At 70.3% G+C, this 57,671-nt stretch carries 47 protein-coding genes (2 of these 47 running past the window's edge); 29 read left to right on the forward strand and 18 right to left on the reverse strand.

Going from position 1 to position 57,671, the window contains the following annotated elements:
* The 7 genes from aroA to ACWD04_RS22925 all read left to right on the forward strand — a co-directional run.
* Positions 1–806, forward strand: partial view of a 3-phosphoshikimate 1-carboxyvinyltransferase gene (gene aroA, locus ACWD04_RS22895; protein WP_451134690.1) — the 3' portion only. 436 nt of this gene lie to the left of the window's left edge; the window shows 806 of its 1,242 coding nt (coding positions 437–1,242); its start codon lies beyond the left edge, outside the window; its stop codon occupies positions 804–806.
* A gap of 219 nt (positions 807–1,025) precedes the next feature.
* Positions 1,026–2,288: a 1-deoxy-D-xylulose-5-phosphate reductoisomerase gene (dxr, locus tag ACWD04_RS22900; RefSeq protein WP_451134789.1), complete on the forward strand. Its 1,263-nt coding sequence runs from the start codon at positions 1,026–1,028 to the stop codon at positions 2,286–2,288.
* Positions 2,285–3,595 carry a M50 family metallopeptidase gene (locus ACWD04_RS22905; protein WP_451134692.1) on the forward strand — a complete coding sequence of 437 codons (1,311 nt, stop codon included), beginning with the start codon at positions 2,285–2,287 and terminating at the stop codon, positions 3,593–3,595. Before dxr ends, ACWD04_RS22905 begins: the two co-directional genes overlap by 4 nt.
* A gap of 190 nt (positions 3,596–3,785) precedes the next feature.
* Positions 3,786–4,943, forward strand: a complete 1,158-nt coding sequence (ispG, locus tag ACWD04_RS22910) for a flavodoxin-dependent (E)-4-hydroxy-3-methylbut-2-enyl-diphosphate synthase (protein ID WP_451134694.1) — start codon at positions 3,786–3,788, stop codon at positions 4,941–4,943.
* A 142-nt stretch (positions 4,944–5,085) separates the two neighbouring features.
* A complete protein-coding gene (locus tag ACWD04_RS22915; RefSeq protein ID WP_451134696.1) occupies positions 5,086–5,931 on the forward strand; it encodes a GNAT family N-acetyltransferase in 846 nt (281 codons plus the stop codon).
* Between the two features lie 29 nt (positions 5,932–5,960).
* A complete protein-coding gene (locus tag ACWD04_RS22920; protein ID WP_451134698.1) occupies positions 5,961–6,551 on the forward strand; it encodes a GNAT family N-acetyltransferase in 591 nt (196 codons plus the stop codon).
* Positions 6,552–6,623: 72 nt separating this feature from the next.
* Positions 6,624–8,324 carry a proline--tRNA ligase gene (locus ACWD04_RS22925; RefSeq protein ID WP_451134700.1) on the forward strand — a complete coding sequence of 567 codons (1,701 nt, stop codon included), beginning with the start codon at positions 6,624–6,626 and terminating at the stop codon, positions 8,322–8,324.
* 58 nt (positions 8,325–8,382) lie between these two features.
* Here the strand turns inward: ACWD04_RS22925 and ACWD04_RS22930 are convergent, their stop codons facing one another.
* Genes ACWD04_RS22930 through ACWD04_RS22940 form a run of 3 tightly spaced genes read right to left on the reverse strand, consistent with a single transcriptional unit; the run spans position 8,383 to position 10,352 of the window.
* Positions 8,383–9,297, reverse strand: a complete 915-nt coding sequence (locus ACWD04_RS22930; RefSeq protein ID WP_451134702.1) for an aminoglycoside phosphotransferase family protein — start codon at positions 9,295–9,297, stop codon at positions 8,383–8,385.
* Between the two features lie 36 nt (positions 9,298–9,333).
* Positions 9,334–9,837, reverse strand: a complete 504-nt coding sequence (locus tag ACWD04_RS22935) for a ferritin-like domain-containing protein (protein ID WP_451134704.1) — start codon at positions 9,835–9,837, stop codon at positions 9,334–9,336.
* Positions 9,834–10,352: a hypothetical protein gene (locus ACWD04_RS22940; protein ID WP_451134706.1), complete on the reverse strand. Its 519-nt coding sequence runs from the start codon at positions 10,350–10,352 to the stop codon at positions 9,834–9,836. Before ACWD04_RS22940 ends, ACWD04_RS22935 begins: the two co-directional genes overlap by 4 nt.
* Positions 10,353–10,523: 171 nt before the next feature.
* Between ACWD04_RS22940 and rimP the strand changes: the two genes are divergently transcribed.
* The 10 genes from rimP (at position 10,524) to ACWD04_RS22990 (ending at position 23,603) form a co-directional block, all read left to right on the forward strand.
* On the forward strand, positions 10,524–11,021 hold the full coding sequence (gene rimP, locus ACWD04_RS22945; RefSeq protein WP_451134708.1) for a ribosome maturation factor RimP: 498 nt from the start codon (positions 10,524–10,526) through the stop codon (positions 11,019–11,021).
* Between the two features lie 2 nt (positions 11,022–11,023).
* Positions 11,024–12,064 (forward strand): transcription termination factor NusA, encoded by a 1,041-nt coding sequence (nusA, locus tag ACWD04_RS22950; RefSeq protein ID WP_451134710.1) that lies wholly within the window; start codon positions 11,024–11,026, stop codon positions 12,062–12,064.
* Positions 12,065–12,211: 147 nt separating this feature from the next.
* Complete coding sequence (locus tag ACWD04_RS22955; protein ID WP_451134712.1) at positions 12,212–12,490, forward strand: YlxR family protein; 279 nt, start codon at positions 12,212–12,214, stop codon at positions 12,488–12,490.
* Between the two features lie 148 nt (positions 12,491–12,638).
* Positions 12,639–15,773 (forward strand): translation initiation factor IF-2, encoded by a 3,135-nt coding sequence (gene infB / locus ACWD04_RS22960; RefSeq protein WP_451134714.1) that lies wholly within the window; start codon positions 12,639–12,641, stop codon positions 15,771–15,773.
* Between the two features lie 168 nt (positions 15,774–15,941).
* Entirely contained in the window at positions 15,942–16,238 is a 297-nt protein-coding gene (locus ACWD04_RS22965; RefSeq protein WP_451134716.1) for a DUF503 domain-containing protein, read from the forward strand.
* Positions 16,239–16,261: 23 nt separating this feature from the next.
* The gene (rbfA, locus tag ACWD04_RS22970) at positions 16,262–16,720 is read left to right on the forward strand and encodes a 30S ribosome-binding factor RbfA (RefSeq protein WP_384500998.1); all 459 of its coding nucleotides are present in this window, start codon (positions 16,262–16,264) and stop codon (positions 16,718–16,720) included.
* Positions 16,717–17,613 (forward strand): tRNA pseudouridine(55) synthase TruB, encoded by an 897-nt coding sequence (truB, locus tag ACWD04_RS22975; RefSeq protein WP_451134719.1) that lies wholly within the window; start codon positions 16,717–16,719, stop codon positions 17,611–17,613. The genes rbfA and truB overlap by 4 nt, the downstream gene beginning before the upstream one ends.
* A 218-nt stretch (positions 17,614–17,831) precedes the next feature.
* Positions 17,832–21,419, forward strand: coding sequence for a trypsin-like peptidase domain-containing protein (locus ACWD04_RS22980; RefSeq protein WP_451134721.1), 3,588 nt, complete (start codon positions 17,832–17,834; stop codon positions 21,417–21,419).
* Between the two features lie 41 nt (positions 21,420–21,460).
* A complete protein-coding gene (locus ACWD04_RS22985) occupies positions 21,461–22,414 on the forward strand; it encodes a bifunctional riboflavin kinase/FAD synthetase (RefSeq protein ID WP_451134723.1) in 954 nt (317 codons plus the stop codon).
* 79 nt (positions 22,415–22,493) lie between these two features.
* Positions 22,494–23,603, forward strand: coding sequence for an XdhC family protein (locus ACWD04_RS22990; RefSeq protein WP_451134725.1), 1,110 nt, complete (start codon positions 22,494–22,496; stop codon positions 23,601–23,603).
* Here the strand turns inward: ACWD04_RS22990 and ACWD04_RS22995 are convergent.
* The 10 genes from ACWD04_RS22995 to eccE form a co-directional block, all read right to left on the reverse strand.
* The gene (locus tag ACWD04_RS22995) at positions 23,600–24,106 is read right to left on the reverse strand and encodes a hypothetical protein (RefSeq protein ID WP_451134727.1); all 507 of its coding nucleotides are present in this window, start codon (positions 24,104–24,106) and stop codon (positions 23,600–23,602) included. The genes ACWD04_RS22990 and ACWD04_RS22995 overlap by 4 nt on opposite strands.
* A 5-nt stretch (positions 24,107–24,111) precedes the next feature.
* Complete coding sequence (locus tag ACWD04_RS23000; protein WP_451134729.1) at positions 24,112–25,110, reverse strand: oligopeptide/dipeptide ABC transporter ATP-binding protein; 999 nt, start codon at positions 25,108–25,110, stop codon at positions 24,112–24,114.
* Complete coding sequence (locus ACWD04_RS23005; protein ID WP_451134731.1) at positions 25,107–26,165, reverse strand: ABC transporter ATP-binding protein; 1,059 nt, start codon at positions 26,163–26,165, stop codon at positions 25,107–25,109. The genes ACWD04_RS23000 and ACWD04_RS23005 overlap by 4 nt, the downstream gene beginning before the upstream one ends.
* Entirely contained in the window at positions 26,162–27,082 is a 921-nt protein-coding gene (locus tag ACWD04_RS23010) for an ABC transporter permease (protein ID WP_451134733.1), read from the reverse strand. The genes ACWD04_RS23005 and ACWD04_RS23010 overlap by 4 nt, the downstream gene beginning before the upstream one ends.
* A complete protein-coding gene (locus tag ACWD04_RS23015; RefSeq protein ID WP_451134735.1) occupies positions 27,079–28,170 on the reverse strand; it encodes an ABC transporter permease in 1,092 nt (363 codons plus the stop codon). Before ACWD04_RS23015 ends, ACWD04_RS23010 begins: the two co-directional genes overlap by 4 nt.
* A 3-nt stretch (positions 28,171–28,173) precedes the next feature.
* Positions 28,174–30,048 (reverse strand): ABC transporter substrate-binding protein, encoded by a 1,875-nt coding sequence (locus tag ACWD04_RS23020; RefSeq protein WP_451134737.1) that lies wholly within the window; start codon positions 30,046–30,048, stop codon positions 28,174–28,176.
* 196 nt (positions 30,049–30,244) lie between these two features.
* The gene (locus ACWD04_RS23025; protein WP_451134739.1) at positions 30,245–33,118 is read right to left on the reverse strand and encodes an SCO5717 family growth-regulating ATPase; all 2,874 of its coding nucleotides are present in this window, start codon (positions 33,116–33,118) and stop codon (positions 30,245–30,247) included.
* A gap of 332 nt (positions 33,119–33,450) precedes the next feature.
* Positions 33,451–33,684, reverse strand: a complete 234-nt coding sequence (locus tag ACWD04_RS23030) for a DUF397 domain-containing protein (protein ID WP_451134741.1) — start codon at positions 33,682–33,684, stop codon at positions 33,451–33,453.
* Positions 33,685–33,769: 85 nt separating this feature from the next.
* Positions 33,770–34,480 (reverse strand): hypothetical protein, encoded by a 711-nt coding sequence (locus ACWD04_RS23035; RefSeq protein ID WP_451134743.1) that lies wholly within the window; start codon positions 34,478–34,480, stop codon positions 33,770–33,772.
* Positions 34,477–35,817 carry a type VII secretion protein EccE gene (eccE, locus tag ACWD04_RS23040; protein ID WP_451134745.1) on the reverse strand — a complete coding sequence of 447 codons (1,341 nt, stop codon included), beginning with the start codon at positions 35,815–35,817 and terminating at the stop codon, positions 34,477–34,479. The genes ACWD04_RS23035 and eccE overlap by 4 nt, the downstream gene beginning before the upstream one ends.
* 183 nt (positions 35,818–36,000) lie before the next feature.
* Between eccE and eccB the strand changes: the two genes are divergently transcribed.
* The 6 genes from eccB (at position 36,001) to ACWD04_RS23070 (ending at position 43,240) form a co-directional block, all read left to right on the forward strand.
* Positions 36,001–37,533: a type VII secretion protein EccB gene (gene eccB / locus ACWD04_RS23045; RefSeq protein ID WP_451134747.1), complete on the forward strand. Its 1,533-nt coding sequence runs from the start codon at positions 36,001–36,003 to the stop codon at positions 37,531–37,533.
* Between the two features lie 11 nt (positions 37,534–37,544).
* Entirely contained in the window at positions 37,545–38,792 is a 1,248-nt protein-coding gene (gene mycP / locus ACWD04_RS23050) for a type VII secretion-associated serine protease mycosin (RefSeq protein WP_451134749.1), read from the forward strand.
* Positions 38,793–38,958: 166 nt separating this feature from the next.
* Positions 38,959–39,411 (forward strand): hypothetical protein, encoded by a 453-nt coding sequence (locus tag ACWD04_RS23055; RefSeq protein ID WP_451134751.1) that lies wholly within the window; start codon positions 38,959–38,961, stop codon positions 39,409–39,411.
* Between the two features lie 1,758 nt (positions 39,412–41,169).
* Positions 41,170–42,426 carry a S8 family serine peptidase gene (locus ACWD04_RS23060; protein ID WP_451134753.1) on the forward strand — a complete coding sequence of 419 codons (1,257 nt, stop codon included), beginning with the start codon at positions 41,170–41,172 and terminating at the stop codon, positions 42,424–42,426.
* A gap of 76 nt (positions 42,427–42,502) precedes the next feature.
* Positions 42,503–42,877: a WXG100 family type VII secretion target gene (locus ACWD04_RS23065; protein ID WP_351276341.1), complete on the forward strand. Its 375-nt coding sequence runs from the start codon at positions 42,503–42,505 to the stop codon at positions 42,875–42,877.
* 63 nt (positions 42,878–42,940) lie between these two features.
* A complete protein-coding gene (locus tag ACWD04_RS23070) occupies positions 42,941–43,240 on the forward strand; it encodes a WXG100 family type VII secretion target (protein ID WP_351276343.1) in 300 nt (99 codons plus the stop codon).
* Positions 43,241–43,371: 131 nt separating this feature from the next.
* Here the strand turns inward: ACWD04_RS23070 and ACWD04_RS23075 are convergent, their stop codons facing one another.
* The 3 genes from ACWD04_RS23075 to eccCa all read right to left on the reverse strand — a co-directional run bounded on the left by ACWD04_RS23075 (position 43,372) and on the right by eccCa (position 49,502).
* Positions 43,372–44,442, reverse strand: coding sequence for a (+)-(1(10)E,4E,6S,7R)-germacradien-6-ol synthase (locus ACWD04_RS23075; RefSeq protein WP_451134756.1), 1,071 nt, complete (start codon positions 44,440–44,442; stop codon positions 43,372–43,374).
* A gap of 379 nt (positions 44,443–44,821) precedes the next feature.
* Positions 44,822–45,424, reverse strand: a complete 603-nt coding sequence (locus tag ACWD04_RS23080; protein WP_451134758.1) for a hypothetical protein — start codon at positions 45,422–45,424, stop codon at positions 44,822–44,824.
* A gap of 115 nt (positions 45,425–45,539) precedes the next feature.
* Positions 45,540–49,502, reverse strand: a complete 3,963-nt coding sequence (gene eccCa, locus ACWD04_RS23085; RefSeq protein ID WP_451134760.1) for a type VII secretion protein EccCa — start codon at positions 49,500–49,502, stop codon at positions 45,540–45,542.
* Positions 49,503–49,748: 246 nt separating this feature from the next.
* On the opposite strand from eccCa, the gene eccD reads away from it, so the two are divergent.
* The 6 genes from eccD to ACWD04_RS23115 all read left to right on the forward strand — a co-directional run bounded on the left by eccD (position 49,749) and on the right by ACWD04_RS23115 (position 56,820).
* Complete coding sequence (eccD, locus tag ACWD04_RS23090) at positions 49,749–51,251, forward strand: type VII secretion integral membrane protein EccD (protein WP_451134791.1); 1,503 nt, start codon at positions 49,749–49,751, stop codon at positions 51,249–51,251.
* A gap of 176 nt (positions 51,252–51,427) precedes the next feature.
* A complete protein-coding gene (gene rpsO, locus ACWD04_RS23095; protein WP_003965855.1) occupies positions 51,428–51,718 on the forward strand; it encodes a 30S ribosomal protein S15 in 291 nt (96 codons plus the stop codon).
* Positions 51,719–51,988: 270 nt separating this feature from the next.
* The gene (locus tag ACWD04_RS23100) at positions 51,989–54,202 is read left to right on the forward strand and encodes a polyribonucleotide nucleotidyltransferase (RefSeq protein ID WP_451134793.1); all 2,214 of its coding nucleotides are present in this window, start codon (positions 51,989–51,991) and stop codon (positions 54,200–54,202) included.
* Entirely contained in the window at positions 54,199–55,578 is a 1,380-nt protein-coding gene (locus ACWD04_RS23105) for a M16 family metallopeptidase (protein WP_451134763.1), read from the forward strand. The genes ACWD04_RS23100 and ACWD04_RS23105 overlap by 4 nt, the downstream gene beginning before the upstream one ends.
* Positions 55,579–55,600: 22 nt before the next feature.
* Positions 55,601–56,353, forward strand: coding sequence for a 4-hydroxy-tetrahydrodipicolinate reductase (gene dapB, locus ACWD04_RS23110; protein ID WP_451134765.1), 753 nt, complete (start codon positions 55,601–55,603; stop codon positions 56,351–56,353).
* A gap of 14 nt (positions 56,354–56,367) precedes the next feature.
* Positions 56,368–56,820, forward strand: coding sequence for a hypothetical protein (locus ACWD04_RS23115; protein ID WP_451134767.1), 453 nt, complete (start codon positions 56,368–56,370; stop codon positions 56,818–56,820).
* A 67-nt stretch (positions 56,821–56,887) separates the two neighbouring features.
* On the opposite strand, the gene ACWD04_RS23120 is transcribed toward ACWD04_RS23115, so the two are convergent.
* Together ACWD04_RS23120 and ACWD04_RS23125 are read right to left on the reverse strand one after the other, a co-directional pair.
* Positions 56,888–57,439 (reverse strand): hypothetical protein, encoded by a 552-nt coding sequence (locus ACWD04_RS23120; protein ID WP_451134769.1) that lies wholly within the window; start codon positions 57,437–57,439, stop codon positions 56,888–56,890.
* Positions 57,440–57,532: 93 nt separating this feature from the next.
* Positions 57,533–57,671 carry the 3' portion of a hypothetical protein gene (locus ACWD04_RS23125; RefSeq protein WP_451134771.1) on the reverse strand. The gene runs 101 nt beyond the window's last position, so only the last 139 of its 240 coding nucleotides appear in the window; the start codon falls outside the window, past its right edge — the gene reads right to left on this strand; its stop codon occupies positions 57,533–57,535.

Genomic DNA, 57,671 nt, shown 5'->3' on the forward strand with positions numbered 1-57,671 from the left:
GCGGCGAACTCGCCCTCGACGCCGGGGAGTCCTCCCAGTACCTCACCGCCCTGCTCATGCTCGGCCCGCTCACCGCCGAAGGCCTCCGGATCGACGTCACGGAGCTCGTCTCGGCGCCGTACATCGAGATCACCCTCGCGATGATGCGCAGCTTCGGCGTCGAGGTCGCCCGGGAGGGGAACACCTTCACCGTCCCTCCCGGCGGCTACCGCGCCACCACGTACGCCGTGGAGCCCGACGCCTCCACCGCCAGCTACTTCTTCGCCGCGGCGGCCCTCACCGGCCGTGAGGTCACCGTCCCCGGCCTCGGCGCGGACGCGCTCCAGGGCGATCTACGCTTCACCGACGTGCTGCGCCGGATGGGCGCCGACGTCCGTACGACGGCGGACTCCACGACCGTACGGTCCTCCGGCCGGCTCTCCGGTCTGACGGTCAACATGCGCGACATCTCCGACACGATGCCCACGCTCGCCGCGATCGCGCCGTTCGCCGGCTCACCGGTACGGATCGAGGACGTCGCCAACACCCGGGTGAAGGAGTGTGACCGGCTGGAGGCCTGCGCGGAGAACTTGCGGAACATGGGCATCACCGTGCACACCGGACCCGACTGGATCGAGATCCACCCCGGCACCCCGCGCCCCACCGAGATCGTCACCCATGGCGACCACCGCGTCGTGATGTCGTTCGCCGTCACCGGACTGCGCACGCCCGGCATGAGCTACGACGACCCCGGCTGCGTACGGAAGACCTTTCCCCGGTTCCACGAGGCGTTCGCGGAGTTCGTGGCGAGGACCGCGCGGACGTGATGTCCGTTGCGCCCCGGCACGAAGCGGCTGCGTTCGCCAGCAGGATGCCGCGCGATCGGGCCTCGGCCGCGCCTTCCGGGGCGAGATCCTGGGCACCGAGGACATCGGCGGGTCCCGGAGGCCGCCATGGCGGCCGGTGCAGGAGATTCCGTGCAGGGCAGGCCTGAGGCACCCGCTGACGGGGACGCCCTGTCAGCGCGCACAGCGGATGCGGCAACAATGGGGGCCATGAGCGACAGCCCCGCACCCCTCGCCGATCCGCATCTCGTCTTCGACGCAGCGCAAGGCCGCCGGGATCTGGTGATCCTCGGCTCCACCGGGTCCATCGGCACCCAGGCCATCGACCTGGTCCTGCGCAACCCCGGCCGTTTCCGCGTCACCGCGCTCTCCGCCGCGGGCGGCAGGGTCCAGCTCCTCGCCGAGCAGGCGCGGCAGCTGCGGGTGCGCACGGTCGCGGTGGCCGACGCGGACAAGGTGCCGGCGCTCCGGGAGGCCCTGCGTGACGCCTACGGTGCGGGAGAGCCGCTCCCGGAGATCCTGGCCGGTCCGGACGCCGCCGCGGAACTCGCCGCGAGCGACTGCCACACCGTGCTGAACGGGATCACCGGCTCGATCGGCCTCGCCCCCACACTCGCCGCGCTGAAGGCGGGCCGCACCCTCGCCCTGGCCAACAAGGAGTCGCTGATCGTCGGCGGCCCGCTGGTGAAGGCCCTCGCGGCCCCCGGCCAGATCATCCCGGTCGACTCCGAGCACGCCGCGCTCTTCCAGGCCCTCGCGGCGGGGAAGCGCGCCGACGTCCGCAAACTCGTCGTGACCGCGTCCGGCGGCCCGTTCCGCGGGCGTACGCGCGGTGAGCTCGCCGACGTGACCCGGGAGCAGGCCCTGGCACACCCGACGTGGGCCATGGGCCCGGTCATCACGGTTAACTCCGCGACCCTGGTCAACAAGGGCCTCGAGGTCATCGAGGCGCATCTCCTCTACGACATTCCGTTCGACCGGATCGAGGTCGTTGTCCACCCCCAGTCGTACGTTCACTCGATGGTGGAGTTCACCGACGGCTCCACCCTCGCCCAGGCGACCCCGCCCGACATGCGGGGCCCCATCGCGATCGGTCTCGGCTGGCCCGAGCGGGTCCCGGACGCGGCTCCCGCCTTCGACTGGACGACGGCCTCCAGCTGGGAGTTCTTCCCGCTCGACACCGAGGCGTTCCCGTCCGTCGGGCTCGCCCGGCACGTGGGCACCCTGGGCGGTACCGCGCCCGCCGTGTTCAACGCGGCCAACGAGGAGTGCGTGGGCGCCTTCCTGGCGGGACGGCTGCCGTTCAACGGAATCATGGATACGGTCACAGCGGTGGTCGCCGAACACGGCACCCCCGCCACGGGAACTTCGCTGACGGTCGCGGACGTCCTCGAAGCGGAGACCTGGGCCCGGTCCAGGGCCCGCGAACTCTCGGCGGAAGCGACAGCGGAGGCGCACGTATGAGCATGACGACGATCCTGATGACGATCCTTGGGATCGCCATCTTCGCCGTGGGTCTGCTGTTCTCGATCGCCTGGCACGAACTGGGCCACCTCTCGACGGCCAAGCTCTTCGGCATCAGAGTGCCGCAGTACATGGTCGGATTCGGTCCGACGATCTGGTCGCGCAAGAAGGGCGACACCGAGTACGGCATCAAGGCCATTCCGGCGGGCGGCTACATCCGCATGATCGGCATGTTCCCCCCCGGGCCCGACGGCCGGATCGAAGCACGCTCCACCTCACCGTGGCGCGGCATGATCGAGGACGCCCGATCCGCCGCCTTCGAAGAGCTGGAGCCGGGCGACGAAACGCGTCTCTTCTACACGCGCAAGCCGTGGAAGCGCGTGATCGTGATGTTCGCCGGCCCCTTCATGAACCTGGTCCTGGCCGTCGCGATCTTCATGGGCGTGGCCATGAGTTTCGGCTTCCAGACGCAGACCACCGAGGTCGCGGGCGTCCAGCAGTGCGTGATCGCGCAGAGTGAGAACCGCGACACCTGCAAGGCGTCGGACCCGGTCTCGCCGGCCAAGGCGGCGGGCCTGAAGGAGGGCGACACGATCGTCGCCTTCAACGGTCAGAAGATCGACGACTGGGCCACCCTCTCGGACAAGATCCGGCATACCATCGGCCCGGCCACCGTCACCGTGCGGCGCGACGGTCAGGAACACACCCTGAGCGCCGTGCTGAAGAAGAATGCCGTCGCCAAGAAGGACGCCGACGGCGAGGTCGTCCCCGACCAGTACGTCAGCGCCGGATACCTCGGCTTCGCCGCCAGGACGGAGATCCTGCCGCTCTCCTTCGGCGACTCGGTCGTCCGCATGGGCGACATGATCGAGAACGGCGTCGATTCGATCATCGCCCTGCCCTCCAAGATTCCCGATCTGTGGAACGCGGCGTTCAGCGACGGCGAGCGCGCCGACGACTCACCGGTCGGCGTGGTCGGCGCGGCCCGGATCGGTGGCGAGGTGATGAATCTCGACATCCCGGCCCAGAACCAGATCGCGATGATGCTGTTCCTGCTGGCCGGCTTCAACCTCTCGCTGTTCCTGTTCAACATGCTGCCTCTGCTCCCGCTGGACGGCGGGCACATCGCGGGTGCGCTCTGGGAAGCCCTGCGCCGCAATGTGGCCAAGGTCTTCAAGCGCCCCGACCCCGGCCCGTTCGACGTGGCGAAGCTCATGCCGGTCGCCTATGTCGTCGCCGGGATCTTCATCTGCTTCACGCTGCTGGTGCTGGTCGCCGACATCGTGAACCCGGTGAAGATCACCTGACGTCTCACACGCCCCACACGTCTCATGGGTGGCGGCCGGCCCCACACGTGGTGTCCGGCCTCCACCCATCCGGCGGTTTGAGAGCAGGGGTGCGCCCCGTTCCCTTCCGGTGCCGTAACCTCGAAGCCCGGAGCCCGCCGTTCTCGGGACCTCGATCCACACTGATCCACACCTTGGGGATGCTCAGCGCATGACTGCGATTTCTCTCGGAATGCCGGCCGTTCCGACCAAGCTCGCCGACCGACGGGTCAGCCGCCAGATCCAGGTCGGGTCGGTGGCGGTCGGTGGGGACGCGCCGGTGTCGGTGCAGTCGATGACGACGACGCGTACGTCGGACATCGGCGCGACACTGCAGCAGATCGCGGAGCTGACCGCGTCGGGCTGCCAGATCGTGCGGGTGGCCTGTCCGACGCAGGACGACGCCGACGCGTTGGCCACGATCGCGAGGAAGTCGCAGATCCCCGTGATCGCGGACATCCACTTCCAGCCGAAGTACGTCTTCGCGGCGATCGACGCCGGCTGCGCGGCGGTCCGGGTGAACCCGGGCAACATCAAGCAGTTCGACGACAAGGTCAAGGAGATCGCGAAGGCGGCGGGCGACGCGGGCACACCGATCCGTATCGGTGTGAACGCGGGTTCGCTGGACGCGCGGCTGCTGAAGAAGTACGGCAAGGCGACGCCCGAGGCCCTGGTGGAGTCGGCGCTGTGGGAGGCGTCGCTGTTCGAGGAGCACGGCTTCCGGGACATCAAGATCTCGGTCAAGCACAACGACCCGGTCATCATGGTGAACGCCTACCGTCAGCTGGCGGCGCAGAGCGACTACCCGCTGCACCTGGGGGTGACGGAGGCGGGCCCGGCGTTCCAGGGGACGATCAAGTCCGCCGTGGCGTTCGGTGCGCTGCTCTCGGAGGGGATCGGGGACACGATCCGGGTGTCGCTGTCGGCTCCTCCGGCGGAAGAGGTCAAGGTCGGGCTGCAGATCCTCGAGGCGCTGAATCTGAAGCAGCGGCGGCTGGAGATCGTTTCGTGCCCGTCGTGCGGCCGCGCGCAGGTGGATGTGTACAAGCTGGCCGACCAGGTGAGCGCGGGCCTGGAGGGCATGGAGGTCCCGCTGCGGGTCGCGGTGATGGGCTGTGTCGTGAACGGACCCGGCGAGGCCCGTGAGGCCGACCTGGGTGTGGCGTCCGGCAACGGCAAGGGGCAGATCTTCGTGAAGGGCGAGGTCATCAAGACCGTCCCTGAGTCGAAGATCGTGGAGACCCTCATCGAGGAAGCCATGAAGATCGCTGAGCAGATGGAGAAGGAGGGCATCGCCTCGGGCGAGCCCCAGGTCTCCATCGCCGGCTGACCCCGCCTCTCTGTGCCCCGCAGGCCGCGGCCTGCGGGGCACAGCCGTGTCTCCCCGCCCACCGGCCTTTCCGTCCGGGGCGGCGCCCCACAGCCTTGTTGGGTACAGTGCGGACATCAGCAGACCGTTCGGTGAGGCCCCAGTGTTGACGCAGACCACTACCCGGGTCCTCGACCCCGGCGAGCTCCCCGCCGCGCTCGCCATCCTCGAGAGCGAACCCGTGGACAACGCGTTCGTCACGTCCCGTGTCCAGATCGCCGGACTCGATCCCTGGCGCCTCGGCGGAGAGATGTGGGGCTGGTACGCCGACGGCCGACTGCGCTCGCTCTGCTACTCCGGGGCCAACCTCGTGCCCATCTGCGCCACCCCCGAGGCCATCAGGGCCTTCGCCGACCGTGCCCGGCGGGCCGGCCGCCGCTGCTCCTCGATCGTCGGCCCGGCCGACGCCACGGCCCAACTGTGGCGCCTCCTCGAACCGAGCTGGGGCCCCGCTCGCGAGGTCAGGCCCAACCAGCCCCTCATGGTGACCGAGCGCCCCTCGGCCGAGGTGGCGCCCGACCCGCTCGTGCGCAGGGTCCGCAAGGAGGAGATGGACGTCCTCATGCCGGCCTGCGTGGCCATGTTCACCGAGGAGGTCGGCATCTCCCCGCTGGCCGGTGACGGCGGGCTCCTCTACCAGGCGCGGGTATCCGAACTGATCACCGCCCGCCGGTCCTTCGCGCGGATAGAGGACGGCAAGGTCCTCTTCAAGGCCGAGATCGGCGCGGCCACCCCCCACGCCTGCCAGATCCAGGGCGTCTGGGTCGCACCCGAAGCCCGGGGCCAGGGGCTCTCCGAAACGGGCATGGCGGCCGTCCTGCGCTACGCGCTCAGCGATGTGGCACCGGTCGCCAGCCTGTACGTGAACGACTACAACACCGCCGCGCGCAGGGCCTACCGCCGCGTCGGCTTCCGCGAGACGGGCGCGTTCATGAGCGTGCTGTTCTGACCGGACGGTACGGCCAGTAGGGTTCCCGCATGGCAGCAGCAACTCCCACGTCCCCCTGGGGCTCCGGGACCCCCGGCATCGTGGTCGGACCGCTCGACCTCGCCGCCCGCGTCGACGAGGCACTCGCCGTGCAGGCCGTCGCCTTCGGCCTCTCCCAGGACGAGATCGACGTACGTCGCCATATCGTGCTGCGGCACCTCGACCACCCGCAGGCCCGCGCCCTCGGCGCCACCGCCGCCGACGGACGGCTCGTCGGATTCGTCTACGGGCTGCCGAACGACCGTGCTCACTGGTGGTCGAGCGTCGTCGAACCGTACCTGCGCGACACCGGATCCGACGGCTGGCTCGACGACTCGTTCGTGATCACGGAACTCCACGTCCAACCGGCGTTCCAGCAGCGCGGCATCGGCCGCAGCCTGATCACCACCATCACGGACGCCGTCGCCCTGCCCCGTTCCATCCTCTCCGCGATCGACACCGAGAGCCCCGCCCGCGGCCTCTACCGCGCCCTGGGCTACCAGGACCTGGCCCGGCAGGTGCTCTTCCCGAGCGCGCCCAAGCCGTACGTGGTGATGGGTGCGCCCCTTCCGTTGCGCCGCCCCATGCGCCGGTCGGTCTGAGGAATCGATTTCCGCCCGCGCGGGCCCCCCGGCTAACCTCGGGCTCACCACCCTTCCGAGCAGGAGTTCATCATGGCCCAGGTCCAGCGCATGTCCCGATTGATGATCAAGACACTGCGCGACGACCCGGCGGACGCCGAGACGCTCAACCACAAGCTCCTCGTCCGCGCCGGTTACGTACGCCGCACCGCGGCCGGTATCTGGTCCTGGCTCCCGCTCGGCAAGAAGGTCCTGGAGAACATCACCCGCGTCGTCCGCGAGGAGATGGACGCCATCGGCGGCCAGGAGGTCCTGCTCCCGGCGCTGCTGCCCAAGGAGGCGTACGAGGCGAGCGGCCGGTACGACGAGTACGGTGACCTGCTGTTCCGGCTCAAGGACCGCAAGGGTGCCGACTACCTCCTCGGCCCCACCCACGAGGAGATCTTCACCCAGGTCGTCAAGGACATGTGCTCGTCCTACAAGGACCTGCCCGTGATCCTGTACCAGATCCAGACCAAGTACCGCGACGAGGCCCGTCCCCGCGCCGGTGTGCTGCGCGGCCGTGAGTTCCAGATGAAGGACTCGTACTCCTTCGACACCACCGACGAGGGTCTCGCCGAGGCGTACCAGCTCCACCGCGCCGCCTACATCCGGATCTTCGAGCGCCTCGGCCTCGACCACCGCATCGTCTCGGCCGTCTCCGGCGCCATGGGCGGCTCGGCGTCCGAGGAGTTCCTGGCGCCCGCCCCGGCCGGCGAGGACACCTTCGTCGACTGCCCGAACTGCGACTACGCCGCCAACACGGAGGCCGTGACCTTCAAGGCCACGGCCGTCGACGGTTCCGCGGTCGCCCCCGTCGAGGAGCTGGACACCCCCGACACCCCGACCATCGAGACCCTCGCCGCCCACCTCGGCGTCCCGGCCTCCGCCACCCTGAAGAACCTCCTGGTCAAGGTCGACGGCGAGATCGTGGCCGTGGGCGTGCCCGGCGACCGCGAGGTCGACCTCGGCAAGCTCGGCGAGCACCTCGCCCCGGCCGTCGTCGAGCTCGTCACCGCCGAGGACTTCGTGGGCCGCCCCGACCTGGTGCGCGGCTACGTCGGCCCGCAGGGCCTGGAGAAGGTCCGCTACATCGCCGACCCGCGCATCACCTCCGGCACCGCCTGGATCACGGGCGCCAACAAGGAGGGCACGCACGCGAAGAACGTCGTCGCGGGCCGCGACTTCGAGGTCGACGACTACCTCGACGTCGTCGTCGTCGAGGCGGGCGACCCCTGCCCCGAGTGCGGCACCGGCCTCCAGGTGGACCGCGCCATCGAGATCGGCCACATCTTCCAGCTCGGCCGCAAGTACGCCGACATCTTCAACCTCGACGTCCTCGGCCGGCAGGGCAAGCCCGTCCGGGTCACGATGGGCTCGTACGGCATCGGTGTCTCCCGCGCGGTGGCCGCACTCGCCGAGCAGACCGCCGATGACAAGGGCCTGTGCTGGCCCCGTGAGATCGCCCCGGCCGACGTGCACGTCGTCGCCGCCGGCAAGGCGCTCCAGACCGAGCTGGCCCTCGATGTCTCCGAGAAGCTCAATGCCGCGGGCCTGCGCGTCCTGGTCGACGACCGCGCCGGCGTCTCGCCGGGTGTGAAGTTCACCGACTCAGAGCTCATCGGCGTCCCGAAGATCCTTGTCGCCGGCCGCCGTTCGGCCGAAGGCGTCCTGGAACTGAAGGACCGCCGCACAGGCGAGCGCGAAGAGCTCACCGTCGACGAGGCGATCGCCCGCCTGACCGACCAGGGCTGACACCGACCGGACAGCGAGGAGGGCCCCGCGCACCGCGGGGCCCTCCTCGTGCGTGCGGCTACAGCCAGCCCGCGAACTCCAGCGACAGCTCGCCGTCCTGCCTGCGTCCAGCCGTCAGCGCCCGCGTGCCGGACTCGACGGCCCGGAACAGAGTCCAGCCGCGCAGCCGCGCCGGGTCGACCTCCAGCGAGTCGGCGAGTTTCTTGACCCGGCGACGGGCCGTCACAGCACCGCCGGGCGACGCGATCAGGTCCTCGACACGGTCACGCACCAGCCGTGCCAGGTCGTACGCACGCTCGCCGGTCAGCGGCTCCGGACCGACCGCGAGCCACGGGGCACGCTCGCCGGAGAGGACCTTGCTCTGCCGGAAGTTGCCGTGCAGCAGGAAGAGTTCGTCGGAGTCCTGGACCAGCTCCTCGCGGGCGGCCAGGGCCGCCGAGACGAGCGGTTCGAGGGCCGGGTCCAGTGCGGCGGCGGCCCGCATCGGTTCCACCTGCCCGGCGGTGCGCTCGGCGACGGTCTCGAAGGCGTGGCCGGCCGGCGGCTCGACCCACAGGCGCCGCACCGTGCCGGCGGCCTCCAGCAGCGCCTTCGCCTCGGGGAGGGAACGCAGGGACATCTCGTGGTGCAGCCGCTCCAGCAGGAGGCTCTCATCCGGCGCCGCGGCGCCCGGTGCGACCAGGTGCTCGACAGCACCCCAGCCGTTCCAGTGCTCGAGGGCCGCCCGCTCGAGCGCGGGAGCGGCCCCGGGAGGCGCGATCTTCAGCACGGCCGGTGTGCCGTCCGCCCGGCGCACCAGCAGGACGAGGCTGCTGCGCCCGCCGGGGGCGCACACCCGGTCGAGGGAGACCGAGTGCGCGGACAGCGCGTCGCCGGTGAGAGCGGGGAGCCGCCCGAGCCACTCGGCGGCGGCCGCGTCCCCGTACGTCTCGCCGAGCGCTCGCACCAGACGCTGCGGCGGTTCGAAACCCATACGTGCCTTGTTCCCTTTCAGAGCGTGCCCGGTGGCTCAGCGCGTGACGTCCGTGGAGCCTGCCTCCGCCCTTTCGGCGAGCGGGGCGGCCTTCTCGGTGAGCCCGGGAAAGGCTACGCCGGTGCCACGCCAGCGCACCGCGCGCACCGCGGCCTCCCGGAGCGCGCCCGCGGCATCCTGCCGCAGCGGCCCCCGGGCGGCCCGTACGAGATCGGAGTACACGCCCGCGACCCGGTCCTCCAACACGGCGGCGAGCCGCATCGCGCTCGACGGATCGCGCACGGCGAAGGGCAGAGCGTATGCCGCGTGCGCCGCCACCGGCGTACCGCCCAGGTCGCGCACCGTCCGTACGAGCGCGTCGCGCCGGGCGCGGTGGGCGTCGCCGGCGGCCGTCGCGTCGCCACGGCGGTCGCCCTCCAGCCGGCCGCCCAGCGCCCCGTACCCGTACACCGCGGCGTGCTCGGCGGCGAGTGCGGCCTGCGTGGCCCGCAGCGTCCCCTCGGTGTCGTCCGTGCCGTCCGTCCGGGCCGCCTGTGTCATGCCGGGATCTCCTTGGCCAGTTCGGTCAGCAGATATGCGTGGGCCGCGCCGGCCGCGGCGATCGAGGCCAGGAGCCTGGCCAGTTCAGGGTCGGCGGGCAGCAGGGCCGTGGCGCGGCCGTCGGCCACCCGGCGCTCCTCGGCGGCCAGTTCCTTCAAGGCAGCACGCGCGTCGGTGGCGGCGGCCGGCGGGGCGGGAGAGCCGCCCGCGGCCTTCGCCGGTCCGCCCAGGGCCGTCAGGTGCTCCCGCACGGCGGCGCCCATCGGTGCCAGGCCGGCCCGCGTCACCGGGTGGGCGGCCGCGACCTGTTCGTAGCGGGAGAGCAGCGAGGCACTGTCACGGGCGGCTGCCGCGCGCAGCGCCGTCCCCGCCCGGAGCGAGGCAGCCCGGGCGTCCGTGCTCCCGGGGGCCGTTCGTGCCCCCTGCCCGCCCCCGCAGCCTGTCAGCGCCGCACCCATGGCGAATGCTCCCGTAGCGGTGAGCGCACCCCTGCGCGTCATCCCCGTGCGGCGCACATGTCTCCTTCAGCCTGGTTTTTGACAGTTTCTGACCTCAAGTGATCACCGGTGGTGAGCGTACCTGCGGCCGGGCGGGAGGCGGACGGCAACACCCCTGCGGACCGGATACCCTTTGACCTGACACGCGACGATCCCCACAACAGCACACGCGGCCGAGGAGTCACCCGGATGAGCACCACCCAGAGCGACAGGCTGCGCGAACTGCTGGAGCCGCTCGTCAGCGCCAAGGATCTGGACCTCGAGGAGATCGAGGTCTCCCGCGCGGGCCGCCGCCGGGTGCTGAGGGTCATCGTGGACTCCGAGGACGGCGTGGAGCTCGACACCTGCGCGGAACTCAGCCGCGGCATCTCCGAGACGCTGGACGAGACCGACGCCATGGGTGAGGGCGAGTACGTCCTCGAGGTGAGCTCTCCGGGCGCCGACCGCCCGTTGACCGAGCACCGCCACTACGTACGCGCCATCGGCCGGCTGGCCAGGCTCACCCTGAGCGAGGGCGGCGAGCTGGTGGCCCGCATCCTCGCGGTGGACGACGAGGGACTCGATCTCGAAGTGCCGGGCGTCAAGGGCCGCAAGCCCACGTCGCGCCGTGTCGCCTTCGCCGAGATCGCCAAGGCGCGCGTGGAGATCGAATTCAACCGCAAGGACAAGAAGGAAGAGGAGGCGTAGCCGTGGACATCGATGTAAAGCTTCTGAAGGGCTTGGCGCAGGACAAGGAGATCCCCTTCGACGTGCTCGTCGGGGCGATCGAGTCGGCCCTCCTCATCGCGTACCACCGCACCGAGGGAAGCCACCGCCGTGCGCGCGTCGAGCTGGACGCCGGCGGCCATGTCACGGTGTGGGCGAAGGACGACCCGGCCGAGCTCGAGGAGGGCCAGGAGCCCAAGGAGTTCGACGACACGCCGTCCGGCTTCGGCCGTATCGCCGCGACCACCGCCAAGCAGGTCATCCTGCAGCGGCTGCGCGACGCCGAGGACGACAGGACGTTCGGCGAGTACGCGGGCCACGAGGGTGACGTCGTCACGGGCCTCGTCCAGCAGGGCAAGGACCCGAAGAACGTCCTGGTCGACATCGGCAAGCTGGAAGCGATCCTGCCCGTGCAGGAGCAGGTGCCGGGCGAGGAGTACACCCACGGCCTGCGGCTGCGTACGTACGTCGTACGGGTGGCCAAGGGTGTGCGCGGTCCCTCCGTGACGCTCTCGCGCACCCACCCGAACCTGGTGAAGAAGCTCTTCGCCCTCGAGGTTCCGGAGATCGCGGACGGGTCGGTGGTCATCGAGGCCATCGCCCGCGAGGCGGGCCACCGCACCAAGATCGCCGTACGTTCCACCCGGGCCGGTCTCAACCCGAAGGGCGCCTGCATCGGCCCGATGGGCAGTCGTGTGCGCAATGTCATGGCCGAGCTGCACGGCGAGAAGATCGACATCGTGGACTGGTCGGACGACCCGGCTGAGATGGTCGCCAACGCGCTGTCGCCCGCACGGGTGAGCGAGGTCGAGGTCGTGGACCTCGGGACGCGCTCCGCCCGGGTGACCGTGCCCGACTACCAGCTGTCGCTGGCGATCGGCAAGGAGGGGCAGAACGCCCGCCTGGCCGCTCGGCTCACCGGCTGGCGCATCGACATCCGCCCGGACACCGAGACCGAGGCCGAGCGTGACGTCGCCGACCGTGAGCGCGCCGAGCGCGCCCGGGAGCGTTCCCAGCGCGGCTGACCGCGGACCCGCTCCGGGCCGCCCGAGGGTGGCCGGAGCGGCTCCGAAGGAATAGATCAAAGCGCCGCGGCGCTGAGATCACGACAACATCCGTTCGATTTTCGCCCTGAAGAAGGGGTGAGGTCGGTGCGGGGAGGTAGACTTAGCGTGTCTGGCCGGACGCACGCCCGCGCTTGCCCCGAGCGAACCTGTGTGGGATGCCGGGAGCGAGCGGCCAAGAGCGAGTTGCTGCGCATCGTGGTGGACGAGGGAGAAACTGTCCCTGATCCACGCGGTACGCTGCCCGGCCGGGGTGCGTATGTACACCCCGTCTCTGTCTGTCTCGACCTGGCGGTCCGCCGCCGGGCATTCCCCCGGGCCTTCAAGGCCAAGGGGCCGTTCGAGTCCGCGGCACTGCAGCGGTTCGTCGAGCGGGTGACACCGTAGGAAAGTGAACGGCACGGGTCCCCGTGCGGTCAGGTACCTCGCGAGTTGGAAGTAGGTCGAGATTGCGATGAGCACTCGATGAGTACGCGATGAGTACGCCCATGAAGTAGCGACGGTCCGGCGGTAACCCGGACCTAAAAGGAGCGAAGTGGCTAAGGTCCGGGTATACGAACTCGCCAAGGAGTTCGGAGTTGAGAGCAAGGTCGTCATGGCCAAGCTCCAAGAACTCGGTGAATTCGTCCGTTCGGCGTCCTCGACCATCGAGGCGCCGGTCGTACGCAAGTTGACCGACGCACTGCAGGGTCCCGGCGGCAACGCCGGCAGGTCCGCTGCAAAGCCTGGCGCGCCCCGCAAGGCCGCCCCCTCCAAGCCCGCAGCGCCCTCCCCGGCCGCTGCGGCACGTCCTGCTGCTCCGAAGCCCGGCGCCCCGGCCCCCAAGCCGGCCGCTGCCGAGGCTCCCGCGAGCAGCACCCCCGCGGCGCCCTCCGTGCCGTCCGCGGGCCCCCGTCCGGGCCCGAAGCCCGCGCCGAAGCCCGCCCCGGTCACTCCGGTGCCCGCCGCGGAGTTCTCGGCTCCGGCTCCGGCCCAGCAGCCGGCCGCACCCCAGCAGGCCCCGCGTCCCGCGGGTGCCACCCCTGGGCCGCGTCCTGCCCGTCCGGCTCCGGCCGGCGGTCAGCGTGACGGCGGCCGCGACGGTGGCCAGCGTGACGGCGGCCGTGGCGGCGAGCGCGGCGGCGAGCGCGGCGGAGACCGTCCCGCACGTCCCGCGGGCCAGGGCGCAGCGCGCCCCGGCGGCGCGCGTCCGGCCGGTCCCCGTCCGGGTAACAACCCCTTCACCTCCGGCGGTTCCACCGGTATGGCGCGCCCCCAGGCGCCCCGTCCCGGCGGTGCCCCGCGCCCCGGCGGCGGTCAGGAGCGCCCCGGCGCCCCGCGCCCGCAGGGCGGTCCCGGTGGCGCCCCGCGCCCCCAGGGTCAGGGTGGTGCACGTCCCTCTCCGGGCGGCATGCCCCGTCCGCAGGCTCCCCGTCCGGGCGGCGCCCCCTCGGGTAACCGTCCGAACCCCGGCATGATGCCGCAGCGTCCCGCTGCGGGCCCGCGTCCCGGCGGTGGCCCCGGCGGTGGCCGTGGTCCCGGTGCCGGCGGTGGCGGTCGTCCCGGTGGTGGCGGTGGCGGTCGTCCCGGTGGCGGCGGCTTCGCAGGCCGTCCGGCCGGTCCCGGTGGTGGCGGTGGCGGCTTCGCCGGCCGTCCCGGTGGTCCCGGTGGCGGTGGCGGCGCAGGCCGTCCCGGTGGTGGCGGCGGCTTCGGCGGTCGTCCCGGCTTCGGCGGACGTCCCGGCGGCCCGGGTGCCCGTGGTGGCACACAGGGTGCGTTCGGCCGTCCCGGCGGTCCCGCGCGTCGTGGCCGCAAGTCGAAGCGTCAGAGGCGCCAGGAGTACGAGGCCATGCAGGCCCCGTCGGTGGGCGGCGTCATGCTGCCCCGTGGCAACGGGCAGGCTGTCCGGCTGTCGCGCGGTGCGTCCCTGACCGACTTCGCGGAGAAGATCAACGCGAACCCGGCGTCGCTCGTCGGCGTGATGATGAACCTCGGCGAGATGGTCACCGCCACGCAGTCCGTCTCCGACGAGACGCTGAAGATGCTCGCGGACGAGATGAACTTCGTACTCGAGATCGTCAGCCCCGAGGAGGAGGACCGCGAGCTGCTCGAGTCCTTCGACATCGAGTTCGGCGAGGACGAGGGCGGCGAAGAGGCCCTGGTCTCCCGCCCGCCGGTCGTGACCGTCATGGGTCACGTCGACCACGGTAAGACCCGGCTGCTGGACGCGATCCGCAAGACCAACGTCGTTGCGGGCGAGGCCGGCGGTATCACGCAGCACATCGGTGCGTACCAGGTCTCCTCCGAGGTCAACGGCGAGGACCGCCGCATCACCTTCATCGACACCCCGGGTCACGAGGCGTTCACCGCCATGCGTGCACGTGGTGCGAAGTCCACCGACATCGCGATCCTCGTGGTGGCGGCGAACGACGGTGTGATGCCCCAGACGATCGAGGCGCTGAACCACGCCAAGGCGGCCGAGGTGCCGATCGTGGTCGCGGTCAACAAGATCGACGTCGAGGGTGCCGACCCGACCAAGGTGCGCGGTCAGCTCACCGAGTTCGGGCTGGTGGCCGAGGAGTACGGCGGCGACACGATGTTCGTCGACATCTCCGCGAAGCAGGGCCTCAACATCGAGGCACTGCTGGAGGCCGTCGTCCTCACCGCCGACGCCTCGCTCGACCTGCGGGCCAACCCGGAGCAGGACGCGCAGGGTATTGCGATCGAGTCCCACCTCGACCGCGGCCGCGGTGCCGTCTCGACCGTCCTCGTCCAGCGCGGCACGCTGCGCATCGGCGACACGATGGTCGTCGGCGACGCGTACGGCCGTGTCCGGGCGATGCTCGACGACAACGGCAACAACGTCCAGGAAGCGGGTCCCTCGACCCCCGTCCTGGTCCTGGGTCTCACCAACGTGCCGGGTGCCGGCGACAACTTCCTGGTTGTCGACGAGGACCGTACGGCCCGTCAGATCGCCGAGAAGCGTGCCGCCCGCGAGCGCAACGCCAACTTCGCCCGCAAGGGTGTCCGGTTCTCCCTGGAGAACCTGGACGAGGCGCTCAAGGCCGGTCTGGTCCAGGAACTCAACCTCATCATCAAGGGCGACGCGTCCGGTTCGGTGGAGGCTCTCGAGTCCTCGCTGCTCCAGCTCGACGTCGGTGAAGAGGTCGACATCCGGGTCCTGCACCGTGGTGTGGGTGCGGTCACCGAGTCGGACATCAACCTGGCGACCGGCTCCGACGCCATCGTCATCGGCTTCAACGTGCGCGCCGCAGGGCGTGCCGAGCAGATGGCCGAGCGCGAGGGCGTGGACGTCCGGTACTACTCGGTCATCTACCAGGCGATCGAGGAGATCGAAGCGGCCCTCAAGGGCATGCTCAAGCCGGAGTACGAAGAGGTCGAGCTCGGCACGGCGGAGATCCGCGAGATCTTCCGCTCGTCCAAGCTGGGCAACATCGCCGGTGTGCTGGTCCGCTCCGGCGAGGTCAAGCGCAACACCAAGGCGCGCCTGCTGCGCGATGGCAAGGTCATCGCGGAGAGCCTCAACATCTCCGGTCTGCGTCGGTTCAAGGACGACGTCACCGAGATCCGCGAAGGCTTCGAGGGCGGTATCAACCTCGGAAACTTCAACGACATCAAGATCGACGACGTCATCGCGACGTACGAGATGCGCGAGAAGCCGCGAGGCTGATCAACGGGGATGCCCGGGGGAGACCCCCCGGGCTCTCCTCCGCAGTCGGGGCCGGTCGACGGGTCGTATTTCCGTCGATCGGCCCCGGCCGTTCCGTGTACGGTTCTGGGTGTCCCTGCCAAGCGATGGCAGGGCGCGAACCCGAACCGGCGGGACATCCGGACATACATGTATGTGGGGACTCTGTCCTTCGATCTACTCCTCGGCGACGTACGGTCGCTGAAGGAGAAACGCGCTGTGGTCCGCCCGATCGTCGCCGAACTCCACCGCAAGTTCGCGGTGAGCGTCGCGGAGACGGGCGGTCAGGACCTCTACCGCAGGGCCGAGATCGGTCTTGCCGTGGTCTCCGGGGACACCGGACACCTCACAGACGTACTCGACCGGTGTGAACGCATGATCGCGGGCCGGCCAGAAGTGGAACTGCTGTCCGTACGACGGCGGCTGCACAGCGACGAAGACGATTGAGCAAGGCTTAAGGAGACGGACCAGTGGCCGACAACGCGCGGGCGAAGAAGCTGGCGGACCTCATCCAGGTGGTGGTCGCCGAGAAACTGCAGCGCGGTATCAAGGACCCGCGTCTGGGCACGCACGTGACCATCACGGACACCCGTGTCACCGGCGATCTGCGGGAGGCCACGGTCTTCTACACGGTCTACGGCGACGACGAGGAGCGGGCCAGCGCGGCCGCCGGGCTGGAGAGCGCCAAGGGCATCCTGCGCTCGGCGGTCGGCGCCGCGGCGGGGACGAAGTTCACCCCGACGCTGGCCTTCGTGGCGGACGCCCTGCCGGACAACGCCAAGGCGATCGAGGACCTGCTCGACCGGGCACGCGCCTCGGACGCCAAGGTCCGCGAGGCATCCTCCGGTGCCGCGTACGCCGGTGACGCGGACCCGTACCGCAAGCCGGAGGACGAGGACGAGAACGGCGAGGGCTCACCTTCCGCATGACGCAGAACAAAACGCCGGACGGCCTTGTCATCGTCGACAAGCCGTCCGGCTTCACTTCGCACGACGTCGTGGCCAAGATGCGCGGCATCGCCCGCACCCGACGGGTCGGCCACGCCGGCACGCTGGACCCGATGGCGACCGGCGTCCTCGTACTCGGCGTCGAGAGGGCGACCAAGCTGCTCGGTCACCTCGCCCTGACCGAGAAGGAGTACCTCGGGACGATCCGGCTCGGCCAGGACACCGTCACCGACGACGCGGAGGGCGAGATCACCTCGTCCACCGACGCCTCGGGGGTGACACGTGAGGGCATCGACGCCGGGGTGGCCGCCCTGAGCGGCCCGATCATGCAGGTGCCGTCCAAGGTCAGCGCCATCAAGATCGACGGCAAGCGGTCCTACGCGCGGGTGCGTGGCGGCGAAGAGTTCGAGATCCCGGCCCGCCCGGTGACCATCTCGTCCTTCCGGGTCTACGACGTCCGTGAGGCGGTCGCGGAGAACGGCACCCCGGTCGTCGACCTGGTCGTCTCCGTCGTCTGCTCCTCGGGTACCTACATCCGCGCCCTGGCCCGCGACCTCGGCGCCGGGCTCGGCGTCGGCGGGCACCTGACCGCGCTGCGGCGCACCCGCGTCGGGCCGTACGGCCTCGACGCGGCGCGCACCCTCGACCAGCATCAGCAGGAGCTGACCGTGATGCCGGTGGCCGAGGCGGCCGCCTCGGCCTTCCCGCGCTGGGACGTGGACGAGAAGCGCGCCAAGCTGCTGCTCAACGGCGTACGGGTGGACATGCCGTCGCATCCGCCGGGGCCGGTCGGGGTCTTCGGGCCCGACGGGGCGTTCCTGGTGCTCGTCGAGGAGCAGAAGGGCAAGGCCAAGAGCCTCGCCGTCTTCGGCTGACGGGTTCCCCTCATGGGCTCGGCCCATCGTGGAGCGGGCGCCTCCCCCGGTCACTTCGAGCGTCCGCTCCACGATCCCCCTCCCGTGACCATTCCTGTCCACATGTACCCGCAAATTCACCCCAATGGGCGGGCGCTCGGAGTGACCGGGGGGTGCGAGGGGGGCGCTTTCGCCCCGTTCGTTTCTGGTGTCGATCTCCTGGGATCTACCGTCGGTCCATGGGCAGCGGGGACCGGTCGAAACTTGTGAGAATCTGCGATCAGGCCGGCCGGCCGCGGGGGACCGGATTCGTCGCGGACGAGCGCGGCACGGTCGTCACCAGCCACCAGGCCGTCGCATGCCCCGAGCCGTTGACACTGCTGGCCGCCGACGGCCGCAGCTGCCCCGTCGGCCCCGACGACATCACCGCACTGCCCGCTCTGGGCCTGGCCCTGCTGCGTACCGGCGGCCACGGGACCCTGGGGGTGGAGCCGCTCCCCATCGCCGTACGCGAACAGATCGGGACGGGCACTTATGTGCGGATCGCCGCCCACGGCTGGCGCGAGGCCCGGGTGCTCGGCACGACTTCGGCCACGTACTCCGAGGGCGGTCGTGACCATCCCGTGAGCGAGGCGCTGGAGCTCGCGCTCGGCACGGACGGGCGCGACGCGCTGCGCTCCGGCGGAGCCGCCGTCGGCGGGCCGGTGACGGATCCGCGCACCGGGGCCGTCCTGGGCGTCCTGTCGACCGCGCTGAGCGCGGGGCGCGAGACCGCCGGGCTCGCGGTGCCGCTGCATCTCCAGGACGCCCCGGGGCCGCTGGCCGAGGTGCTCCGGCGCAACGCGAGCGCGGTCCCCGGATACGGCTGCGACCTCAACCTCGCGGGCGCGCTCCAGCTGACCGCGACCTCGCTCGGCCATGCCGACGGCCGGCCCGCCGGCCCGGGGGCCGTCGAACGCCCCCGCGTCAGCGCCGAGTTCAGCGCCTTCGAGACCGGTACGGCGACCGTGCTCGGCTTGGTCGGCGCTCCGGGGACCGGCCGCACCACGGAGCTCGCCGCGCTCGCGGACCGCCGGACCGGCGGGCCCGTGCCGGCCCTGACGCTCTGGCTGCGCGGAGCGGATCTGCTGGCCGAGGACACCTCGGTGACCGACGTGATGAGCCGGGCTCTGCAGCGCTCCGGGAGGATCGTCACCGCTGCCGGGGCCCGGGGCGACATGGAGGAAGCCACCCCCGAGCGGGTGGCCGGCCTCGCCGCGGCGTCCGGGAACCCACTCCTGGTCGTCATGGACGGCCCGGAGGAGATGCCGCCCCTGCTGGCCCACCGGCTCGCCGGGTGGACCGGTGCGACGGTTGAGTGGCTCCTGACCCACGGGGTACGGATGGCCGTCGCCTGCCGCCCCGAGCACTGGGAGACCGCCGGCGCGCTGTATGCGCCGGGCGTCCTGCACCGCCCGGAGGGGCCGGTCGGGGGCTCGCCGCCCGCAGTCCGGCTCGGCGACCTCACGGCGGAACAGGCCGACCGGGCCGGTCAGCGGTACGGCATCCCGCCCGGCACGATCGCGCCGGGCCACGACCGGCACCCCCTCACCCTGCGCCTGCTCGCCGAGGTGCGGGCCGCCCTGCCTCCCGATGTGCCCGGCAGGCCGGGTACCGAGGAGGTCTTCGCCGCACATCTGGACCTCACCTGCGTCCGTATCGCCGTCCGGATCGGGGCTCAGGCCGAACCTCGGCTCCGGGGCACGGCGGTCCGCAGACTGGCGGCGAAAGCGGCCGGTCAGGTCCACGAGGCGGCCAGGCGCTGCCTCGGACCCGGACAGGGCGAGCTGGACAGGGCGGCGTTCGAGGAGATCTTCCCCTGGCGCACGGGGTGGGCCTCGGCTGTTCTCACCGAAGGGCTGCTGCTGCCCGCGGGCGCCGGATACCGCTTCGCCCACGAGGAGCTGGGCGACTGGGTGCAGGGCGCGCACCTCGACCTGGACGCGGCGCTGCATTCACTGGTCCACCGCTGGCACGCGGAGGGGGCGTCCGAAGAGCTTCCGCAGTCTGTACCCGCCCAGCCCTTACCTGCCTCGAAGGACCCGGCGGCACCCCGGAACCTCCCCGTGCCGCGCCATCGCATCGGCCCGGTGCTCCATGCGATGCTCCTGCTGGAGCGGCGGCAGGGACACGCGGTGCTGGCCCACCGGATGGCGGACCTGATCGAGGCGATGGACCGCCTGCCGTCCGCACCCGATCCACGGGAGCGGCTCGCCGACGCGACCTGGTGGGCGGCCCGCCTGCTCCGGGAGAGCCTGCTCAAGGTGCCGGACGCCCGGCCCTACCTCGGAGTGCTGCGGGTACTCGCAGGACGGATCACCCGGCGTTCCCCGTGCGGCGGCGGACCGGCCGCTCTCGGTCCCTACGCCGAATTCAGGCCGTGGTTCTGGCGTCGTATCCGGCTGCCGGAGGACGACCGGATCGACCTGCTGCGCCGCCTCCTGCCCGCCGACGGCGCGCCCCGCACGGACGGTGCCGAACGCTATCTGGACGCCGTGTCCCGGCGCCTGGCCGCCGACCCCACGACCGTCCAGACACTGCTGTGCCGCTGGTTCACCGACGAGAGCCCCCTGCCCGCCGAGGACGGCGTGCCGATGCGGCTCACCGTGGCCGCAGCCGCGCAGGCCCTCCTGTACGCCCGCCGGGACCTCGCCGTCGACGGTCTGACCGAGGCGCTCGTCGACACCGACCACCCGCGCGCCGCCGAACTGCTCGCCACCCTCGCCGAGGACGAGCCGGCCGCCCTCTGCCGGGCCGTCGACCGGTGGGCGCGCGACGAGGAGCGGCCCGCCCGGCGCTCCGCCGCAGCCGTCCACGCCACGCTCGCCGCCGCCGCCCGCACCCTTCCCGACCCCGAGCGCGCCCTGCTGCGCGGCGCGGCGCTCACCCTGCTTGCCCGACCGGACGACGCGGCCCTGCACGCCCAGGCGCTCACCGTCCTCGTACGGGATCCGGGGACAGGAGGCCGCTACCTGGCGCAGGCCCTGCGGGTCTTCGCCGCGGGCGACCCCCGGCTACCGGTGACCCTGCTCACGACGGTCTACCCCGAGCATCCCGAACCGGTACTCGCCGCGCTGCAGGCCCGCCTGTCGCTGCCCGGGGAGACCGCCGGCGAGATCCTGCGGGAACTCGCCTCCCTGGACACCCCGGCCCTGGCGCTGCACGCCCCGGGTCTCGTACGCCGATACATCGACAGCCGCAGCCGCCATGGCGAGGACGCCGGGCCGCAGGCCGCCGCATACGTCGACCTCAGGCTGGAGCACAGTCCGGCCTCCCGGGCGCTGCTGCTGCCCCTGATGACCGGGCTGCTGCGGGGCCGCCCCGCGCCGCCGCCCGTACGCGCCGCGCTGGCCCAGGTGCTGGCCGCTCCGGGGAGCACCGCTTCGAGGCCGCTGCGGGCCGAGCTGCTGGACGTTCTGCTGGAGTTCGAACAGGACACCGGCAGGGACCCGGAGGTCCTCGACGCCCTGCTGCGGGCGGCCGCGGCCGGTTCCGGCCGCCGCCCCGAAGCCCGCACACGGGCTCTGGTGCACCGCACCGGGATGCTCCTCGTACGGACACCCGAGGGCGCGGCCCGCTTCGACCGCGGTCTCGTGGAACTCGCCCGGGGCGTCCCCGGTTTCGCAGCCCTCGTCGCCCGGTGGCTGGCGGACGCCCCGCAGGAGTGGGCCGCCGTCGTGGGCCCCAGCGCCCTGCGCACGGTCGAGGCCCTGGGGGGTTCACGGTCCGGGATCCCGATGCCGATGCAGGCCGCGGGACGTGAGCATGGCAGTCTTAGACCTGCGTGATGGACACACACGTACACAGGTTCGGGCAAGGAGCGGTCACAGTGCACTGCTGGCGTGGCTTGGAGGACATCCCTGAGGGCTGGGGACGCAGCGTCGTCACCATCGGGTCCTACGACGGGGTGCACCGCGGACACCAGCTGATCATCGGCCGTGCCGTCGAGCGGGCGCGCGAGCTCGGCGTGCACTCCGTCGTCGTCACCTTCGACCCGCACCCCAGCGAGGTCGTCCGCCCCGGCACGCACCCGCCGCTGCTCGCAGCACACCACCGGCGGGCCGAGCTCATGGCCGGGCTGGGGGTGGACGCGGTGCTGATCCTTCCGTTCACCGCCGCCTTCTCGCAGCTCTCGCCCGCCGACTTCATCGTGAAGGTGCTCGTCGACAGGCTGCACGCGAAGCTGGTCATCGAAGGCCCCAACTTCCGTTTCGGACACCGGGCGGCGGGCAACGTCACGTTCCTCGCCGAGCTCGGCCCGACGTACGACTACGAGACCGAGGTCATCGACCTCTACGTGAGCGGCGACGCGGGCGGCGGCGAGCCCTTCTCCTCCACGCTCACCCGCCGGCTGATCGCCGAGGGCGACGTCGCGGGGGCGGCGGAGATCCTCGGCCGCCCGCACCGCGTCGAGGGTGTCGTCGTGCGCGGCGCCCAGCGGGGCCGCGAGCTCGGCTTCCCCACGGCGAACGTGGAAACCCTGCCCCACACCGCGATCCCCGCCGACGGCGTCTACGCGGGCTGGCTCACGGTGAACGGCGAGGCGATGCCCGCCGCGATCTCCGTGGGCACGAACCCGCAGTTCGACGGCACGGAGCGGACCGTCGAGGCGTACGCGATCGATCGCGTCGGCCTCGACCTGTACGGGCTGCACGTGGCGGTGGACTTCCTCGCCTACGTACGGGGCATGCTGAAGTTCGAGTCGATCGATGACCTGCTCGTGGCGATGGCCGCCGATGTGAAGCGGTCCAGCGAGCTGATCGCGGCGTACGAACGGGCCTGACACGCTCTCCTGTGGTGCGCACGCCGGCACCGGGGCATGGTCGGGGGCAGGAGCCGTCGAGCCGGGAGGACGTCCGCACGTGCGTGAACTGCTGTCACAACTGCGCGACTGGCACGCGGCCGGTACGCCCTTCGCCCTGGCCACCGTCGTCGCGGTGCGGGGCAGCGCGCCGCGGGCCCCCGGCGCGGCCATGGCGGTGACCGCCACCGGCACGGTGGCCGGCAGCGTCTCCGGGGGCTGCGTGGAGAGCGATGTGTACGAGGTCGCCACCGAGACGCTCACCACGGGCCGGCCCCGGCTGCGGACGTACGGCATCAGCGACGACGAGGCCTTCGGCGCCGGGCTGACCTGCGGTGGCACGATCGACGTCCTGGTGCAGCCCTACGTCGCGGCCGACGACCGGGACGCGCTGCGGGAGCTCGTCGACACCATCACCTCCGGAGAACCCGTCGCGCTCGCCACCGTGGTGTCCGGAGCGGCTCCGCCGGGCGCCCGCCGGGTGGTCCTCGCCGGACGGGTCGGCGGTTCGCTGGGCGACGAAGGGCTCGACGCGGCCGTCACCGACGACGCGCGCGGTCTGCTCGCCCAGGGAGTCACCGGCATCACCCGGTACGGCGCCCACGGCGAGCGCCGGATGCAGGACGTCACCGTCTTCGTCCAGGCGTACGCCCCCGCGCCCCGCATGCTCGTGTTCGGCGCCATCGACCACGCGGCGGCCACCGCGAGCATCGGAGCCTTCCTCGGCTACCGGGTGACGGTGTGCGACGCCCGCCCGGCCTTCGCCACCCGGGAGCGCTTCCCGACGGCCGACGAGGTCGTCTGCGCCTGGCCGCACACCTATCTGGAATCGACCGCGGTGGACGCGCGCACGGTCATCTGCGTTCTGACCCACGACCCGAAATTCGATGTGCCCCTGCTCGCCGCCGCGCTGCGCACACCCGCCGCGTACATCGGCGTGATGGGCAGCCGGCGCACCCACGCCGACCGGATCGCCCGGCTGAGGGAGGCCGGGGTGGACGAGGCGGGACTGGCCCGCCTCGCCTCCCCCGTAGGCCTCGACCTGGGGGCCCGTACGCCGGAGGAGACGGCCGTCTCCATCGCCGCCGAGATCATCCAGCACCGCTGGGGCGGCACGGGTCGCCCTCTGGGTGAGCTGACGGGCACGCTCCATCACGGACGCGAGACCTAGCGCCGGGCCTGCATCCCCGGCAGCCCGGACTTCTGTGTCTCCGGCCAGGTCCACGTGAGATCGAAGGGGGCGGGGGCCGACCGTCCCGGATCCGGCGGGAGGACTGCTCGGGGTACGACCGGGTCCTCGATTCGGCGGCCAGAACGCGAGTGAGCTGTTGGCCGGTGTGATAGGCGGCCCATCCGGGATCGCCGCTGGTGGCGAACCGGGCCGAGGACCAGGGGGACGTCGAGGCTGTGACAGGCGCCGAGGACTCCTCCGAGGGCCGGGGAAGCGAGCGGCAACTCGAAGAGGAACGAGCTGCCGCCGGCTGCGGCGTTCGCTTCGGCCAGCAGCAACGACGGCATCCGGAAGGTGCTGTCGGAGCACACCGTCTCCAGCAGTTCTTCCGGGGTGGCTTGCGGATGGGCGGCCCGGTAGGCGTCCGGACCGTCCGGTGCCGGGGCGAACACGTCCAGGGCGGTGCGGGCGTCCTGGTCGGTGAACGTGCCCAGCCGTCCCACACCGCTCAGGAGGCTGCCGCGCCCCGTGCCGCCCAGTGGCAGGCGACCTGGGTCCGGCCGTCCCCCTCCAGGACCGGCAGGTCCTTCGTACGGCACGCGTCCGCGACCCCCGCGCGCTCCGCCTCGCCCGAGGCGAGGATCTGGCAACGGGCGTGGAAGCGGCAGCCTGACGGGACCTTCGAGGGGTCCGGCGGTTCACCCGTCAGGATCACCGGCTCGCCGTCCGCCTCCGGCAGCACGGACAGCAGCGCCTGGGTGTACGGGTGCCGGGGAGCCGTGAGAATCTGCTCGGCGTCACCCGTCTCCACGATCCGGCCGAGATACATCACCGCCACCCGGTCCGCGATGTTCCACGCCAGCCCCAGGTCATGGGTCACCACCAGCGCCGACAGGCCCAGTTCGTCACGCAGCCGCAGCAGCAGCGCCAGGATCTCACCGCGTACGGAGGCGTCCAGCGAGGCAACAGGCTCGTCCGCGACGATGAGCTCCGGCTCCAGGACCAGCGCGCCCGCGATCACGACGCGCTGGCGCTGACCTCCGGACAGCTCGTGCGGGTACCGCAGGAAGAACCGCTCCGGAGGCCGCAGTCCCGCCCGCGCCAGCGCCCCGGACACGGCCGTCCGCTCGTCGCCCGCGTAGCCGTGGATACGCAGGCCCTCCGCCACCGCGTCGTACACCGTGTGGCGGGGGTTGAGGGAGCCGCTGGGGTCCTGGAGCACCAGCTGCACCCGCTTGCGGTACGCCTTGAGGGCCCGGCCCGCGTAGTCCAGGGGCTCGCCGTCGAAGGTGACCCGGCCGGCCGTGGGCGGCACCAGGCCCAGCAGGGACCGGGCCAGCGTCGTCTTCCCGCAGCCCGATTCTCCGACCAGGGCGACGATCTCACCGGGACGGACGTCGAGGTCGACCCCGTCGACCGCCCGCGCGGTCGCCGCCCCGCGCCGGCCGGGGAACGCGACCTTCAGCGCCTGGGCACTGAGCAGGGGAGCCGGGGGAGTGGTCGTCATGAGGTGCTCCTTGCTTCCTCGGTACCGCCGAGCGGACCGGCCGACGCGGCTTCCGGTTCCACCAGCACACAGGCCGCCCGCCGGGACGGACCGGCCGGCCGCAGCGTCTGGTCCTCGGTGGCGCAGGAGTCGAGCGCCGCCGAGCAGCGCGGATGGAACGTACAGCCGGAGGGAAGCGCAGACGGGTCCGGCGGGTCACCCGGCAGGCCCCGTGGCGCGTGCCGCGACGCGAGGTCGCCGATGCGGGGGAAGGCGGCCGAAAGGGCGCTGCCGTAGGGGTGCCTCGCGCTCTCGTACACCTGCTTGGCGGGGCCCTCCTCCACGACCCGGCCGGCGTACATCACCGACAGCCGGTCGCAGGTGTCGGAGAGCACCGCCAGATCGTGGCTGATCATGATCAGGCCGAGGTCCTGGTCGCTGACGAGCTGTTCGATCAGCCGCAGGATCTGCGCTTGGATCATCACGTCGAGGGCCGTGGTGGGTTCGTCGGCGATGATCAGCCGTGGGTCGCAGGCCAGCGCCATCGCGATCATCACCCGCTGGCGCTGACCGCCGGACAACTCGTGCGGATAGGCGTCCGCGCGCGCGGCCGGAAGTCCCACCTGCTCCAGCAGTTCACCGGCGCGCCTGCGCGCGGCGGCCGGCGTCCCCTCGCCGTGCAGCAGGATCGGTTCGGCGATCTGGTCCCCGATGCGGTGCACGGCGTTCAGCGAGTGCATCGCGCCCTGGAAGACGATCGACGCCCCCGCCCAGCGCACGGCGCGCAGCCGCCCCCACTTCATGGTGAGGACGTCCTCGCCGTCCAGCAGGATCTCGCCGCTCAGGGTCGCGGACGCGGGCAGCAGCCGCAGCAGCGCGAGGGCCAGCGTCGACTTCCCGCAACCGGACTCCCCGGCGATGCCCAGCTTCTGGCCCGCCTCGACCCGCAGGTCGACACCTCGCACGGCGGGCACGGCCGAGGCCCCGGAGCCGTACGTGACATGCAGATTCCGGACGTCGAGCAACGGCTGCCCGGTCTCCGGCTTCGGAACGCTCTCGGTCTTCACGGCGGTCAACGGGGCACCCCCAGCTTAGGGTTGAGCACGGACTCGACGGTGCGGCCGCACAGAGTGAACGCGAGGGCGACGACCGCGATGGCGAGTCCGGGCGGAGCGAGGTACCACCAGTTGCCGGAGCTGACCGCTCCGGCCTCACGGGCGTCCTGGAGCAGCCCGCCCCAGGAGACGATCGTGGGATCGCCGAGCCCGAGGAAGGCGAGGGTCGCCTCGGTGAGGATGGCGGTGGAGATCACCAGCGTGGTCTGCGCGAGCACCAGCGGCATCACATTGGGCAGCACATGGCGGGACATGATGTGGCCGTGCCCGCCGCCGAGGGCCTTGGAGCGTTCGATGTACGGTCGCGACTCCACGGACAGCGTCTGGGCACGGACGAGCCGCGCGGTCGTCGGCCAGGTCGTCACGCCGATGGCGAGGACCGTCGTCCAGAGGGACCGCGAGAGCACGGTGGCCAGCGCGATGGCGAGCACCAGCGTCGGCATCACCAGGAACCAGTCCGTGATCCGCATGACGACGTTGGCGTACCAGCCCTTGAAATGCCCGGCCGTGATGCCCACCAGGGTCCCGATGGCGACGGAGAGGAACGCGGCGAGGAGGCCGACGGTCAGCGAGACCCGCGTCCCCCACGCCAGGAGGGCGAGCAGGCTGCGGCCGAACTGGTCGGTGCCGAGCGGGAACTCCACGCTCGGCGATTCCAGCGGGCCGCCCGGCGCGTCGGTGACGCTCTGCGAGTCCGCCCCCACCAGCAGCGGGGCGGCCAGCGCGGTCAGGGCGATCAGCGCGAGCACGGCGAGGCCGGCCAGGCCGGACCGGTGGCCACGGTACTGCCGCCAGAAGCGGGCCGCCGCAAGGCGTCGGCGGGTCCAGGCCAGTGCACGCGGGCTGATGGCCGGCGCGGCGTCGGTCGTGGTCGTCATCGGCCCACCCGGGGATCGAGGAGCGGATAGATCACATCGGCGAGCGTGTTCATCAGGATCACCGAGGCGGCGAAGACGAAGAACAGTGCCTGCACCAGTGGCAGATCGGGCACGCTCAGCGCCTGGTAGAACAGCCCGCCCAGGCCGGGCCAGGAGAACACCGTCTCCACCAGGATGGCGCCCGCCACCGTATTGCCCAGGTTGACGAAGAGCAGCGTCACCGTCGGCAGCATCGCGTTGGGAACGGCGTGCCTGCGGCGTACGAGGTCGTCGCGCAGCCCCTTCGCGCGGGCCGTCGTCAGATAGTCGCTGCCCATCTCGTCGAGCAGTGAGGAGCGCATCACCAGCAGGGTGCGGGCGTACTCGACGGCGACGAGGGTGATGACCGGAAGCACGAGGTGGTGGGCCACGTCCAGGACGTAGGCGAAACCGCTCTCGCTGCCGGATTCCATGCCGCCGGTCGGGAAGAGTCCGGGGATCGGCCCGATGCCGACCGACAGGGTGATGATCAGGAGCAGGCCGAGCCAGAACGAGGGCACCGAGTACAGCGTCAGCGCGAAGGCCGTGTGGAAGCGGTCGCCTGTCGAACCGTTACGCCAGGCGGACCTGGCCCCCAGCCAGATGCCGATCGCCGTGTAGATCACGAACGCGGTGCCGGTGAGCAGCAGCGTCGCCGGCAGTGCCTCGCTGATCTTGTCCATGACGGGTGCGCGGAACTGGTACGACGTACCGAAGTCCCCGGTCAAGGCCTTGCCGCAGTATTCGGTGAACTGCTGCCACAGAGGCAGGTCCAGGCCGAATTCCTTGCGCATCGCGGCGATCTGCTCGGTCGACACCTGACGTCCGCCGGTCATCTGCTTGACCGGGTCGCCGGGGATCAGGCGGAACAGGAAGAAGCTGGTGACGAGCACGGCGAACAGCGAGACGGCCGCACCGGCCAGCTTCCCCGCCGCATAGCGGAGATACACGGTCGTGCTGCGGGCGCGCGGACCGCGGGCCGACGGCCCGGCCGGAGCCGGGCCGTCGATCCGCACAGTGTCCACGCCCGCCGCGCCCTTCACGAGCGCGGGAGTGCTTTCTGTGCTCATGGGCTATTCACGGTCTTCCGCGGTGGAACGACGACGCATGGCGAACAGCAGCCCGCCACCGGCGAGGACGACTACGGCGATTCCGACACCGATGAGCACTCCGGTGGTGCTGCCGCTGCCGTCGGACGAATCGCCCGACGCACCGGCGGCCGGGACCGCAGACCACCAGCTCCAGTAACCGTCCTGACCGTAGATGTTGCCCGCGTCCGACGGCATGGTCGTGATGGACTCGATCTGGTCGGTGCGGTAGGCCTCGACGGCATTCGGGTACGCCATGACATTCATGTACCCCGTGTCGTACAGCCGCGACTCCATCTGCTTCACGAGGTCGGCCCGTTTGGCCGGGTCGTATTCCGCCAGCTGCTTCGCGTAGAGCTCGTCGTACTGCTTGTCGCAGATGAAGTTGTCGGTCGCCGCAGTCTGCTTCGCCTTGGCCGGCAGTGCGGCACAGGTGTGGATCGACATGACGAAGTCGGGGTCAGGGTTGACGGACCAGCCGTCGAAGGCCAGGTCGTACTCACCGGCGTACCAGGGGTCGGAGACGTTGTCACGGCAGTCGACGTCCAGGCCGATACCGAGGTCGCCCCACCACTCCTGGAGGTACTTGCCGACCGCCTTGTCGTTGGGGTCCGTGGCGTGGCACAGGATGCGGAAGTCGAGCGGCTTGCCGTCCTTCCCGGTCCGCTTGCCGGCGCTGTTCTTCTTGTAGCCCGCCTCGTCGAGGAGGGCGCCGGCCTTCGCCGGATCGTAGGCGAGCTTCTGCTCGGCCGACGGCTTCCAGAAGTACGAGCCGAAGCGGGGCGGGATGTAGCCCTCGCCCTCTACGGCGTAGCCCTGGAAGACCTTGTCGATGACGGCCGTGCGGTCCACGGCCATGAACAGCGCCTGGCGGACCTTCTGGTCCAGCAGCGCCGGGTGCCCGTCGCCGAACCTCTCGCCGTCCTTGGTCCGCGCGCCGGGGTTGGCGGCCAGCGCGTAGAAGCGCCGGCCGGGGGCGTCGTTCACCTTGATGTTGTCGGCAGTCTTCAGGGACGCGGCCTGTGCGGGGGTCAGGCTCGGGCTGCCGGCGACGAAGGAAACTTCACCCTTTCGGAGGGCGGCGACGGCGGCGTCCTGATCCTTGTAGTACCGGAAGACGAGCTCGTCGAACTTGGGTGCGCCGCGCCAGAAGTCCTTGTTGGCCTCGAGCTTCACATAGCTGTCGACCTTGTAGTCCGTCAGGATGAACGGGCCGTTCCCGACGATCGGGAACTTCGTGTTGTTGTTGAACTTGGAGAAGTCACCGACCTTCTCCCAGACGTGCTTGGGCACGATGGGCACATCCAGCGCCGTCATCGTGGCCTGCGGCTGCTTCAGCTCGATGACCAGCTTGTCCGGGCTGGGCGCGGTCACCTTCTTGAAGTTGGAGACGAAGCTGCCGTTGGAGGTCGCGGCTCCTTCGTCGGTCATCATCGTGTTGAAGGTCCACGCCGCGTCCTCGGCGGTGGCCTTCTCACCGTCCGACCACGTCGAGTCGGTCCGGATGGTGTACGTCCACGTCAGCTTGTCGGCCGAGGGCTCCCACGCGGTGGCGAGGCCCGGGACCGCGTGGTTGTCCTTGGCGTCGTAGTTGGTGAGGAAGTCATACATCAGCCGGCTGATGCTCGTGGAGAGCAGCCGCTGCGCGAGGAACGGGCTGAGGGAGTCGACGCTCTGCGCGACCGCGACCGTGAGCGTCGACTTCCCGTCGGCGGCCTGCGCCTCCTGCAGGGCGGGGCCGAGCGGGTTTCCGGGGACGACCGATCCGGCGGCCAGCGCCAGCGCGGCGACTCCGGAGGCGAGGAGGATACGCAGGCGGCCGCGTGGGCGGGAGGGGCGTGGAGGGAATCTTGTGACCATGGACGTGACCTCGCGTCATGACTCGCACGGTGAAGGCGGGATGATCTCTGGTTCGCCAGCTGGTGATGCGAAGGTTTATCAGCGGCGGTCGAGTCGCGTCAACGGTCCGTCAAACCGTGTGTGGTCTGCGGTAATGCAATGAGGGCCCGCACCGTGTGCATGGTGCGGGCCCTCATTGGTTTAGACCTCTACTGCCCTACTGCTGAGGCGCCGGCGGCGGCTGCGGAGGGTGCTGCTGCCAGCCCGCCGGCGGAACGGGGCCTTGCGGTTCCGGCTGTCCGGGCTGATGTGCCTGGCCGTCGTGGGGCGTGGGTGGCGGAGGCGGCCCGGCCGGACCCCCGCCGGCCGGCGGCTGGGAGAACGTCTGCTGCCAGCCGTTGTTCTGCGCGCCCGGGCCGGGGTGCGGCGGGTACGGCTGCTGCGGCGGGGGCTGCTGTCCCGGATACGGCTGCTGCCCGCCGTACGGCTGCTGTCCCGGGTGCGGCTGCTGTCCCGGATACGGCTGCTGTCCCGGGTACGGTTGCGGCCCGCCGTACGGCTGCTGGGGCGGATACGGCTGCTGCGGCTGTCCGGGGTACGGCTGTCCCGGGGAGGGCCGGCCGGGCTGGGGCCCGTACGGCTGCTGGCCGGGCACCTGCTGACCGGGCGTCTGCTGCCCTCCCGGCATGGGCGGGGCGAACTGTGGCGGCGGGTTGCTGCCGCCCGCCGTCCACAGCCCCTGCTGCTGCTGGGCCCGCTGGAAGTCCTCCGCGACGAGAGCGGAGAGGTTGAAGTAGGCCTCGCGGGTCTTCGGACGCATCATGTCGAGATCGACCTCGGCGCCGGCCGACAGGTGCTCGTCGAACGGTACGACCACCACGCCGCGGCAGCGGGTCTCGAAATGCTGCACGATGTCGTCGACCTTGATCATCTTTCCGGTCTCGCGGACACCGGAGATGACGGTCAGGGAGCGCTGCACCAATTCCGCGTAGCCGTGCGCCGACAGCCAGTCCAGCGTGGTGGACGCACTGGAGGCGCCGTCGACGGAGGGTGTCGAGATGATGATCAGCTGGTCGGCGAGGTCCAGTACACCGCGCATCGCGCTGTAGAGCAGGCCGGTGCCCGAGTCGGTGAGGATGATCGGGTACTGCTTGCCCAGGATGTCGATCGCCCGGCGGTAGTCCTCGTCGTTGAAGGCCGTGGAGACCGCCGGGTCCACGTCGTTGGCCAGGATCTCCAGGCCGGAGGGCGCCTGCGAGGTGAAGCGCCGGATATCCATGTACGAGTTGAGGTACGGGATCGCCTGGACCAGGTCGCGGATGGTGGCCCCGGTCTCGCGGCGCACCCGTCGGCCGAGCGTGCCGGCATCCGGGTTGGCGTCGATGGCGAGGATCTTGTCCTGCCGCTCGGTGGCCAGGGTCGAGCCGAGCGCGGTGGTCGTCGTGGTCTTGCCGACCCCGCCCTTGAGGCTGATCACCGCGATCCGGTAGCACGACAGCACCGGTGTCCGGATGAGGTCCAGCTTGCGCTGCCGCTCGATCTCCTCCTTCTTTCCGCCCAGCTTGAAGCGGGAGGCGGCGGAGGGGGTACGGCTGCTCTTGGCCTTCTGCTTGCCCCGGACCAGCCGGTCCGACGACAGCTCCACGGCGGCCGTGTACCCGAGCGGGGCACCCGGCACCGAGCGCTCGCGCTGGTCATGGGTGACCGGTGTCGGCCAGGCGGACCCGGTGCGCGGGTCGACGGGCGGGGCTTGGGGCGCGGGCGGCTGGGGCTGGTAGGCCTCGGGCTGCTGCTGCTGCTGCTGTGGGGTGGGCAGGTTCGGCGCGCCCTGGGCCGGCTGCCGGGGGAACTGCGGCTGCTGGCCGGCCCCCGGAGCCGGGAACCCGTAACCGCCCTGCGGCTGTGCGCCCGGCGAAAGTTGCGGTGCGCCCTGCGCGGGAAACTGCTGCTGCGGTGCCTGCGGGAATCCGTAACCGCCGTGCTGGGGCGCCTGCGGGAACCCGTAACCACCGTGCGGCGCGGGCGCGTTGGGCTGAAACGGCTGCTCGGGCGCCGGCGGGGACGCCTGCACGGGCGGTGGCGGCGTCGGGGCCTGGGGGAATCCGTAGCCCCCCTGCGCTCCGGCCGCCGGAGCGGGCGGCTGTGCGGGCCACTGCTGTGCGGGCTGAGGCACGCTCGGCTGCGGCGCGGCCGGCTGGAAGGCGGGCGGCAGCGGCGGAAGGGCACCCTGTGCGGGCGGCGACGGCGACCACGGGGCCGGTGTGTCCGCCGGCACGGCACCCTGGGAGGGGTCGGCGGACGGTGTGCCGCCCGGAGACGCGCCCTGAGGTGTCGAGTCCGCAGGTGTCGAGTCCGGAGGCGACGCGTCCTGAGGAGCGTCCGCCACGGGGTCCGCGGGCCCGTCGGTCTGCCCGTCGTCCGTCTCCGGCTCGCCGTCAGCTGCCCGTACGGGGACCTGCGCAGCGTCCGCCTCAGGGGTGTCGGTCTCGTCGACCGCTTCCGCGGCGTTCCCGCCCACCGGACCGGCCGGGGCCGAGCCGTCGGCCTCGCCCGGGGGCGTGAACTCGGCGGAATCGCCGGAACCGGGCGTCGAAAGCTCCGCCTCGGACTTGGCCGCCTCGCGTTCGGCGATCTCCTGCTTCAATGCGGCAGGTGAGAACCGCATGGTGGCGCCGCTCTCCACATCGCCGCCACCGAACGCGCCGGACGCGCCGCTCACAGCCTCCGGCTCCTCCGAGCCCGACGAGGGGGTGACCGACGCCGATGCCGGAGGTGTGGGTGCGAAAGAAGGCGACGGCGGCTCGGACGACGCGGCGGAGGCGGCTTCGGACGGCACTGCCGGCCGCCAGCCGGGCTCGAAACCGCCGGAGGACGGCAGCCCCGGCACGGAGACCGGCGCCCCGTGCGGCGGCGGGGGGGCCAGGTGCGACCCCGCTCCTCCCGACGAGTCACCCGGCGCGTTCTGCGTGTACCAGGCGGGCGGGGTGTAGTCGATGGTGAACTCACCCGTCATCTCGGCGGGATCCGCGTCGGACGACTCGTCGACGGGCGTGTTCCATCCCCCGCTGATTTCGTCCCGATCGCCGTTCACTTTGCCTCCTGGTGTGGTCGAGCACCCTTGTGCCGTGGTGGGTGGGGGCGACCGTTCCCGTTGTCCGGTCCGCCCGGCTCTTCCCCGTGCGACGCACAGTGCCTGCCCGCAGGTTCCTCTGCCGCGCCCTCACCCACCCTAATCGCCATGGGGCGCACTACGGCAGGCCGTATCGCTCAGCTACGACTGTCCCTCAGAGCACGTGCGGCCCTCGCGCGAAACGAATACGGCAGAAGGTGAGGGAACGAGCTATTTGTCGTGCACCGGGACGTGGTCCGGACACGGGGCGGGGGCGGCTGTCCCGGACAGCCGCCCCCGCCCCGCGCGGTCGCCTACTCGAGGTCGAATTCACCGTCCCGCGCGCCCAGTACGAACGCGCGCCATTCCGCCTCGGTGTAGCGCAGCACGGTCTCCGGATCCAGTGACGAGCGCATGGCGACCGCACCTCCCGGAAGATGGGCGATCTCGACCCGTTCCTCGACGTCCTCGGTACCGGGTGCGCTCAGCCACTCAACATCCGAGATGTCGAGAGCGTAGAGCTCGTCCTTTTCCTGCTGGGTGCCCATGCGCACGTCCCCTTCGGTCGAACTGTGTCGTTTCCCTCCCATGATCCTGAAAAGCGGCGGATCCGGGGGGTGAACGGGACAGGATTCAGTCCATCCTGCGAGCGGCGCCCAGCAGTCCCGCCTCGACGTCCGTCGCACCGGTCATCACCCAGTGGCGCTCGCGACCCGCCACCCAGAGGGTGACACCGTCCGCCAGAGTGGGCAGGGCCTCGCTCTCGGCGCGTGCCAGTCCCAGGATCCGGCCGATCTGTTCCGCCTCGGCCGGTGACACCCGCTGAATGCCCACGAGCGTCGCCGCCCGCATCAACCGGGGGGCCACCGGGCTCAGATAGGGCAGCAGCGTCAGCACCGACTGCCACGGCGAGGACACCACCCGGCCGCGGGGCGGACGCATGCCGCAGTCGCGCACCACCACCACCGGGCTGGCCACGGTCGCCCCGGTCGGCGGAACCCGGCCCACGTCATGGAGCGAGATGCACTCCAGACCGGCACCCGCGGCCTGCGCCAGCGTGGTCCACGCCTGGGTACGCCCCGTCTCGACCGCCACCCGCGCACCGGTACCGGCCGCACGCAGCGCCAGCACCTGCGCGGTCCACAGACCGCCGATCAACAGGACGTCGTACGGCGTCGGCCGGTGGAACCCGATCATCTGCGGGTGTCCTTCGGCGTCGTCGCCGATGATCACCCCGTCGTCACCCACCGGCAGCGACAGTGCGCCCAGGTGGTCCGCGGCCAGGGTGTGGCCCGCATGGCGGGGGCCCAGCAGCCCCCGCCTCGGAGCGATGTGCTTCGTCACTGCGCGCCTCCCAGCGGGAGCGTGGCCAGGACGCCCGGCAGCTGTTCTCGGTCCAGCCGTACGAGGCCGACCTCCGCGTGCCGAGCGGCTTGCTCCAAGGTCCTTCGTACGCCGACCAGTTCGGTGTCCGACCCGCCGGTGATCCGTACATGGCCGCGCACGGACACGTGCCCCTGGTGCGCACCTCGGCGCACCGTCAGACTGAACGTCGTCGCGTACGCGGGTACCGAGGTCAGCAGCGAGACGAGCCGCGGGAGCGGAGTCGCCCCCCGGCCCAGTTCGGGCCAGCGGTCCACCGCGTAGGTGGTGTGCCAGCGGTCGTCGCAGCGCCAGACCCGCGTGGTCTCCGCCGTACGCCGCTGAGGTGCGGCATCCGGGCGTCCGGCGCGCGCCGACAGGATGGGGTTGGCGCACGCGGACGTCGCCACAGCGGAGTTCAGCTCCTCCTGGTCCAGCACCGAGGCCCGGAACCCGGCCCCGGTGATCCGGCTCGCCACGTGGTCAGCGACCCGCACCAGACAACGCTGAGCGCCTCCGATCCCGCCACCGCGGGCCTCCACGGCCTCCCGGCACAGCTCCGGATCCAGTTTCACCGCCACCCAGGTCATCCGCAGGGCGGGCGCCCCGGTCCGGTCCTGGAGAGGGGCGTACGAGAGCCGGGCCACCGACCGCTCCGGCAGATGCGGCGCCGGAGCGGGCCGTACCTGCTGCACGAGCTGCGCGGACTCCAGCACGATGTCGTCCACCGCGAGCGCGTCGCCCAGGAGGGACAGCGGAAGGGCACGGGCGCCCATCGCCTGACGGAGCGACTCACCGCTCGCCTCGACCCGGACGACCGCGGTCAGGAACGTGCCGTCCCCGACCATGCCCACGGTGCGGCGGGCGCCGTCCACATAGATATAGGGAGCGAATCCCGGCACGTTCTCCGCCACCGGAGCCAGCTGAGGCTCCGTCTCGGTGGCGGGCGCCGTGGCCGTACGCCTGCGGTGGCGGAGGGACGACACCGTTGACAGCCAGTCCTGCACGGCCCGGCCCCGGCGGCGTACCACCGCGAGAAGGACCAGGAGGCAGGCGATCACGCCGGCGGGGATCAGCCACGCACCACCGAGCGCCGCCCCCACCACGGCGACCGCCAGGGCTGCTTCGATGAGCACCATCTGCCGTAGCGCGGGCCCGACACGGCCGGTCCTGGAGATCGAATGGAGGGTGGTCGCAGCAGGTGCGTCCGCCGGTCGGTGGGGAGCCGCGCCGTCAGGCCCGTTGCTGCGTTGCCGCCGGGAAGAGCCGGACGTTCGGCGCGTGGACCGCCTCGTGCGCTCCCCCGTCGCTGCACCCATCGCCGCGTTGCCCCCTCGTGTCCGTATTCACCGTTTTTTTCACGGGCGTTGATCGGGCGATCACCCTACCTGAGCGGTGAGAGCCAAGTGCCAACAGGCATAGTAGGGGTCCCGGTCGGGGGCAGCGGCCCGCGGAGGGTGTGGGAACCTGGTCGCCCACTGGGGAGAAGGGGCAGCGCGCACATGGCATCACGGCGGGACGAACTCAATGCCTACACCTTCGCGAAGCGGAGGTTGGTCGCACAGTTCCTGCAGCCCCACCCGTCCGGCTCGGAAGAGGGTGCCCCGCGCCCCCTCCGAGCGGTGGTGCCGGGAGCGATCGTCGGCGTGGTCGTCCTGGCGGTGTTCGGAGCCTGGGGGATGTTCAAGCCGGTGGCACCCCAGAAATGGGACACACCCTACGAGAACGTCATCATCGCCAGCAAATCCACTACCCGTTATGTGGTGTTGAAGACCGACGGCAAGACACAGCTCCACCCGGTGCTCAACATGTCCAGCGCCAAGCTCCTCCTGGCTCCGGACAAGGGCACGGTCGTCAACGTGGACGAATCGGTCCTCGACAGCGGCAAGATCCCGCACGGGGCGACCCTCGGTATCCCGTACGCGCCGGACCGTCTGCCCGACAAGACCGAAGCCGGCTCCGCCAAGCGCTGGGCGGTCTGCGAGCGGCCCGGTGAGGGCGGCAGGGCCATCCAGAAGGCCGCGTTCGTCTTCGCGGAGCGCGAGCAGAAGAAGACCGAGGGCGCGGGCAGGCTGCGAGGCGGCGAGCTGATGTACGTCGAGGGCCCCGGACCGGACCGGACCCGCTACATCGTGGATGCCAAGGGCAAGGCGTACCCGGTGGAGAACGACGAACTGCTGCTGCGCACCCTGGTCGACCCGGGCCGCACGCCCCAGCGGGTGTCCGCCGACTGGCTCGCCACGCTGCACACCGGGGACGAGGTCGCCTTCCCGGCCATCGAAGGAACTCCCGGTACCGACGCGGGCGTTCCGGGGAAGCTGCAGTCCGATGACAACAGGGTGGGCATGATCCTGGCGACGACCGCCGGCACCAGGACCCAGCAGTACGTCGTCCTCCCGGGCAGGGTCGCCCCGGTCTCCGACTTCGTCGCCCAACTCCTGCTCAGCAGCCGTGCCCTGGTCAGCCTCGACCAGCGTGGCAAGGTCAAGCCCGTCAGCGCCGGGGCCTTCGAGCCCGGTGAGGCGTTCGGGCAGGAGCGGGACTGGCCCACGAGCGAGCCGACGCCCGTCAACTCCGCGAGCACGGACAGCGGAAGCCGTAACACCGTGTGCAACGTCCTGCGCGGCGTCTCCGAGGACACAGGAGCCGGCACGCTCAGCACCTGGGCGGGCAAGGCCTTTCCCGCCACGCTTCCCACCGGCTCCAGCAGCGCCTACGTCACGCCCGGATCCGGCCAGCTGTTCCGGCAGTTCAAGGGGTCCAGCCCTGAATCCGGTCCTCTCTTCCTGGTGACCGACACCGGTCTGCGCTACGCCATGCAGTCGAACGGCGACGGCGTGGAGAACGACTCCGGCATCGGTGAGTCCGGCACGGAGAAGGAGAGGGAGCAGAGGCGGCAGGAGGCGCAGGCGGCGCAGAACCAGCTCGGGTACAAGGACGTCGATCCCGCGCCTGTCCCCGCCGCCTGGTCCGTCTTCCTTCCGACGGGCCCTCGCCTCTCGACCGGCGCCGCCCGTCAGCCGCAGGGTTCGTGAGGAGCGACCACATGACCACGCACCTCACTTCCACTCGCTCCCGGCGGCTGCTGACGGCCGCAGCCGCCACCGGAGTCCTCCTCGTCACGTTGCCGGTGCCGTCGGCGGCCGCGGTCGACTCCACCCAGTGCACCTTCCCCTCGAAGAAGTACGCGGGCCGCCCCTGGGCGCTGCAACGCGTACTGATCGACGAACTGTGGGAGCAGTCCACCGGCAAAGGGGTGCGGGTGGCGGTCATCGACACCGGCGTCGACATCAAGAACCCGCAGCTGACGAAGGCCGTGGACACCGGAAGCGGCCGCAACTTCCTGCCGAAGAACCTCAAGGATGAGAACGGCAGCACGATCGAGCGCGGCAACGAGAACGGCACCACCGACATGGTCGGCCATGGCACCAAGGTCGCCGGCATCATCGCCGCGCGTGAGGCGGAGGGCACCGGATTCACCGGCCTGGCCCCGGACGCGACGATCATCCCGATCCAGCAGAACGACGCCGAAGGCCACGGGACTGCGGAGAAACTGGCAGAGGCCATCGATTACGCCGCCGACGAAGCGGGCGCGGACGTCATCAACATCTCCCAGGACACGGCCAACGCGGTGAAGCCCACGCCGCTCCTGGAGCAGGCGGTGAACGCTGCCCTGGCCAAGGAGGTCGTGGTCGTGGCCTCGGCCGGCAACGACGGGCTGGGCGGAAAGGTCAAGAAGACCTACCCGGCCTCGTACGCCGGTGTACTGGCCGTCGCCTCCTCGGACCGCAACAACGAACGTGCGGCCTTCTCCCAGTCCGGAGACTTCGTGGGCGTCGCGGCCCCCGGCGTGGACATGATCTCCACGGTCCCGGGCGGAGGCCACTGCTCGGACAACGGCACCAGCTTCTCGGCCCCGTACGTCGCCGGAGTCGCGGCCCTCATCAAGGCCAAGCACAAGGACTGGACGCAGGAGCAGATCGTCGCCCAGATCGAGCAGACGGCGGAACGCTCGGTCGCGGGCCACGACCACCTGGTCGGCTGGGGCGTCGTGGACCCCGTGCGCGCCCTGACCGAGGACGAGAAGCCCATCGAGAAACCGGTGGCGCACGAAGGCGTGAGCAAGGGCGAGGCGCCGGCCCCGGCAGCAATCCAGCTGGGCGAAACCGCCGACGAACGCAACGCCCGGCTCGCGACCTACGTCGTGGTCGGCGGGGGAGTTCTGGTCGCCGCCATCGCGGGCACAGCCGTGACGATGCGCGACAGGCAGCGGCGGCGGCCGGGCGGTGTGTGAGGTGCGGATCGGGCGTCGCCGTCCCGGGAAGTTACGTGATGGACAAGACAGTTGGCCCTGTCAGTGCCATTGGCTACAGTGACGTGATGGGTTCAGTGCGGTTCACGCGGGTGCGATAGCAACGCGAAACGGACTGAGCAAACGGGGAACGGGGAAGGGCAGCAGCGTGACTGAAGGCGAAGGGGATCTCCGCCGCGGGGTAGGCGCCTTGGAGAAGTTCCAGAAAAGCGTGAACACGTTGCTGGCGGACCTCGAGAGTTCACCGGCCGGCAAGTCGAAGGTCGCGGCACAATCGGTGTCGCGCACCGCTTTCAGTGGCCAGAACACATGCTTCGCGGAAGCGGATGGGCTTTACACCCAGTACAACCGGGTCCACGAGTCGTTGGTCACGCTCTCGAAGTCCCTGGGCGACCAGATCGAGTACCTGAACCTCGGCGTGCACGCGGCGGCGGTCGGCTTCGACAACGTGGACGACGACACGCGGCGGCGGTTCCACGAGATCCGGATGGATCTGGACGAGGAGCGGAAGCGGGCGCAGGGCGAGAAGACCGACAAGCCTGAGCAGCCGCGCTCCGACAGCAAGACCGGCTCTGCCTACGACGACCTGGGTGATAGCTGATGAGCGACGAGAAGCAGCCGGAACTGACCCCCGCACAGCAGCAGAACTTGGATGAGGGACGCGTTCAGGGACAGTTGTTCGTCACGGACTTCGGCCGCAGTTTCCCGGCGTTCGCTGCCCCGTTCGGCATCGGGGGCTCCGCCGGGTCCTCGGGACGGACGTCCTTCGAGAGTCATCAGCTCAACGCGATGATCGACCTGATCGAGAACTCCAAGCCGGAGGACCTCGAGGAGGCGGGTCTGGCTCTCTGGAAGGCCAGGGACGCGATCAAGAAGGCGTCGGGGGAGCTGAGGGACTTCATTGCGGAGGTCGACTGGCGTGGCGAGTCCGGAATCGCTTTCCGTGACTGGGGCAAGGGTTTGGTCGCCCATGCCGAGAAGCTGGGTGACTTCGCGGACGTGGCCGGGACACAGATCACGGTCGCGGGCACGGGCCTTGCTTCGGTACGTAGCTCCCTCCCGCCACGCGACAGCCGTCTTGTCCGCAAGTCCCCCGACGAGATCGAGGCCCCGAAGCGGGTCGAGGGCAACGCGGAGTACGCGGCGGCGGTGAAGGTCGAGAAGGACCGCCAGGAGGCCATCAACCAGGCGAACCGACTGGCTTCGTACTACGCGGTCTCGGAGGAGACCCTGGCTGCGCAGGAGCCGCCGCGGTTCGAGAAGAAGCTCGATGTGGCGATGCCCAGGCCGCACGGCAATCGGCGCGAAGAAGAGGGGCCGGGCTCCGGGGCGTCGAGTGGCCCCGCGACGTCGGGCAGCGGGGGCTCTGGAAATGTGCCTGGGCATACGGTGCCCGGCAGTCACGGCTCTGCAGCAAACGGCCATGGCTATGAGGCGCCCGTGGCGGTGGCGCCCGTCTTGGATACGAGCACATCGACAGAGATCAATAGTGTCGCCACCCTGCCGTCCTCGGTGACGACTCCAGGTGCGCCGTCTCCAGCACCGACTTCAAGTCCTGCGGCGACTGGGGGAGGCCCGACGCCTCCTGTGGCGAACGGCTTTGTGAACCCCGTGACAAGTAGCTCACGGGGACCGCAGTCAGCAACGGGCGCGCCCAGAGCCGCCGGCCAGGCGGGTACCGGCGGCGCCCGAGCAGGAGGCGGCCCTGCGGCGAATAACCGCGCAGGATCGCCAGTGGGGCGCCCTGCGGCGCCAATGAGCGGGGGCTCGGCGTCCGGGACCGCCGGACGCGCTGGTGGCGGGCCGCAGACCCCCACTGCCGGCCGGTCCGGTGTCACTGGAGGCAGGCCCACAGCGGCAGGCCACGCAGGCACGTCCGGAGCTACCGGCCCACGTGCAGGCCGAGGCGGCATCGTTGGTGGGACCCCTCAGCGTGCCGTTCCAGGCGCGGGGACGCCCGGAGGTACGCGTGGTGTTGCGCGCGGCAACGTCATCGGTGCCGGAGGAGCGGCACGGGCGGGCGGTCCTGGAGCCGTCGGCCAGCGCGGTGTCGTCGGAGCTGGTGGCACGAGCAATGCGTCCCGCTCTGGTGGGCGAGGCACTCCCAGTACCAGTGGAGTTGTGGGCACACCCCGTGGAGGCGCTGCGCGACCTGGCGCCGGCGCGAAGGGCTTCACCGTAGGCGGCGCGGGTCTTGTACGCGGCCCTGCAGGGCGAAGGGACTCCGGAGACGAGGACCAGGACGACGGCACGCCCCGCCCGGACTACCTGACGGAAGACAGAGAGACGTGGGAGGCCGGCCGGCGTGGAGTCGCGCCGCCGGTCATCGAGTAGGTACAGGGAAGGTTCGGAAGTCGGGATGACAGCAGTAATGAGCCAGACCCGGAAGCACCATAGCCCTCTCCGACTGAGAGGGCGCCTGCTCGGCGCGATGGCCGTGGCCGCTGCCTGGAGTGTGGGATTCGCAGGGGCTGCTCCCTCTGCGGTCGCCGAGGATGTGCAGTCGAAGCAGTGGTACCTCGAGCCCATGCATGCCAAAGAGATGTGGAAGACAACCAGGGGCGAAGGCGTCAAGGTTGCTGTCATCGATACTGGCGTCAACCCGTCTACGGCGTCTCTGAAGGGGCAGGTCCTCAAGGGACTTGATGCTACGGGCGCCGAGGGCGACGAGACCGACGATTACACCGGCCATGGCACCACTATGGCTGAGTTGATTGCTGGCACAGGTCAGGGCGGAGGTTTGCAGGGGCTAGCTCCGGGGGCGAAAATTATCCCGATGAGAGTCGCTGATGCTGATTGGCAGACGAAGGACTCCCTGAATTCCTTGGATACGACAGATGCGATTCGGGCCGCTGCCGACAGTGATGCCAAAATTATCAGCATGTCGTTCGGCAACGATTTCAATTTGGATCAAGAAATCGAAGCGGTAAAATACGCGCAAAGCAAGGGCAAACTCTTCTTTGCCGCTGTTGGTAATGAAGCTAAGAAGGGCAACAAGCCAGTCTATCCGGCAGCGTATCCAGAAGTCGTCGGTGTTGCAGCAACGGACCGCCAGGGCAAGGTGTCCGAGAGCTCTCAGCACGGTGATTTCGTGGACATCGCCGCACCCGGTGATGACCTTCCGCGCTGGTGCGACGCCAATTTTGAACGTTACTGCCAGGGGAACGGAACCAGCGCCGCCACGGCCATCACATCAGCCGCCGCCGCCCTGATCTGGTCGGCCCACCCGGACTGGACGGCTAACCAGGTCCTCAACGTCCTCTTCGACACCGCTGGGCGAGGTGACTGGGAGAAGGGCACGCTCAGCAACTACCTCGGTCACGGCGTCATTCGCCCGGCCGTCAACATCCTCAAGGGCAAGGGAACGCCTGGCGCCCCGGACATCAGCCCTCTCACCAAGGAGAAGACGTCCGGCTCCGCAGCCTCGCCTGCCGCATCCGCATCAGCTTCGTCACAGCCTGAGAAGAAGGAGAAGGCTGAGAACGCAGCCATGGCAGGCTCCAGCACAGAGAAGAGTGACGGCAGTCAACTCGGCCTGATCATCGGTGGAGTGGCCGTAGTGCTCGTACTCGGCGTCGGCGGCTTCCTGCTGGCTCGCAGGCGCCGTAGCGCCTGACTGACCGTAGTTCCTCATACCCACTCCCGGCTCTCATGCCGGACCGAAGAAGAGCACCAGAAGGGAAGCCAGCACCATGGCAGATCAGAAGCTTTCAGATGATGCGCTCATCAAGATCGAGAATGAGCTCGGCAGGCGATTCGACTCCGTGAAGGCTCAGATCAAGACCCTGCAGGGGACGATCGACAGCCTGGAAGGCGCTTGGAAGGGTATTGGCGCCACCGCCTTCAACACCAAGCAGGATGAAGTCAACCGGAGGATGGGTAACATCGCCGTCCGGTTGGCCAACTTCCAGGAAGCGATCAAGGCGGCGCGCGTGATCTCGGGTAACACCGAAGACGAGATCAAGGCGGCCCTCCAGGGTGTCGACGTCGTCGAAGGCCACTCGGCCGGCGCGGAGGCCAAGACCGCTGCGATCACCCCTCCGCCCTCGGCGCTCAACTCTCTCTGAGCCTTTTGGCATCCGTACTGCGTACGGACCATCACATCGAACTAGATTGAACTGGAGGACCGTATGCCGACCAACGACGGCACGATGGTTGTCACTTATTCGAGCCTGGAGCAGGCCGCCGGTGACATCGACCGGCAGAGCAGGCAGCTTCAGGAGGACCTTGCGGCGATCAAGCGCGTGGTCGCCAGTGCGTCCGAGCTCTGGGTGGGCGAGGCCAAGACGGCGTACGACCAGTCGCGGGCTGGTTGGGACCGTGACGCCGAGGCGATCGAGAAGGCCCTGACCGAGATCTCCCGCAAGGTACGCGACGCCGGCGCGGCCTACCAGGGCGGCGACAAGCGGGCGCGGGCCAACTTCGAGTAAAGCGCTCTGCGGAGCGGAGCAGGCAGGTCAGGGTGGGCACGCACGGGAGGTGCCCACCCTGACCTGTGTCGTGTCATCCCTGGCTCGAGCGCCTCGCACTCGGCCGGCCGCACGTCTGCGACACGAGGCTGTCAGCCCTTCAGCAGAGTCCACCACCAAGCGATGCTGGCGATCGGCAAGGGCTTGTCCGCTTCCCGTTCCTGGAAGGGCGAGGCGGCGCTGCCCGCGGGAAGGTCGGCGGGGTTCTCCGGATTGACGTAGCGGTGGGTGGCCAGGGACCAGTCGTAGTCGGCGCGGATCCAGGAGTCGCAGTCCGTGATCCATCGGCGGAGTTCAGGCCCGGCGTCGCGCAGTATCTGGTCGCGGAGTCGGAGATAGAGAGCCATGGCGCGGGTGTGCATCACGGCGGTCTCGCGCACCGCTTCGTCGAGTGAACAGTTTCGTTCGTGCGCGATGAGGTCGACGATGTTTCCGTATCCCTCTTGGCTGCGCTGGCGCTCTTTGTGGTACGAGACCAGATCGTTGGACCAGCCGATGATCGAGGCGAAGACCTCGACGAACCCCCGGATGTCGTGGCGCTCGTAGTCGGCCGCAGGGAGGTCGTATCCGTGGATGATCTCGCTGAGGGTGGAGAAGATCTTGACTCCGGAGGAGTCGAGTCTGACCGCCAGGTGGTCGGAGAGGCTGGGAATCCTCCCTTCGGCGCTGTTGGCGGCCATCCAGATCTGGCCCTGCAGGTACGCACGGAAGCTGGAGGCCCAGCGGGCGGTCTGCACGGGTGAGGTCAGGTCGTCGAGCCGCAGGCGTAACTCGCGTAAGGCGACGCTGTAGTTGTCGTCGGTGGGCGCCGCCCAGGGGACGTCCACCACGCGCTGGAGTTTGGTGGTGATGAGCACAGTGGCGTCCGGGGATGCCGCGACCGGCCCTTCGTCGCAGAACTCGTCGTCGAAGGCGAAGAGCCACATCAGGAAGTCCGATGTCCACTGCAACGCCGCGACGCGCCCTGAGGGGGCGCCGCGGCTGGTGATCTCACCCACGGAGATGCGTGTCAGTCGTTCGCGCTGTGCCCGGTCGGAGTAGAGGCCGAATCGATCGAGCCAGGCGGCCGAGCGGTCGTCGATCTCACGCCAGCTGGGATGGATCCCCGAGGGGAGAGGAACCCAGAGCTGAGGGATCTTCGGCGCTGGAGCTGGGGAGGTCATGTACCGCCCTTTCACATGTACTGTGCGATGCCTCTGCGACCTGGAAGCTAGCAAGGTGTACGAGGGTCGGGTACGACAGATTCCAGCCTCGTTGGCTTGCGGACGACGGTCGCGGCCGGTATGTGATCGGGCGTCGGGCTACGTCTCAGGGGCCCGTGAGAGGCATGGGAAAGGTAGTTCGCGCGCCGTTTTGCGGTGATCGACCCTGGCGACCACCTGGCCCAAAAGTGCCTCTTGCCATTTCGACATTCACCGATTCGAGGATGGAATGCGTGGTTCCGCTCGCGCTGTCCCCCGTAGCCGGGTACACGGCGGCGGCGCCGCGCTCCGGGCCCGGCCGGTGCGATCGGTGCGGGATCACCGTTGGTGGCCGGTGACCTCAGCACGCGCCTTCGCGGCTCGTCACCGAGAAGTCATAACTCGGGACAGTCACGGAGCCGGGGCCGCCCGCCACGCCAGGGGGCTCGTAGTCCCCGTCCTTCGACCGCGTGCGTACGACGTGTAGGCAGAAGGCGCCGTCCGCGCCCGCGGCCTGGACCGTGTAGTCGGCGTCGGAGGGCTTGTTGCCGACCGCGGCGCCGGCGTCCACACCGCTCTGCGGGGCGCCGCCACCGCCGTTCTCGACGATCTCCTCTTCGATCATCGCCGCGATGTCCTGATCGAAGCCGCTGTCATCACCGGAGATGTCGCCGAAGCGTGAAGTGCCGTTCAGCTCCGACGTGGCCTGGCTGACCGCACTGGACAGTTCGTCATCGCTCCACTCCGCATCCGCGGAGACTGCCAGCAGTCGGAACCCCGAAAAGACGCCGACCGCCGCCGCCCCGAAGAGGATGACGCGCGCGACAACAAAGGCGGAATCGGAGATTTCGGGCGCCGAAGGATCGAACGACGCGCGCCACCCCCGGACCCGTTCCGCCTTGACACAGCCCATGGCGACGAGCCCGGCAGCCAGCACGATCACGATCACGCTCAGCGCGTTCAAGGCCCGCCTCCTCCTACAGGTCCGGTCCGATGCGTGAGGACGAGCGACGGGGCCGCGCACACCCACCGTGAACCGGTGGGACCGCGCCGCCCCGTCGCTGCCCTACGTCCTGCCGCTAACCGTCCATGAGCCCCGACTGGACCAGCGGATTCCCGCGGCGTCGGGTGACGAACACCCCGCGCCCCGGAGGCATCGGGCGCGGTCGTACGTTGCCGAGGATGTCTCCCTCGATGGGGTCGCCGGAGAGCATCAGGCCCTGCGCCCCCAGTTCCAGCATGCGCTGCATGAAGGGCTCGTACAGCGCGCGGCCCGCCCCCGCCGTGCTGCGGGCGATGATGAACCGCACGCCGACGTCGCGGGCGAACGGCAGCATCTCCGTGAGCCTGGCCAGCGGGTTCCCGCTGGACGTGGAGACCAGGTCGTAGTCGTCGACGACCACGTAGACCATGGGGCCGCTCCACCAGCTGCGGTCACGCAGCTCCTGCGCCGTGACATCCGGCGAGGGCGTACGGCGCTTCATCAGGTCGTACAGCGCGTCCGCGTGGTGCTCCATGTTGTTGGACATGGGCACGTACTCCGCCAGGTGCGTCGCCGGGGTGACGTCCAGGAGCGCCCGTCGGTTGTCGATGACGAAGAACTTGGCGGCGTTCCCGTCGTACCTCTCGGTCAGCTGCTTGATGAGCAGGCGCAGCAGATTGGACTTGCCGGACTCGCTCTCGCCGAACACCAGGAAGAACGGGTCCCGCTCGAAGTCGAGGAAGACCGGCTCCAGGTTGTTCTCGTCGATTCCGAACGCGATGCCCCGCTCCGGCTGCGCGTAGCCCGCGGGCAGCTCGTGGACCGGGAGTTCGCGGGGGAGGAGGCGGACCGCGGGGGCGGGCGCCGCCGTCCAGTGCCGGGCGACCTCCTGGTTCATGGCCGCCGTGGCCTCGGAGAGGTCGCTGTCGGAGTTGATGCCGTCGATCCGCGGTACCGCGGCCATGAAGTGCAGCTTCTCCGGCGTCAGACCACGCCCGGGTACACCGGGGGGTACGTTGACCGCGGCCTTGCGGTCCAGTTCGGAGTCCATGGCGTCACCGAGGCGCAGTTCGAGCCGGTTCATCAGGTGGTCCTTGAGGTTGGCCCGGACCTCCATGGAACGCGACGCCGTGACGATCAGGTGGATGCCGTAGCCGAGACCGCGCTGAGCGATGTCCATGGCCGCCGATTCCAGGGCCTCGTAATCCGTCCGGAAGTTGCCCCAGCCGTCGATGATCAGGAAGACGTCACCCCACGGCTGGTCCGTCACCGAGATCTCGCCGCGCGCCCGCAGCCTGCGGAAGGTGGCGATGGAGTCGATGCCCGCGCTGCGGAAGTACTCCTCGCGGCGCGCCATGATCCCGTACACCTCGGCGACCGTACGACGCACCCGCTCGGGGTCGAGTCGGGACGCGATGCCGCCGACGTGGGGGAGGCCGGAGACCGAGGACAGGCCGCCACCACCGAAGTCGAGCCCGTAGAGCTGGACCTCCTGGGGCGTGTGCGTGAGGGCGAAGCCCGCGATGAGCGTCCGCAGCAGCGTGGACTTGCCCGACTGCGGGCCGCCGGTGATCTGCATGTGGCCGGCGGCGCCGGAGAAGTCCCGGTAGAGCGTGTCGCGACGCTGCTCGTACGGCTTGTCGACCACACCCAGCGGTACGACGAGTCGTCCCGAACCCTCGAACCCGGGCTGGGTCAGTCCCCGTCCCTCGACCGCGGAGAGCCCCGGCAGGAGCTCGTCCAGCGACGGCGGGTTGTCCAGTGGCGGCAGCCACACCTGGTGCGCGGAGGCCCCCCGGCCCTCCAGCCGGCGCACGATCACATCGAGCACCGTGTCCGCCAGGGCGTCGTCCTCGGGCGTGCGCGCGTCAGGTACGCCGGGCTGCGCCGTCGGCTGTACGTAACGCACCGGCACCGGAGCCGCAGTGAACACCACGGGCCTGCGGTCCATCGGCAGAGGGCCGGAGTGCGCGGCCGGCTGGGCTCCCGAGCGGTACACCCCGGAGACGTACGCCGCCTTGAAGCGCACCATCTCGTCCGTGCCGTACTTCAGATAGCCCGAACCGGGGACATTGGGCAGGTGGTAGGCGTCGGGCACGCCCAGCGCGGCCCGGGACTCGCCCGCGGAGAACGTCCGCAGACCGATCCGGTACGACAGATAGGTCTCCAGGCCGCGCAGCCGGCCTTCTTCGAGACGCTGCGAGGCCAGCAGCAGATGGACGCCCAGCGAACGGCCGATACGCCCGATCTGTACGAACATCTCGATGAAGTCCGGCTTGGCCGTGAGCAGCTCGCTGAACTCGTCGATGACCAGGACGAGCGAGGGAATGGGCTGCAGCGGGGCGCCTGCGGCCCGCGCCTTCTCGTAGTCGTGGATGTTGGCGTAGTTTCCCGCGTCGCGCAGCATCTCCTGGCGGCGGTTGAGCTCACCGCTGATGGAGTCGCCCATGCGGTCCACCAGCGTCAGGTCGTCCGCGAGGTTGGTGATCACCGCTGCGACGTGAGGCATCTGTGCCATGCCGGCGAAGGTGGCACCACCCTTGAAGTCCGCGAGGACGAAGTTCAGCGTCTCCGAGGTGTGGGTGACGGCGAGGCCCAGCACGAGCGTGCGCAGCAGCTCGGACTTGCCGGAACCGGTGGCGCCGACACACAGGCCGTGCGGCCCCATGCCCTCCTGTGCCGCCTCCTTGAGGTCCAGCATCACCGGGGCACCGTCCTCGCCCACGCCGATCGGTACCCGGAGCCGCTCCGCCTGCGAGCGGGCCCGCCAGGTCCGGCTGACGTCGACCGAGGCCGCGTCACCGAGATTCAGCAGATCGGTGAACTCCAGATTGGCGAGCAGTGGTTCGTCGTCGTCCCCGCCCGAGGCCACGTGGAGCGGGGCCAGCTGACGCGCCAGTGCCTCCGCCGCCTCATGGCTCAGCAGGTCGGGAAGACCGTCGTACACCAGGCCGTGCCCCGACTCCAGCTGCAGCGAGTGGGGGTCGACCACGATGGAGAGACCGCCGCGCGCTCCGCTGACCTGGCCCGTGACGATCTCGACGACCGTCACGCCCTGAAGGCCCTCGGCCGATGCGAGCGCGGACGTCGCCGGTACGGACTCGCCGTCGAGTACGACGACGACATGCGGCTGGTCGAGGATCGGCTGACCGCCCGGCTGGAAGCGAGGCCGGCCGTCGAGGCGGCCCGCGAGCATCTCCTCCAGCTCCGCGACGCTCGTGCTGATCAGACGGCGGCTTCCGGCGCCGTCGGCCGAGCCCGGTGCCTGGACGTGCGGGAGCCACTTGGTCCACTCCCAGCGCGGAGCGGCGTCCCGGCCGGTCGCGACGGCGATGACCAGGTCCTCGGGGGAGTGCAGCGAGGCGAGCGCCCCGACCATCGCGCGGGCGGTGGCACGCGCGGATTCCGCCTCGCCGCTGATCGTCAGGTGGTAGAAGGCGCGGAGCGAGACCGCCATCGGCAGCCCGTCCAGCGTGCTGTGCGTCGTCAGGAACTGCTGCATCGCCCCGGCGGTCAGCGGCTCCAGCTCATCGACCGGCGCGGTGTCCGGCGCGACGAGCGGCGTGGCGAGCTCCTGGCTGCCGAGGCCGATGCGTACGTGCGCGAAGTCGGCGTCTGCGACACGGCGTTCCCACACCCGGCTGCCCTCGGCGACCAGCGCCCACAGCTGCTCCGGGGACGGGTGCAGATAGAACTGCGCGTCACGCTGCTGCCGGGCGGTCCGCAGCACAGCGCGTCGGGTCTGCGTCAGATACTTCAGATAGTCGCGCCGCATGTCCGCGAGCTGACCCTGGGTGCCGCGACGGAAGCGGATGATCATCGCAATGGCCATCGCGATCGTCGACGCAATCATGATCATGCCCATGATCCGCATGATCGGGTTCGGCGTCATGAAGAAGAAGACGACGGAACCACCCATGCCGAGCATCGGCAGCAGTTGCATCATCACCCCCTCCTGTTGCCCGCGGGGCAACTCAGGCGGAGGTTGCAACTGCACCTGCTCGCCCGGAACTTCGGAGGGGAGGGCCCGCGGTGGGCGCTTGACGACAATCTGGCTCACAGCTCACCAATTCCCTTGCCGGACGGAACTGTTCCTATCGGCGCCCCCGTGGCGACGGGTTCCGTCCGCGGAGGGATCCTACTGGCGTACCCGGTGACCCGAGGGCGGTAGGGTGTCGCGACGCGTGTACGCATCCGCTAACTACCGCAAAAAAATGGGTCATTCGGGACGCAGTCGTAGCCCGTGATCCAGGGGTGCGTATGACAGGAGGTCCAGGAGAATCATGAGGGGGAGCAGCGCGTGACTATGACGGCCCAAACGGCGGCTACCGGATCCGGGCGGCCGGGTCCCGGAGTTCCGGCCGGCAACGGAACCGGCTTCTGCCGGGTCACAGTCGTCGCGCCCGACAGCCGCGTCGACGTGGCGCTGCCCGAGGACATCCCCGTCGCCGACCTCTACCCGGAGATCCTCCGGCTGTCGGGGCAGAGCCCCGCGCAGGGCGCCCCGGTCGGATATCACCTGGTGCGCCGTGACGGCACCGTCCTCGACAGCGGGCGCACGCTGGCCGGCCAGCGCATCCTCGACGGTGAGCTGCTGTCCCTGCGGCCCTTCTCGGAGTCGCTGCCCCCCGCCGTCTTCGACGACGTCTCCGACGCCGTCGCCACGGCCGTCGCCCGGGACCGCACCCTCTGGGGCGACGCTCTCATGCGCTCGGCCGGGCTCTTCGGCGGCTCCGTCCTGCTGGCCCTGCTCGGCTTCGTGCTGTGGACCTCCGACGTCCACCACGACATGCACGGCCTGCCGGGCATCCTGGCCGCCGTCGCCGCCCTGCTCCTTCTCGCGCTGGCCTGCGTACGCGCGCGTGTCTACGCGGACCGCGGTTCGTCCATCGCCCTGGGGATCGGTGCACTCACCAACGCCGCCGTCGCCGGAGCCGGGCTCCTCCCGCTCAGTGCGGGCCAGGGCATCGGCAGGCTCCAGTTCCTGCTCGCCTGCGCCGCTGTGCTGGTGGCGTCGGTGATCCTCATGATCGCCGCCCCGAAAGGTGACGGGACGTTCGTCGCCTTCGTGTTCGCCTCCGTCATCGGCGTACTGGTGACCTTCGTCGCGATCATGACCGGCATGGAGCCGGCCGAGACCGCGGCCGTGTGCGCACCCCTCTCGGTGGGGCTCCTCGCCTTCCTGCCAGGGCTCTCCACCCGCTTCGCACGTCTCCCGATCGGCTTCGAGCCGCCCCGTACCACCGTCGGTGACTACGGGACGTCCGACCCGGCACCGCAGGGCCCGGTCGACGCCGAGCGCATCACCGCCCAGGCCCGGCGCGGCCACGAACTGCTCGTCGGCCTCGTCGGCGGATGCGCGCTCGTCGCCGTGGGAGCAGCGGCGGTGCTCGGCTTCACGGACAGCGTCTGGGGTCAGCTGCTGGCACTCGCCACCGGGGCCGCGATGCTGATGCGTGCCCACCTCTTCCGCTACACGGCCCAGGTCGGCTGCGCCCTGGGTGCGGGCCTCGCCGCGCTCGTGCTCCTCGGCCTCGGACTGTCGCTCAACCCGCCGGTCGCCCTCATACGCGAGGCGCTCGGCGGGGACACCGCAGGCCTGGACATCCGTACGATCTGGCTGACCGCCGCGGTCGCCGGGGTCGCCGCGCTGATCACCGCCATCGGGCTGATCGTGCCGCGCAAGGGAGTCACCCCCTTCTGGGGACGTTTCCTGGAGATCGCCGAGGCCTGCGTGCTCCTGACGCTGCTGCCGCTGTGTCTCGCCGTTTTCGACGTCTATCACTCGATCCGGGCACTCACCAGCTGACACCCGTCGGGGGCGCTCCGAACGGCTGGTACTCTGACCTGTGGCCGTTTGTGTACGCGTCCCCGGATCATCCTGGGGGCTGCGCTCATCGGACCTTCGCCTCCGAGTCACGGAAGCTCCCCTGAGATCAAGACCAGGGGCACTCGTGGGCGCATCGAACACCAAGAGGAGTACGCGTGCCGCTCGACGCCGCTACGAAGAAGCAGATCATGTCCGAGTTCGCCCAGAAGGAGGGTGACACCGGATCCCCCGAGGTCCAGGTCGCCATGCTCTCCCGCCGGATCTCGGACCTGACGGAGCACCTCAAGACGCACAAGCACGACCACCACTCCCGTCGTGGTCTGCTGATCCTGGTCGGCCAGCGTCGCCGCCTCCTTCAGTACCTGGCCAAGAAGGACATCCAGCGCTTCCGTGCGCTCGTCGACCGCCTCGGCATCCGCCGCGGTGCGGCCGGCGGCGCCAAGTAAGGACGCTGTGAGAGGGAGCGGCACCCGGTTCCAGGGGGCCGCTCCCTTTGCTGTACGTGCGTGACCGGGGTCAGGCTCAGTAACCTGGACGCACGACAACAGAACGAGGAGAGGCGCCCCACGGCCGCCGCCGGTCCTCGGTAGTGGCCCCCGGGACAACGCCCGGGAGCTTCGATCGAAGACCGGCCCGCACACACGGTGCGCTTCTCCGCACCGTCCTCCGTCACACGGGCGGCAGGACGAAAGACGACGAGTATGGAGAAATCACTAGTGGAGAACGAGACCCACTACGCCGAAGCCGTGATCGACAACGGTACTTTCGGCACCCGCACCATCCGCTTCGAGACGGGCCGTCTGGCCAAGCAGGCCGCCGGCTCCGCCGTCGCGTACCTGGACGACGACACCATGGTGCTGTCGGCCACGACCGCTTCCAAGCGGCCCAAGGACCAGCTCGACTTCTTCCCCCTCACGGTGGACGTCGAGGAGCGGCAGTACGCGGCCGGCAAGATCCCCGGCTCCTTCTTCCGCCGTGAGGGCCGGCCCTCCGAGGACGCGATCCTCACCTGCCGCCTGATCGACCGCCCGCTGCGCCCCTCCTTCAAGAAGGGCCTGCGCAACGAGATCCAGATCGTCGAGACGATCATGGCGCTCAACCCCGACCACCTGTACGACGTGGTCGCGATCAACGCCGCCTCCGCTTCCACGATCCTGGCGGGCCTGCCCTTCTCCGGCCCCATCGGCGCCACCCGTGTCGCCCTGATCAAGGGCCAGTGGGTCGCCTTCCCGACGCACACCGAGCTCGAGGACGCCGTCTTCGACATGGTCGTCGCCGGTCGCGTCCTGGAGGACGGCGACGTCGCGATCATGATGGTCGAGGCCGAGGCCACCGAGAAGACCATCCAGCTCGTCAAGGACGGCGCCGAGGCCCCGACCGAAGAGGTCGTCGCCGCCGGTCTCGAGGCCGCGAAGCCCTTCATCAAGGCGCTCTGCAAGGCCCAGTCCGACCTCGCCGCCAAGGCTGCCAAGCCCACCGGCGAGTTCCCGGTCTTCCTCGACTACCAGGACGACGTCCTGGAGGCGCTCACCGGCGCCGTCAGCACCGAGCTCGCCAAGGCGCTCACCATCGCCGGCAAGCAGGCGCGCGAGACGGAGCTGGACCGCATCAAGGAGATCGCGGGCGAGAAGCTCCTCCCGGCCTTCGAGGGCCGCGAGAAGGAGATCTCCGGTGCCTACCGCGCGCTGACCAAGAAGCTGGTCCGCGAGCGCGTCATCAAGGACAAGGTCCGCATCGACGGCCGCGGCGTCACGGACATCCGTACGCTGGCCGCCGAGGTCGAGGCCATCCCGCGTGTGCACGGTTCGGCGCTGTTCGAGCGTGGCGAGACCCAGATCCTGGGCGTCACCACCCTCAACATGCTCCGCATGGAGCAGCAGCTGGACACCCTCTCCCCGGTGACCCGCAAGCGCTACATGCACAACTACAACTTCCCGCCGTACTCCGTCGGTGAGACCGGCCGCGTGGGCTCGCCCAAGCGCCGCGAGATCGGCCACGGTGCGCTCGCCGAGCGCGCCATCGTGCCGGTGCTGCCGTCGCGCGAGGAGTTCCCCTACGCGATCCGCCAGGTCTCCGAGGCGCTGGGCTCCAACGGCTCGACGTCCATGGGCTCGGTCTGCGCCTCCACCATGTCGCTGCTGAACGCCGGTGTGCCCCTCAAGGCCGCTGTCGCCGGTATCGCCATGGGCCTGATCTCGCAGGAGATCGACGGCAAGACCCACTACGTCGCCCTCACCGACATCCTCGGTGCCGAGGACGCCTTCGGCGACATGGACTTCAAGGTCGCCGGTACGAAGCAGTTCGTGACCGCGCTCCAGCTCGACACCAAGCTCGACGGCATCCCCGCCTCGGTCCTGGCCGCCGCGCTGAAGCAGGCCCGTGACGCGCGTCTGCACATCCTGGACGTCATGAACGAGGCCATCGACGTCCCGGACGAGATGTCCCCGAACGCCCCCCGGATCATCACCGTCAAGATCCCGGTGGACAAGATCGGTGAGGTCATCGGCCCCAAGGGCAAGATGATCAACCAGATCCAGGAGGACACCGGCGCGGACATCACGATCGAGGACGACGGCACCATCTACATCGGTGCCCAGCAGGGCTCGCAGGCCGAGGCCGCCCGCGCCACGATCAACGCCATCGCCAACCCGACCATGCCGGAGGTCGGCGAGCGTTACCTGGGTACGGTCGTCAAGACCACCACCTTCGGTGCGTTCGTCTCCCTGATGCCCGGCAAGGACGGTCTGCTGCACATCTCGCAGATCCGCAAGCTCGCCGGTGGCAAGCGCGTGGAGAACGTCGAGGACGTGCTCGGCGTCGGCGCCAAGGTCCAGGTCGAGATCGCGGAGATCGACTCCCGCGGCAAGCTCTCCCTCATCCCCGTCATCGAGGGTGAAGAGGACGAGAAGAAGGACGACACCGACAAGTGACGTCCCGTAGTTCCGTGACGACGGCCCGCACCTCCTCGGAGGCGCGGGCCGTCGCCCGTACCCAAACGCTTCTCAAGGGCAGCAACGGCGTCGGCACCGTCCGCCGCACCGTCCTTCCGGGCGGTCTCCGGGTCGTCACCGAGACGCTGCCCTCCGTACGCTCCGCCACCTTCGGGATCTGGGCCAACGTCGGATCACGCGACGAGACACCCACCCTGAACGGCGCGACGCACTACCTCGAACACCTCCTCTTCAAGGGCACGGCCAAGCGCAGCGCCCTCGACATCTCGTCCGCGATCGACGCGGTCGGCGGCGAGATGAACGCCTTCACGGCGAAGGAGTACACCTGCTACTACGCGCGGGTGCTGGACACCGATCTGCCACTGGCCATCGACGTCGTCTGCGACATGCTGACCGGCTCGCTGATCGCCCCTGAGGACGTCGACGCCGAGCGCGGCGTCATCCTCGAGGAGATCGCGATGACGGAGGACGATCCGGGTGACTGTGTGCACGACCTGTTCGCGCACACCATGCTCGGCGACACCCCGCTGGGCCGCCCGGTCCTCGGCACGGTCGACACGATCAACGCGCTGAACCGCGCCCAGATCGCCCGCTTCTACAAGAAGCACTACGACCCCACGCACCTGGTCGTCGCCGCCGCCGGCAACGTCGACCACGCCACGGTCGTACGGCAGGTCCGCAGAGCGTTCGAGCGCGCCGGTGCCCTGAGCCGCACCGACGCCGTACCCACGGCACCGCGCGAGGGCTCCCGCACCCTGCGTGCCACGGGCCGCGTCGAACTGCTGAACCGCAAGACCGAGCAGGCCCACGTCGTCCTCGGTATGCCCGGCCTGGCCAGGACGGATGAGCGCCGCTGGGCACTCGGCGTCCTGAACACCGCCCTCGGCGGCGGCATGAGCTCCCGCCTCTTCCAGGAGGTACGGGAGAAGCGTGGGCTCGCCTACAGCGTGTACTCGTACACCTCGGGCTTCGCCGACTGCGGGCTCTTCGGTGTGTACGCGGGCTGCCGGCCCAGCCAGGTGCACGACGTCCTCAAGATCTGCCGCGACGAGCTCGACCGTGTGGCGAGCGAGGGCATCGGCGACGAGGAGATCGGCCGCGCCGTAGGCCAGCTCGCCGGTTCCACCGTCCTCGGCCTGGAGGACACGGGCGCGCTCATGAACCGCATCGGCAAGAGCGAGCTCTGCTGGGGCGAACAGATGTCCGTCGATGACATGCTGGCCAAGATCGCGGCGGTCACCCCCGACGAGGTCCGGGCCGTGGCGGCCGACGTCCTCGGACAGCGGCCCTCGCTCTCGGTCATCGGCCCGCTGAAGGACAAGCAGGCGGACCGCCTCCAGGAAGCGGTCTCCTAACCACCCCGTAAGGAAAGAGCACATGAGCAAGCTGCGCGTGGCCGTTCTCGGCGCCAAGGGACGCATCGGTTCCGAGGCGGTACGAGCCGTGGAGGCCGCCGACGACATGGAGCTGGTGGCTGCGCTCGGCCGCGGCGACACGCTGGAGACCCTCACGGAGACCGGTGCCCAGGCGGTCGTCGAGCTGACCACACCCGCGTCGGTGATGGACAACCTCGACTTCTGCGTACGGCACGGGATCCATGCGGTCGTCGGCACCACGGGCTGGACCGACGAACGGCTCGCGCAGCTGAACACCTGGCTCTCCGGTTCGCCGGAGACCGGTGTGCTCATCGCGCCGAACTTCTCCATCGGCGCGGTCCTCACGATGAAGTTCGCGGAACAGGCCGCCCGCTACTTCGAGTCCGTCGAGGTCATCGAGCTCCACCACCCCGCCAAGGTGGATGCACCCTCCGGTACGGCCACCCGCACCGCCCAGCTCATCGCCGCGGCCCGCGGAAGGGCCGGAGCGGCGCCGCAGCCCGACGCCACCACGACGGCGCTGCACGGTGCGCGCGGCGCGGACGTCGACGGAATCCCGGTCCACTCGGTCCGGCTCCGCGGTCTTCTCGCCCACCAGGAGGTCCTGCTCGGCAGTGAGGGCGAGACCCTCACCATCCGCCACGACTCGCTGCACCACAGCAGCTTCATGCCGGGCATCCTGCTCGGCACCCGCCGCGTGGTGACCACTCCCGGCCTCACCTTCGGCCTGGAACACTTCCTCGACCTGAACTGACTGGGCCCAACCCCATGCGCGCAAAGCTCACCTACGTCGTCACCGCTGCCGTCCTGGTCTTCTACTTCGTCCTGGCCGGCAGCCGGGGCGTTCTGCTCATCCGGCACGGCACGCTGCTCACGGTCACCTTCGGCGTAGCGGTGCTGATCCTGCCGGTGATCGGGATCTGGTTCCTGTGGAAGAACACGCAGTTCGTCCGCCGGGCCAACGCCCTGGCCGCCGAACTGGACGCCGAGGGCGGCCTCCCCGTCGACGAGTTGCTGCGCACCCCGTCCGGGCGCATCGACCGCGACTCCGCCGACGCCGTGTTCGCACGGCGCCGTGAGGAGACCGAGGACAGTCCGGACGACTGGCGCTGCTGGTTCCGGCTGGCGGTCGCCTACCAGGACGCGAGGGACACCCCACGCGCCCGTAAGGCGATGCAGCGTGCCATCGCCCTGCGCACGAACGAGCCGGTACGCGCCTGAGCGGCGCCGTACCGGCTCGTGAGGTGTCTCTGCGGCCCGGAACACCCAGCGGGGGGCCGCGGCACCGTCAGTCCGTGCGGTACTCGTCGCTCCAGGCCTCGACCGAGTCCGTAGCGCGCTCGAACGCCTCGCCACGGGCAAGGAAGTCCCCGTTGCGGTCGGTGACCAGCGGCGCCAACGGGTCGCCGCTCTTGCGCACCACGATCAGGGCCTGTCCCTGCACCGTGCGCGGGAGACCGAGCCATTTCACCGGTTGCTGTACGGTGCGCACCGCTGCGGTGTCCTCCCACCGCACGGTGGTCGTACGGAAGAAGCCCACACGGCGTACGCCGTGCCGGCTCACCCAGGCACCGACCCGCAGCAGCCGCAGTGCGCAGGCGATCACCACGGCGGCGAGTGCGAAAATCGCGGTGGCACCGGACAGCGACCCGGTGAACGTGATGATCATCGCGGCAAGCAGCACGAAGGAAGCCAGAAGCAGCAGGGTGGCTGCCGCCGCGACCCGCCACGGACCGAGGCGGTACGGCCGCCGCCAGCTGTCGTGGTCGTCGAACGGCAGCGCGATGTCCTCTGCGTCCGCGTCGAATGCGCGGTCGGCCGTCAGGAAGGGCAGGGGCACGACTGATCCTCACTCACAAGCACGCTCGATTGCTGTGCCCGGTGAGGCTACCGAGCAGCCCACCGGCCGACCACCCCAGGGGGCCCGTACGGGTCAGCGGTGCTGCGAAGCCTCGGATGTCTGGCTGTGGGACGGTGTCCGGTCGGTGTCGAGAGCGGGCAGGCCGAGGAGCAGTGAGCCGGCGAAGCCGGCGACCAGCGTCAGACCTACGAGGCCATGGGCGGCCAGCTGC

It is taken from the genome of Streptomyces sp. NPDC002911 (genome assembly GCF_053591835.1).

What these genes read in the sequence shown, in the direction of transcription:
- ACWD04_RS22905 (WP_451134692.1), top strand. Translation starts at nt 2,285, where the DNA reads ATGAGCATGACGACGATCCTGATGACGATCCTTGGGATCGCCATCTTC.
- ACWD04_RS23075 (WP_451134756.1), bottom strand. Translation starts at nt 44,442, where the DNA reads ATGACCTCCCCAGCTCCAGCGCCGAAGATCCCTCAGCTCTGGGTTCCT.
- ACWD04_RS23060 (WP_451134753.1), top strand. Translation starts at nt 41,170, where the DNA reads ATGACAGCAGTAATGAGCCAGACCCGGAAGCACCATAGCCCTCTCCGA.
- ACWD04_RS23070 (WP_351276343.1), top strand. Translation starts at nt 42,941, where the DNA reads ATGCCGACCAACGACGGCACGATGGTTGTCACTTATTCGAGCCTGGAG.
- ACWD04_RS22920 (WP_451134698.1), top strand. Translation starts at nt 5,961, where the DNA reads ATGGCAGCAGCAACTCCCACGTCCCCCTGGGGCTCCGGGACCCCCGGC.
- eccB (WP_451134747.1), top strand. Translation starts at nt 36,001, where the DNA reads ATGGCATCACGGCGGGACGAACTCAATGCCTACACCTTCGCGAAGCGG.
- rimP (WP_451134708.1), top strand. Translation starts at nt 10,524, where the DNA reads ATGAGCACCACCCAGAGCGACAGGCTGCGCGAACTGCTGGAGCCGCTC.
- eccE (WP_451134745.1), bottom strand. Translation starts at nt 35,817, where the DNA reads ATGGGTGCAGCGACGGGGGAGCGCACGAGGCGGTCCACGCGCCGAACG.
- ACWD04_RS23115 (WP_451134767.1), top strand. Translation starts at nt 56,368, where the DNA reads ATGCGCGCAAAGCTCACCTACGTCGTCACCGCTGCCGTCCTGGTCTTC.
- ACWD04_RS22980 (WP_451134721.1), top strand. Translation starts at nt 17,832, where the DNA reads ATGGGCAGCGGGGACCGGTCGAAACTTGTGAGAATCTGCGATCAGGCC.
- dxr (WP_451134789.1), top strand. Translation starts at nt 1,026, where the DNA reads ATGGGGGCCATGAGCGACAGCCCCGCACCCCTCGCCGATCCGCATCTC.
- dapB (WP_451134765.1), top strand. Translation starts at nt 55,601, where the DNA reads ATGAGCAAGCTGCGCGTGGCCGTTCTCGGCGCCAAGGGACGCATCGGT.
- ACWD04_RS22930 (WP_451134702.1), bottom strand. Translation starts at nt 9,297, where the DNA reads ATGGGTTTCGAACCGCCGCAGCGTCTGGTGCGAGCGCTCGGCGAGACG.
- ACWD04_RS23020 (WP_451134737.1), bottom strand. Translation starts at nt 30,048, where the DNA reads ATGGTCACAAGATTCCCTCCACGCCCCTCCCGCCCACGCGGCCGCCTG.
- eccD (WP_451134791.1), top strand. Translation starts at nt 49,749, where the DNA reads ATGACGGCCCAAACGGCGGCTACCGGATCCGGGCGGCCGGGTCCCGGA.
- ACWD04_RS23010 (WP_451134733.1), bottom strand. Translation starts at nt 27,082, where the DNA reads ATGACGACCACGACCGACGCCGCGCCGGCCATCAGCCCGCGTGCACTG.
- ACWD04_RS22925 (WP_451134700.1), top strand. Translation starts at nt 6,624, where the DNA reads ATGGCCCAGGTCCAGCGCATGTCCCGATTGATGATCAAGACACTGCGC.
- truB (WP_451134719.1), top strand. Translation starts at nt 16,717, where the DNA reads ATGACGCAGAACAAAACGCCGGACGGCCTTGTCATCGTCGACAAGCCG.
- ispG (WP_451134694.1), top strand. Translation starts at nt 3,786, where the DNA reads ATGACTGCGATTTCTCTCGGAATGCCGGCCGTTCCGACCAAGCTCGCC.
- ACWD04_RS23065 (WP_351276341.1), top strand. Translation starts at nt 42,503, where the DNA reads ATGGCAGATCAGAAGCTTTCAGATGATGCGCTCATCAAGATCGAGAAT.
- ACWD04_RS22935 (WP_451134704.1), bottom strand. Translation starts at nt 9,837, where the DNA reads ATGACACAGGCGGCCCGGACGGACGGCACGGACGACACCGAGGGGACG.
- ACWD04_RS23000 (WP_451134729.1), bottom strand. Translation starts at nt 25,110, where the DNA reads ATGACGACCACTCCCCCGGCTCCCCTGCTCAGTGCCCAGGCGCTGAAG.
- ACWD04_RS23030 (WP_451134741.1), bottom strand. Translation starts at nt 33,684, where the DNA reads ATGGGCACCCAGCAGGAAAAGGACGAGCTCTACGCTCTCGACATCTCG.
- ACWD04_RS22965 (WP_451134716.1), top strand. Translation starts at nt 15,942, where the DNA reads ATGTATGTGGGGACTCTGTCCTTCGATCTACTCCTCGGCGACGTACGG.
- ACWD04_RS23015 (WP_451134735.1), bottom strand. Translation starts at nt 28,170, where the DNA reads ATGAGCACAGAAAGCACTCCCGCGCTCGTGAAGGGCGCGGCGGGCGTG.
- mycP (WP_451134749.1), top strand. Translation starts at nt 37,545, where the DNA reads ATGACCACGCACCTCACTTCCACTCGCTCCCGGCGGCTGCTGACGGCC.